The 57,671-nt window shown below is 71.3% G+C and carries 47 protein-coding genes (1 of these 47 running past the window's edge); 28 read left to right on the top strand and 19 right to left on the bottom strand.

From position 1 onward, the window contains the following. The first annotated feature begins 66 nt into the window (after nt 1-66). A complete protein-coding gene (locus AB0M54_RS33930; protein WP_364475834.1) occupies nt 67-654 on the top strand; it encodes a CE1759 family FMN reductase in 588 nt (195 codons plus the stop codon). Here the strand turns inward: AB0M54_RS33930 and AB0M54_RS33935 are convergent. After that, complete coding sequence (locus tag AB0M54_RS33935) at nt 651-1,289, bottom strand: pyridoxamine 5'-phosphate oxidase family protein (RefSeq protein ID WP_364475836.1); 639 nt, start codon at nt 1,287-1,289, stop codon at nt 651-653. The two genes, AB0M54_RS33930 and AB0M54_RS33935, sit on opposite strands and share 4 nt — an antisense overlap. Nucleotides 1,290-1,542: 253 nt before the next feature. Here AB0M54_RS33935 and AB0M54_RS33940 point away from each other — a divergent pair, with 253 nt between their 5' ends. Beyond that, the gene (locus AB0M54_RS33940; protein ID WP_364475838.1) at nt 1,543-2,115 is read left to right on the top strand and encodes a histidine phosphatase family protein; all 573 of its coding nucleotides are present in this window, start codon (nt 1,543-1,545) and stop codon (nt 2,113-2,115) included. 7 nt (nt 2,116-2,122) lie between these two features. Here the strand turns inward: AB0M54_RS33940 and AB0M54_RS33945 are convergent, their stop codons facing one another. Further along, nucleotides 2,123-4,543 (bottom strand): glycoside hydrolase family 3 C-terminal domain-containing protein, encoded by a 2,421-nt coding sequence (locus AB0M54_RS33945; RefSeq protein ID WP_364475840.1) that lies wholly within the window; start codon nt 4,541-4,543, stop codon nt 2,123-2,125. 93 nt (nt 4,544-4,636) lie between these two features. On the opposite strand from AB0M54_RS33945, the gene AB0M54_RS33950 reads away from it, so the two are divergent. Further along, the gene (locus AB0M54_RS33950) at nt 4,637-5,638 is read left to right on the top strand and encodes a LacI family DNA-binding transcriptional regulator (protein ID WP_364475842.1); all 1,002 of its coding nucleotides are present in this window, start codon (nt 4,637-4,639) and stop codon (nt 5,636-5,638) included. Between the two features lie 101 nt (nt 5,639-5,739). Here AB0M54_RS33950 and AB0M54_RS33955 read toward each other — a convergent pair whose 3' ends face one another. Both AB0M54_RS33955 and AB0M54_RS33960 read right to left on the bottom strand, forming a co-directional pair. Then, nucleotides 5,740-7,326 carry a diguanylate cyclase gene (locus AB0M54_RS33955; protein ID WP_364475844.1) on the bottom strand — a complete coding sequence of 529 codons (1,587 nt, stop codon included), beginning with the start codon at nt 7,324-7,326 and terminating at the stop codon, nt 5,740-5,742. A gap of 220 nt (nt 7,327-7,546) precedes the next feature. Continuing rightward, nucleotides 7,547-8,542: a hypothetical protein gene (locus AB0M54_RS33960; RefSeq protein ID WP_364475846.1), complete on the bottom strand. Its 996-nt coding sequence runs from the start codon at nt 8,540-8,542 to the stop codon at nt 7,547-7,549. Nucleotides 8,543-9,147: 605 nt separating this feature from the next. On the opposite strand from AB0M54_RS33960, the gene AB0M54_RS33965 reads away from it, so the two are divergent. From AB0M54_RS33965 to AB0M54_RS33980, 4 genes are all read left to right on the top strand, one after another. Next, the gene (locus AB0M54_RS33965; RefSeq protein ID WP_364319097.1) at nt 9,148-9,564 is read left to right on the top strand and encodes a hypothetical protein; all 417 of its coding nucleotides are present in this window, start codon (nt 9,148-9,150) and stop codon (nt 9,562-9,564) included. Nucleotides 9,565-9,611: 47 nt separating this feature from the next. Further along, nucleotides 9,612-12,365 carry an AAA family ATPase gene (locus tag AB0M54_RS33970; RefSeq protein WP_364475848.1) on the top strand — a complete coding sequence of 918 codons (2,754 nt, stop codon included), beginning with the start codon at nt 9,612-9,614 and terminating at the stop codon, nt 12,363-12,365. 69 nt (nt 12,366-12,434) lie between these two features. Further along, the gene (locus AB0M54_RS33975; RefSeq protein ID WP_364319094.1) at nt 12,435-14,366 is read left to right on the top strand and encodes a M4 family metallopeptidase; all 1,932 of its coding nucleotides are present in this window, start codon (nt 12,435-12,437) and stop codon (nt 14,364-14,366) included. A gap of 182 nt (nt 14,367-14,548) precedes the next feature. After that, a complete protein-coding gene (locus AB0M54_RS33980; protein WP_364475850.1) occupies nt 14,549-14,797 on the top strand; it encodes a hypothetical protein in 249 nt (82 codons plus the stop codon). A 71-nt stretch (nt 14,798-14,868) separates the two neighbouring features. On the opposite strand, the gene AB0M54_RS33985 is transcribed toward AB0M54_RS33980, so the two are convergent. From AB0M54_RS33985 to AB0M54_RS34005, 5 genes are all read right to left on the bottom strand, one after another. Then, nucleotides 14,869-15,867, bottom strand: coding sequence for a TerC family protein (locus AB0M54_RS33985; RefSeq protein WP_364475852.1), 999 nt, complete (start codon nt 15,865-15,867; stop codon nt 14,869-14,871). Between the two features lie 85 nt (nt 15,868-15,952). Next, nucleotides 15,953-16,723 carry a class III extradiol ring-cleavage dioxygenase gene (locus tag AB0M54_RS33990; RefSeq protein WP_364319088.1) on the bottom strand — a complete coding sequence of 257 codons (771 nt, stop codon included), beginning with the start codon at nt 16,721-16,723 and terminating at the stop codon, nt 15,953-15,955. Nucleotides 16,724-16,788: 65 nt separating this feature from the next. Continuing rightward, on the bottom strand, nt 16,789-17,979 hold the full coding sequence (locus AB0M54_RS33995; protein ID WP_364475854.1) for a DUF1501 domain-containing protein: 1,191 nt from the start codon (nt 17,977-17,979) through the stop codon (nt 16,789-16,791). A gap of 20 nt (nt 17,980-17,999) precedes the next feature. Beyond that, the gene (locus AB0M54_RS34000; RefSeq protein WP_364475856.1) at nt 18,000-19,238 is read right to left on the bottom strand and encodes a DUF1800 domain-containing protein; all 1,239 of its coding nucleotides are present in this window, start codon (nt 19,236-19,238) and stop codon (nt 18,000-18,002) included. 79 nt (nt 19,239-19,317) lie between these two features. After that, a complete protein-coding gene (locus AB0M54_RS34005; protein WP_364319082.1) occupies nt 19,318-20,070 on the bottom strand; it encodes a GntR family transcriptional regulator in 753 nt (250 codons plus the stop codon). Nucleotides 20,071-20,211: 141 nt separating this feature from the next. On the opposite strand from AB0M54_RS34005, the gene iolC reads away from it, so the two are divergent. The 12 genes from iolC (at nt 20,212) to AB0M54_RS34065 (ending at nt 33,144) form a co-directional block, all read left to right on the top strand. After that, nucleotides 20,212-21,165, top strand: a complete 954-nt coding sequence (gene iolC, locus AB0M54_RS34010; RefSeq protein ID WP_364475858.1) for a 5-dehydro-2-deoxygluconokinase — start codon at nt 20,212-20,214, stop codon at nt 21,163-21,165. Continuing rightward, nucleotides 21,158-22,027 (top strand): aldolase, encoded by an 870-nt coding sequence (locus AB0M54_RS34015; RefSeq protein WP_364319078.1) that lies wholly within the window; start codon nt 21,158-21,160, stop codon nt 22,025-22,027. The genes iolC and AB0M54_RS34015 overlap by 8 nt, the downstream gene beginning before the upstream one ends. Before the next feature lie 11 nt (nt 22,028-22,038). Beyond that, nucleotides 22,039-22,917, top strand: a complete 879-nt coding sequence (iolB, locus tag AB0M54_RS34020; protein WP_364319076.1) for a 5-deoxy-glucuronate isomerase — start codon at nt 22,039-22,041, stop codon at nt 22,915-22,917. Next, nucleotides 22,914-24,764, top strand: coding sequence for a 3D-(3,5/4)-trihydroxycyclohexane-1,2-dione acylhydrolase (decyclizing) (iolD, locus tag AB0M54_RS34025; RefSeq protein ID WP_364475860.1), 1,851 nt, complete (start codon nt 22,914-22,916; stop codon nt 24,762-24,764). Before iolB ends, iolD begins: the two co-directional genes overlap by 4 nt. A 16-nt stretch (nt 24,765-24,780) precedes the next feature. Beyond that, nucleotides 24,781-26,265, top strand: coding sequence for a CoA-acylating methylmalonate-semialdehyde dehydrogenase (locus tag AB0M54_RS34030; RefSeq protein ID WP_364475862.1), 1,485 nt, complete (start codon nt 24,781-24,783; stop codon nt 26,263-26,265). Then, nucleotides 26,265-27,179 (top strand): TIM barrel protein, encoded by a 915-nt coding sequence (locus AB0M54_RS34035; RefSeq protein ID WP_364475864.1) that lies wholly within the window; start codon nt 26,265-26,267, stop codon nt 27,177-27,179. Before AB0M54_RS34030 ends, AB0M54_RS34035 begins: the two co-directional genes overlap by 1 nt. Before the next feature lie 23 nt (nt 27,180-27,202). Beyond that, a complete protein-coding gene (locus AB0M54_RS34040; protein ID WP_364319071.1) occupies nt 27,203-28,183 on the top strand; it encodes a sugar ABC transporter substrate-binding protein in 981 nt (326 codons plus the stop codon). Between the two features lie 58 nt (nt 28,184-28,241). After that, nucleotides 28,242-29,306 (top strand): ABC transporter permease, encoded by a 1,065-nt coding sequence (locus AB0M54_RS34045; RefSeq protein WP_364319069.1) that lies wholly within the window; start codon nt 28,242-28,244, stop codon nt 29,304-29,306. Nucleotides 29,307-29,309: 3 nt separating this feature from the next. Then, nucleotides 29,310-30,125 (top strand): ATP-binding cassette domain-containing protein, encoded by an 816-nt coding sequence (locus tag AB0M54_RS34050; protein WP_364319067.1) that lies wholly within the window; start codon nt 29,310-29,312, stop codon nt 30,123-30,125. A gap of 2 nt (nt 30,126-30,127) precedes the next feature. Beyond that, nucleotides 30,128-31,141, top strand: coding sequence for a Gfo/Idh/MocA family oxidoreductase (locus tag AB0M54_RS34055; RefSeq protein ID WP_364476001.1), 1,014 nt, complete (start codon nt 30,128-30,130; stop codon nt 31,139-31,141). After that, nucleotides 31,138-31,983 (top strand): sugar phosphate isomerase/epimerase, encoded by an 846-nt coding sequence (locus AB0M54_RS34060; protein ID WP_364475866.1) that lies wholly within the window; start codon nt 31,138-31,140, stop codon nt 31,981-31,983. Before AB0M54_RS34055 ends, AB0M54_RS34060 begins: the two co-directional genes overlap by 4 nt. Nucleotides 31,984-32,376: 393 nt before the next feature. Continuing rightward, a complete protein-coding gene (locus tag AB0M54_RS34065; protein ID WP_364475868.1) occupies nt 32,377-33,144 on the top strand; it encodes a hypothetical protein in 768 nt (255 codons plus the stop codon). Between the two features lie 198 nt (nt 33,145-33,342). Here the strand turns inward: AB0M54_RS34065 and AB0M54_RS34070 are convergent, their stop codons facing one another. After that, on the bottom strand, nt 33,343-34,005 hold the full coding sequence (locus AB0M54_RS34070; protein WP_364475870.1) for a hypothetical protein: 663 nt from the start codon (nt 34,003-34,005) through the stop codon (nt 33,343-33,345). Between the two features lie 93 nt (nt 34,006-34,098). Continuing rightward, nucleotides 34,099-34,830 carry a helix-turn-helix domain-containing protein gene (locus tag AB0M54_RS34075; protein WP_364322102.1) on the bottom strand — a complete coding sequence of 244 codons (732 nt, stop codon included), beginning with the start codon at nt 34,828-34,830 and terminating at the stop codon, nt 34,099-34,101. Nucleotides 34,831-35,048: 218 nt separating this feature from the next. Here AB0M54_RS34075 and AB0M54_RS34080 point away from each other — a divergent pair, with 218 nt between their 5' ends. Beyond that, nucleotides 35,049-35,699, top strand: a complete 651-nt coding sequence (locus AB0M54_RS34080; protein WP_364322100.1) for a DUF4097 family beta strand repeat-containing protein — start codon at nt 35,049-35,051, stop codon at nt 35,697-35,699. Nucleotides 35,700-35,710: 11 nt separating this feature from the next. Beyond that, the gene (locus AB0M54_RS34085) at nt 35,711-36,493 is read left to right on the top strand and encodes an alpha/beta fold hydrolase (RefSeq protein WP_364322098.1); all 783 of its coding nucleotides are present in this window, start codon (nt 35,711-35,713) and stop codon (nt 36,491-36,493) included. 1 nt (nt 36,494) lies between these two features. Here the strand turns inward: AB0M54_RS34085 and AB0M54_RS34090 are convergent, their stop codons facing one another. Beyond that, nucleotides 36,495-37,580 carry an FAD-dependent oxidoreductase gene (locus AB0M54_RS34090; RefSeq protein WP_364475872.1) on the bottom strand — a complete coding sequence of 362 codons (1,086 nt, stop codon included), beginning with the start codon at nt 37,578-37,580 and terminating at the stop codon, nt 36,495-36,497. Nucleotides 37,581-37,647: 67 nt separating this feature from the next. On the opposite strand from AB0M54_RS34090, the gene AB0M54_RS34095 reads away from it, so the two are divergent. The 3 genes from AB0M54_RS34095 to AB0M54_RS34105 all read left to right on the top strand — a co-directional run bounded on the left by AB0M54_RS34095 (nt 37,648) and on the right by AB0M54_RS34105 (nt 42,460). Then, nucleotides 37,648-38,220 carry a TetR/AcrR family transcriptional regulator gene (locus tag AB0M54_RS34095; protein WP_364475874.1) on the top strand — a complete coding sequence of 191 codons (573 nt, stop codon included), beginning with the start codon at nt 37,648-37,650 and terminating at the stop codon, nt 38,218-38,220. 51 nt (nt 38,221-38,271) lie between these two features. Next, complete coding sequence (locus tag AB0M54_RS34100; protein ID WP_364475876.1) at nt 38,272-40,353, top strand: PhoX family phosphatase; 2,082 nt, start codon at nt 38,272-38,274, stop codon at nt 40,351-40,353. Between the two features lie 61 nt (nt 40,354-40,414). Further along, the gene (locus AB0M54_RS34105) at nt 40,415-42,460 is read left to right on the top strand and encodes a PhoX family phosphatase (RefSeq protein ID WP_364322090.1); all 2,046 of its coding nucleotides are present in this window, start codon (nt 40,415-40,417) and stop codon (nt 42,458-42,460) included. On the opposite strand, the gene AB0M54_RS34110 is transcribed toward AB0M54_RS34105, so the two are convergent. Further along, nucleotides 42,423-43,655, bottom strand: coding sequence for an FAD-dependent monooxygenase (locus AB0M54_RS34110; protein WP_364475878.1), 1,233 nt, complete (start codon nt 43,653-43,655; stop codon nt 42,423-42,425). The genes AB0M54_RS34105 and AB0M54_RS34110 overlap by 38 nt on opposite strands. 75 nt (nt 43,656-43,730) lie before the next feature. Between AB0M54_RS34110 and AB0M54_RS34115 the strand changes: the two genes are divergently transcribed. Next, the gene (locus tag AB0M54_RS34115; protein ID WP_364322086.1) at nt 43,731-44,336 is read left to right on the top strand and encodes a TetR/AcrR family transcriptional regulator; all 606 of its coding nucleotides are present in this window, start codon (nt 43,731-43,733) and stop codon (nt 44,334-44,336) included. A gap of 22 nt (nt 44,337-44,358) precedes the next feature. Here AB0M54_RS34115 and AB0M54_RS34120 read toward each other — a convergent pair whose 3' ends face one another. Genes AB0M54_RS34120 through AB0M54_RS34130 form a run of 3 tightly spaced genes read right to left on the bottom strand, consistent with a single transcriptional unit; the run spans nt 44,359 to nt 46,429 of the window. Then, nucleotides 44,359-45,519, bottom strand: a complete 1,161-nt coding sequence (locus AB0M54_RS34120; RefSeq protein ID WP_364475880.1) for a hypothetical protein — start codon at nt 45,517-45,519, stop codon at nt 44,359-44,361. Then, a complete protein-coding gene (locus tag AB0M54_RS34125; protein WP_364475882.1) occupies nt 45,516-46,304 on the bottom strand; it encodes a TIGR03943 family protein in 789 nt (262 codons plus the stop codon). Before AB0M54_RS34125 ends, AB0M54_RS34120 begins: the two co-directional genes overlap by 4 nt. Continuing rightward, complete coding sequence (locus AB0M54_RS34130) at nt 46,301-46,429, bottom strand: hypothetical protein (RefSeq protein WP_364475884.1); 129 nt, start codon at nt 46,427-46,429, stop codon at nt 46,301-46,303. The genes AB0M54_RS34125 and AB0M54_RS34130 overlap by 4 nt, the downstream gene beginning before the upstream one ends. A 184-nt stretch (nt 46,430-46,613) precedes the next feature. Here AB0M54_RS34130 and AB0M54_RS34135 point away from each other — a divergent pair, with 184 nt between their 5' ends. After that, entirely contained in the window at nt 46,614-49,568 is a 2,955-nt protein-coding gene (locus AB0M54_RS34135; protein ID WP_364322079.1) for a family 16 glycoside hydrolase, read from the top strand. Between the two features lie 227 nt (nt 49,569-49,795). On the opposite strand, the gene AB0M54_RS34140 is transcribed toward AB0M54_RS34135, so the two are convergent. Together AB0M54_RS34140 and AB0M54_RS34145 are read right to left on the bottom strand one after the other, a co-directional pair. Then, nucleotides 49,796-52,828: an EAL domain-containing protein gene (locus AB0M54_RS34140; protein WP_364475886.1), complete on the bottom strand. Its 3,033-nt coding sequence runs from the start codon at nt 52,826-52,828 to the stop codon at nt 49,796-49,798. 3 nt (nt 52,829-52,831) lie between these two features. Next, nucleotides 52,832-53,926: a gfo/Idh/MocA family oxidoreductase gene (locus AB0M54_RS34145; protein ID WP_364475888.1), complete on the bottom strand. Its 1,095-nt coding sequence runs from the start codon at nt 53,924-53,926 to the stop codon at nt 52,832-52,834. A 134-nt stretch (nt 53,927-54,060) separates the two neighbouring features. Between AB0M54_RS34145 and AB0M54_RS34150 the strand changes: the two genes are divergently transcribed. Further along, on the top strand, nt 54,061-55,500 hold the full coding sequence (locus AB0M54_RS34150; RefSeq protein ID WP_364475890.1) for an MFS transporter: 1,440 nt from the start codon (nt 54,061-54,063) through the stop codon (nt 55,498-55,500). 39 nt (nt 55,501-55,539) lie between these two features. Here the strand turns inward: AB0M54_RS34150 and AB0M54_RS34155 are convergent, their stop codons facing one another. Beyond that, nucleotides 55,540-56,457, bottom strand: coding sequence for a 5'-3' exonuclease (locus tag AB0M54_RS34155; protein WP_364322072.1), 918 nt, complete (start codon nt 56,455-56,457; stop codon nt 55,540-55,542). Nucleotides 56,458-56,564: 107 nt separating this feature from the next. Between AB0M54_RS34155 and AB0M54_RS34160 the strand changes: the two genes are divergently transcribed. Beyond that, a protein-coding gene (locus AB0M54_RS34160; protein ID WP_364322070.1) for an acyl-CoA dehydrogenase family protein crosses the window boundary here: on the top strand, nt 56,565-57,671 show its 5' portion. 39 nt of this gene lie beyond the right edge of the window; 1,107 of the gene's 1,146 nt are visible here — the first part of the coding sequence; it begins with the start codon at nt 56,565-56,567; its stop codon lies beyond the right edge, outside the window.

The raw sequence follows: 57,671 nt of genomic DNA on the forward strand, positions 1-57,671 counted from the left end.
CGCGGCGCTCAAGCCGGCCCACGTGCCGGACGCGCCCACCCACGAGTCCCGGAAGGCGGTTTCGGTATGACGACCCGCGACCTCGTCGTGATCACTTCAGGCCTCAGCACCCCGTCGTCGTCGCGGCTCCTCGCCGACCGGCTCGCGGCGGCGACCGCGGCGAAGCTGCCGGTGGACGTGACGACGGTGGAGCTGCGCGACCTGGCCCACCAGATCACCGACCACCTGCTGACCGGGTTCCCGCCCGCGGCGCTCAAGGACGTGCTGGACGCGGTGGCCGCCGCCGACGGCCTGATCGTGGTGACGCCGATCTTCCAGGCGTCGTACAGCGGGCTGTTCAAGTCGTTCGCCGACCTGCTCGAAAAGGGCACGCTGGACGGCAAGCCGGTGCTGCTGGCCGCGACCGGCGGCTCGGCGCGACACTCGCTGGCGCTCGAACACGCGCTGCGGCCGCTGTTCAGTCACCTGCGCGCCGCCCCCACCCCGACCGCGGTCTTCGCCGCCACTGAGGACTGGGGGAACGACGCCACGCTGCGCTCCCGCATCGACCGGGCGGCCCGCGAGCTGGCCGGCGCGATGGAACGCCGTGAGCCGGCCGTGGTCACCGACCCGTTCCTGCTCACGACGTCCTTCGAAGACCTGCTCCGCGGCTAGCTCTTGTAGAGCTTCTCCAGGTAGGACTCGCCGTAGTAGTTCTCCAGCTGCTCCAGCGACTCGGGCGTGTCCGGCTGCACGTCCTTGACCAGCTTGGCCGTGCCGGGCAGCTCGTCGGGGTGCCACGTCTCGGGCCGCCACAGCTTCGACCGGAGGAACGCCTTGGAGCAGTGGAAGAAGATCTGCTCGATCGCCACCTCGAGCGCCAGGACCGGGCGGTGGCCCTTCACGACCATGCGGTCGAAGTAGGGCGCCTCGCGGACCAGCCGGGCCCGGCCGTTGATCCGCAGCGTGTCGGTGCGGCCCGGGATGAGGAAGAGCAGCCCGACGTGCGGATTGCTGAGCACGTTGAGGTAGCCGTCGGCGCGGCGGTTGCCCGGTCGCTCCGGGATCGCGATCGTGGTGTCGTCGAGCACCAGGGTGAAGCCGGCCGGGTCGCCCTTGGGCGAGGCGTCACAGGTGCCGTCGGCGGCCGCGGTCGAGATGACGCAGAACGGCGACGCGGCCAGCCACTCCTTGTCACGCTCGTGGAGCGCCACGCGTTCCTTCTTGGCGGCCCGTTCCATCGGCTCGCCGAGCAGTTCCCGCAGCTCTTCGGCCGAGTCGATGCCGACCGTGGCGTCCTTGAGATCCATCGCATACTCCCCTTCCCCGTGGGGTCCGAGCCTATCGGCGCGACGCCCATGATCGATGTGGCCGGCGCCACCGCGACTCTTGATCATTTTCGGCGCACGCGCGCACCGCCACCGCCCCCACCCCTCTGGGTGGGCGGAAATGTAGCGCGGGGGTCTGACAATTCCGGCCGGTTATCCACAGCCCGCGGCTTGGGTGGCGGTCGGCGAGCCGGGGCGCCGGGCACTGGCTAGGCTCACCGGCAGGGGGTGGCAGATGGCGGAGATCGTGCTGGTCCGGCATGGGCAGACCGAGTGGTCGGCCAATGGGAAGCACACGTCGTACACGGATCTGGATCTCACGGCCGAGGGGGAGCGGCAAGCGCGCGCCGCGGGGGCCAAGCTGGCCGGGCGGTCCTTCGCCGCGGTGATCTCCAGCCCGCGCAAGCGCGCCCTGCGGACCGCCGAGCTGGCCGGTCTCGATGTCACCGAGGTGACCGAGGATCTGGCCGAGTGGAACTACGGCGAGTACGAGGGCATCACCACCAAGGAGATCCACCGGACCCGGCCGGGCTGGTCGCTGTGGACCGACGGGTCGCCCGGCGGCGAGTCGCCCGAGCAGGTCGGTGCGCGGATCGACCGGGTGCTGGCCCGCGCCCGCACCCGGCTCGAGCAGGGTGATGTGGCGTTCGTGGCGCACGGGCACTGCCTGCGGGCGGTCGGCGCGCGCTGGGTGGGGCTGCCGACCTCGGCGGGCGGGCTGCTCAAGCTCGACACCGCGACCGTCTCGGCGCTCGGCTTCGAGCACGGCGACGATCCGGTCATCGACCGGTGGAACGCCGAGTGCTAGACGAAAGCTAGGCCTCCGGCCGGAGCGGCAGGGTCGCGCGGATGTCGCCCAGGCCCCGGGCGATCAGCAGGTCGCCGCCGGTGCCGAGGGTGTTCCATCGGCCCGCCGCGGTGTCCCAGCGGCGCCACATGCGGCGGTCGGTGCCGACGATGACCCGGGCCGACTCGCCCGCGCCGACCGTCGCGCCCTCCCAGCCGACCAGGCGGACGGGCTGGTCGCGCTCGGCGGGGCGGAAGTAGACCTGGACCACCTCGCGGCTGGCGCGCTTGCCGGTGTTGGTGATCGTCACCGTGACGCCGGGTGAGTCGCCGGTGATCACCCGGGCGTCGGCGTACTCCCAGGTGCCGTAACCGAGGCCGTGGCCGAGCCAGAAGGCCGGCGCCGGCGCGTGGCCGGCGAAGTGGCCGCGGTAGCCGATGTAGGTGCCCTCGGCGTACTCCAGCTTGCCGTCCGAAGGGGTGACGTTCCAGGCCGGCGTCTTGCCGTCCTCGTCGGGGAACGTGGTGACCAGGCGGCCGGCCGGTTCGATGTCGCCGAGCAGGGCCGCGGCGACGGCGTGGCCGCCCTCCTGGCCGGGCAGGCCGGCCCAGAGGATGCCGTCGACCCGCAACCGCCACGGCATGACCACCGGTGTGGCCGCGTTGACCACCACGATCGTCTTCCTGGCCGCGCCGGCTACGGCCTCGACCAGCGCGTCCTGGGCGCCGGGCAGGTGCAGGGTGCTCTTGTCGACCGATTCGGTCTCCTGCTCCTCGGTCAGGCCGACCACCACGACGGCCACGTCGGCGGCGGCCGCGGCGCGGACCGCCTCGTCGATGACCTCGCGGGCGTCGCGGTCGGCGGCCTGGGCGATCAGGCCGAACAGGCCGACGCCGGTGAACAGCTGACCGGCCGGGCCGCGGCCCTCGGCCAGGGTGGCCGTCGCGTCGATCACGGCGCCCTCGGCCACCTCGACGACCTCGGTGTGGTTGGGCGGGCTCAGGATCTCCTCGCCCATGTTCCCGCCCGAGACGCTCAGGTCGTACGCGAACGAATGATCGCCGACGGTGACCGACCAGGAGCCGACCCCGATGGTGCCCAGCTGGACCCGGCCGGCCCGGGTGATCCGGCCGCGCAGGCGGACGGCGGCGGCCGGGCGCGGGAGCTGGTCGTCCAAGCCGACCATGCTCGTGGCGTCGTCCTCGTGCCGGGTCTCGACCACGGCGCCGTCCGCGTCCAGGACGGTGACGGCGATGCCCGCCGCCCCGGTGTCCGGGTCGACCAGGAAGCCGTCGCGGGCGGGAACCGGGCGGGAGCGCATCGGCACGCCGTCGAGCACGGTCACCCGGTCGCCGCCCAGCCGCGCGGTCAGGCCCTCGGCGATGCTGACCTGGTGGGGCGGGCGGACCTGGGCCGAGCCGCCGCCCATGCACACGGTCTGCACGGCGTGCCGGCCGATCAGCGCGACCGTCTGCCCCTCGGCCAGCGGCAGCGCGCCGGTCTCGTTGCTCAGCACGGTCATGCCCTGCGCGGCGAGCCGGGTGAGCTGCTCGCGGCGCTCGGGGCTGTCCGGCGCGGGGTAGGTGCCGTAGTCCTTCTCCGGACCAAGTGCTCCGGTACGCGTGGCGAGCCGCAGCAGCCGGGCCAGGTGGTCGTCGACGGTCGCCTCGTCCACCTCACCCGCGCGTACGGCTGCGACCAGCGCGTCGCCCCACGGACCGCCGGGGCCGGGCATGACCAGGTCGAGCCCGCCGTTGGCGGCCGGCCCGGCCGTCTTGGTGGCGAACCAGTCGGACATGAGCAGGCCGTCCCAGCCCCATTCGTCCTTGACCACCTCGTTGTTGACGTGCACGTTCTCGGTGGCGGCCTGCCCGTTCACGTCGTTGTAGGCGGCCATGATCGACCAGGCGCCGGCCGCGATCTCGAAGGGCAGCAGGTAGAGCTCGCGGAGGGTGGCCTCGTCGACCACGCTGTCCACGGTGTTGCGGTCGGTCTCCGACTCGTTGGCCACCAGGTGCTTGAGGCAGGCGGCGACGCCGCGGTCCTGCATACCCCGCACGTACGCGGCGGCGATCTGCCCGGTCAGCAGCGGGTCCTCGGAGTACTGCTCGAACAGACGCCCGCCGAGCGGGCTGCGGTGCAGGTTGATCGTGGGTCCGAGCACCACGTGGATCTGCTGCGCCATGGCCTCCTCGGCCAGGAGCGTGCCCACCTCGTACGCCGTCGCCTCGCTCCAGGCCGCGGCCAGCAGGGTCGCGTTGGGGAAGAGCGCCACCGTGGCGCCGCCGTGGAAGCGGAGGCCGCGCACGCCGGTCGGCCCGTCCGAGAGCCGCAGCTCGCGCAGGCCGATCGAGGGCTCGGGGGCGAGCGTGAACGTGGTTGCCCCGGTCAGCAGCGCCACCTTGGCCGGCAGATCCAGGGATTTGATCAACTCGTCGTGCTCGGACACCGGTGGCCCCCTTGCGAGTTAAACGTGTAAGTTGCGCTTGTCGTAACGTACGGGCTCGTACACGACGACGGCAAGCCGAGGGAGGTGGCGCGCGTGGTCGATCGCAATACCAAGCGCGTGACCAGCGCGGATGTGGCCAGGATGGCCGGCGTGTCGCGGGCGACGGTGTCCTACGTCCTGAACGACACGCCCCACCAGACCATCTCGGCCGGCACCCGCGGCCGGGTGCTCGACGCCGCCGCGGCCCTCGGCTACGCGCCCTCCGCGGCCGCCCGCACGCTGCGCACCGGACGCTCCGACGTGGTGCTCTGCCTGCTGCCCGACTGGCCGATCGGCTCCGAGGTGGGCGCGCTGCTGACCCACCTGTCCGGGGCGCTGGCCCGGCGCGGCCTGACCCTCGCCGTGCACCCGGCCAGCCGCGAGGACCGGCCGATCAGCGAGCTGTGGAAGGCGCTCACCCCGGCCGCGGTGCTCGCCTTCGAGGACTTCTCGCCGGCCGAGATCGCGGCCATGCGCGCGGCCGGGATCGCCCTGGTGGTCGCCCTGGTCGGCCCGGCGCGGGCCGAGCCACGCGAGCTCCACGTGTCGCAACAGCTGGTGGGGCGGCTCCAGGCCGAGCACCTGGCCGGGCTGGGCCACACCATGCTGGGGTACGCGTACCCGGACGACGATCGGCTCCGGTACTTCGCCGACCCGCGCCTGGCCGGCACCCGCGAGGGCTGCCTGGAGCAGGGCCTCCCGGCGCCGGACGTGCGTACCGTGCCGCTCGACCCGGCCACCGCGGGCGACGCGGTCAAGGCGTGGCGCGCGGCCGGGGTGACGGCGGTGTGCGCGTACAACGACGAGGTCGCCATGGCCGTGCTGGCCGGGGTCCGCCGGCAGGGCCTGGTGGCGCCGGTCGACCTGGCGGTGATCGGGGTCGACGACATCCCGGTGGCCCGCCTGGCCGAGCCGCCGCTGACCACGGTGACCACCGATCAGTCGGCGGTCGCCGCCCATCTGGCCGGCACCGTGGAGGCCGCGATCGCCGGCCGCCCCGGTCCCGCCCCGGCGCCGGCCGAAATGGTGCGGGTGGTCCGCCGCGAGTCGGCGTAGAAACCCTCGACGACCCTCACCCTGAACCTCAAGTCGACGTTGAGGGTCGGCCGAGAAACACCAGCAGGCCTTCCCTTGGTACGGTCGGAGGAACGGACGGATCACGCGGCCCGACCGGGTGCCTCCTCGGGTCTACGTCCGATCACACGGTAGCGGCCGCTGTTCTTGGCCGCATAGAGACGGCGATCGGCGACGGCGAGCCGGTCCGGCCCGGACGCCACGCCGATGCTCACGGTGACTTTCAGGTCCGCCGCAACGGTGTCCCATGGATACTGCTCGACCGTGCGGCGAATCCGTTCCGCCACCATCAAGGCCTCGGGCTCCCGCAGGTCCCGGAAAAGGATCGCGAACTCCTCGCCGCCGTACCTGGCCGCGACGTCGTCGGACCGGCATCCCTCACGGAGCAGGACGGCCAGCCGACGCAGCACCTCGTCGCCGACCAGATGGGAGAACTGATCGTTGACCAGCTTGAAGTGGTCCACGTCGATCAGCGCCACCGGGTGACCGCTGGCCGCGGCGGCCAGTTCGCCATCCAGCCGGCGGCGGTTGGCCAAGCCGGTCAGCGGGTCCTCCTCGCTGGCCCGCAGCAGGCCGTCGGCGCGCAGTCGTTCCTGTTCAGCCGTTGCTTTGGCCTGCGCCGTCTCCATCCGTACCGCAGCCACCCGGGCGTTGCGCTGTGCGGTCTCCGAAGCCACCTGGCAGTAGAGCTCGTGATAGCGCTTGAACGCGGCGAGCGCAGCGGTCGGGTTACCGTTCTTCTCGTATGCCTCGGCGAGGTGCGAGGCTGCCGTCATCATCGCCGACTTGCTCTCCGCCCGCTCCAGCGCCTCGGTGAAGACCTCGATGGCCCGGTCGTACTGTTCCAACGACTGGAGAATCTGACCGCGGGTATCGAGATGATGCGTGATCGTGAACGTGGAATCTCGTCGCAGGTCGATGGCCCACGAATTCAGCAGCTCCATCGCCTCGTCGGTGCGCCCGGCGAAGCCGAGCACCTCGGCGAGATTGGCCACGGCCGCCGCCTCGTACCGTCGGTGTCCGAGCCGGCCGGCGTTGAGCATCGCCGCCCGGAAACGCTCGGCCGCGTCGGCGGCGGTCGAAAGGGCGGCTTTTTCGTCACCCGCGGCCCGGGCGGCGAAGGCCAGCGCGGACAACGCGCACCCACCGATGTCCAGCATGACCCCCTCGGCGAGGTCGTCGCCGACCAGCCGAGCCGTCTCGGCTCCGCGTTCGCACAACTCCAGGACCAGATCGAGCTGCTGCATCACCAGAAACACGTTCGCCGCCGTCGCCAGCGCCGGAATGACCGCTTCGAGGTCGCCGCTCGTTTCGGCGAGCGTGAGCGCGGCCAGGCTCTCGTCGAGCGCGGCCGACGTATCACCGGTCGCCAGCAGAACCCGGGCGATTTCGCTGCGGGCGCGGCCCTCGATCGCTGAGTTGCCGTCGGCGCGGGCGAGGGCGGCGGCGTCCTGCGCCTCGGCCAGCGCGGCCACGTAGTCGTCGCGCAGGCGCCGGCACATCGCGGTGATCGACAGGGCCTCGGCGCGTAAGGCCGGCTCGACCGCCGCCGCCATCGCCATCTCCCGGGCGCCTTCCGGGTCGAATACGGCCAGCCGGGCGCGACTGAGCCGAATCAGTCGCGACGACGCGACCGACCGTCCATCGGGCGTAACCGCGCCGTTCGACATGCGACACCCCGGCTTGACGACGGATGCAGCCTAACGGCTTACCGATCGGCCACTTCCGCGGTGATCTGAGGTCGCCGTCGCCGTCACCGACGTCGACGAACGCGTTCGTCACGAACACCTTCGTTTCGCGGTCCGTCGGGACACGTCATGGGGTCCGGCAGCGGCCTATCGGCCACTGCCGGTCCACGATCAAACGCGCGCCGCAGATGTGTTCGATCAATCAGGTGTCCATGAGCTCGGCCGGGAAAATGTCCTCCGCGGTCAGCAACCGATCGGACAGACCCTGATCGTGGTGATAGCGCAGGAAGGTGTCCACGGCGTGACGGTTCTTGGCAACCCCATAGTCCCATCGACCGTCATCGACGAGTTGGCCGTTCGGGCCGATGAGTTGCGCGAACCACGGGTTGACTCCAGCGTCCGTACCCCCGGCATTGTGTGTGTCGATCGCAGTGCTCTTGGCGGCCTCGAACGCGGTGAACAGGGCACGGGCCAAGCCGGGGTCGGCATCGATGAGGTCACGCTTGACCACCACGAGGTGCATGATGGGGAAAATGCCGGTCCGGGAGTAGTAGTCCGCTTCGCGCTTCTCGTAATCCGGGAACAGCCGGCGCACGTTGGTGGCGTCGGTGCCGAGACCGGCGGGCGGCAGGGCTGAGATCAACGCGCTGATCTCGCCGGACTCGAGCATCGGGCCGAGCGTCTGTCCCTCGGGAACCGCCTCCACGGACACCCCGGGCGCGTGCCGGACCGTCAGGAAGTCCATGGGGGCCATCGGATGGGTGACTCCACCGACGATCCAGCGGCTCTGGTGCACGCTCAGGCCGTATTCGTCGGCCCAAATACCTTTGGGCCAGACGCCCATGTCGTGACCGAACGTGGCGAACTCGCCAACGGTCTTGCCGGCGAGATCAGCCGGTGTCTCGATGCCGGCGTTCACGTTGATGTAGGTGGTCGAATGCTGCAGCCTGCGAACCAGGAAGACCGGTAGAGCGTAGAACGGTGGGTTGTCGGCGCTCATGGTGCGCGCAAGAAACGTGAAACCCAGTTCCGCGACATCGAAGGCCCGGTCCCGCACGACCTGCTCGAACAGGCGCGAGATGTCGGCGCCGGTCTGCGTCCGCAGGGTGTACCCGTCGGCGGTCACGGTCCCGTCGAGCAGTGCGGCGGTCACGTCGTACGAGTTGCAGCTCAAGGTCAGAGGACGGTCGATCGGCATGAGCATCCTTGGTTCACGAGGGTGATCTGTCGGCAACGGGGCTGTACCGCAGGCGCGGCATGGTGGCCTGACCAAGCGCCGGGCCGCCACGCCGCATGACTGCGCTGCTGGTCCAAGGCACAGCAGAGGGGGTCACCAGGACGGGGACTGCGTGAGGACGTCTTGGACAGTGCGCGGCTCACGGTTGAGCAGCGTCGGCAGCAGCGGGTCGACAAGCAACTGCTCGGTCGCGGCGTGGTTGCGGGCCGGGATGGAGGGGCACGCTGCAGAAGATGATCGGTGGTGGCTCCGTTGAGAGCGCCGGTCGCGCCGGTAATGACGATCAAGTCCAGTCCCTACGTTATCAGTGGAATCATCTTCACGATAACACCGCAAAATCAGTGGAAGCAACTTGTCGTTACCCTCGATACAGAGCGAGGGGTCGTCGTACCCGCATCGGGCCGCCCGTCGCCGTGGCCGCGTGAAGCGTTGCCTCGCCCGGCCGTGTTCCTGGTCACGGCCGGGCGGGCTGCCAACCAATCCACAGGGAGCGCACAACCGGGCCTCAGTCACGGCACCCACAGTGGTTCTCGTACGCCAATGGAGCCGACGAGGGGGAACTCGAGATGCTCGCCACGGACCTGCCGGTCAACCCGGCCTACACGAAGTCGCTCAAGCCGGTGGTGGCGGTGCTCGGTCACCGCAGCCGGGTCGCCGGACTGGCCGCACAGCTGCCCAACGGCTGGTCGGTGCGCGCCGCGGCCGCCCTCGACGACATCCACGCCGAGGAGATCGTGCTGCTGGCCGGGGCCACCGAGCGTGACGTGCGGGCCGCCCGATCCGTGCTCCCGCGCCGGACCGCGGTGGTCGCCCTGGTCGACGCCGACGCTCCGGCCGACGTGGTGGCGGGCGTGCTGACCGAGGGCGCCGACGTGTGCGTGCGCGGCGGCACCCAGGCGATCCTGGCCGGCCATCTGGTCGCCTGCCGCCGCCGTCAGCTGGCCGACCGCTGGTCCAGCCTGCGCAACGTCGTCGGCTCGTAACATGCACATCTGTTGATGTCTCGGCGGAGCCTCCCTAAGCTGGCCGAATGCGGTCCGGCGGCACCCTCTTCGGGAGGGCCGCGCTGCGTGCCGCGATCGCCGGACGCCTCGCCGCCGGCGGGGGAGTCGCTCTGCACGGGCCACCGGGCATCGGCCGCAGCGCCCTGCTCGACGCCGTCGCCGATGACGCCGCCGCCCGGGGCGATCTGATCGTCCGGCTCCGCCCCGAACGCGCCGACCGTCAGGTGCCCTACTCGGCCGTGGCCGACCTGGTCGCGCAGCTTCCGCCGGCCGCCGCCGCGACCCTGCCGCCGGCCCAGCGAGCCGCCCTGAGCGCGCTCCGGCAGGCCCGGCCGCCCCGCGCCGGCAGCCCGGCCCTGGCCCGCCGCCTGGTCCTGCCGCTCCTGCTGGCCGCCTGCGCCCGCACCACCGACGTGCTGCTCGTCCTGGACGACGCCCAGTGGCTCGACCAGCAGTCGGCCGCCCTGATCGCCTTCGCCATGCGCCGCCGCCCCGGCCCCCGGGTCCGCGTGCTGGCCGCCGAGCGCCGCCCCGCCCCGGTGACCGGGCCGGCCGGGGGACACCGCGCCGCCAGGCTGTGCCCGTCGCCCGTGCTCGAGCTGGCCGTTCCTCCGCTGGACGCGGACGACCTGACCGAGCTCCTGGAGTCCCGCGGCCTGCCCTGCCGGACGGCCAGCCGGGTGCACGAGGCGAGCGGCGGCAACCCCTTCCTCGCCCTGGCCCTGGGCGCGGCCATCCCGCCGGGCCCGGCGTGGCGGCCCGCGCCGCTGCCCGAACCGGCCCGCGCCCTGCTGCGCGAGCGGCTCGACGCGTTGCCGCCCGCCGTCACCGCCACGCTCACCGTGGCCGCGCTGGCGCACGAGCCCACCATCTCCCTACTCGTCCGGGCCGGTCGCGAGGACGCACCCCGCGACCTGCGCCGGGCCGAGGCCGAGGGACTGGTCGCCCTGGCCGGCGACAAGGTCGGCTTCACCCCACCGATCCTGGCCGAGGCGCTCAGCGGCGACCTGGACGCGGCCGCCCGCGCGCGGGTCCACGACGCCCTGGCCGCCGCCGCCACCGAGCCGATCGGCACCCTGTGGCACCAAGCCCTGCGCAGCGGCCGCCCCGACACAGCGGTGGCCCGCTCCCTGGCCGCGGCCGCCGCCCGTGCGGCCGAGGGCCAAGGGGCCGGCGGTGGCCGTACCGCGGCCGAGCTCTACCTGCTGGCCGCGGCCCGCGGCCCGGCCGCGATCGCCCCCGAACGCCGCGACTGGCTGCTCGCCGCCGCCACCATCGCGGCCTCCTGCGGCGCTCCCGAGCTGGCCGGCCGGGCCGCCGAGGCGGTGCTCGCGGCCGACTCGCCGCCCGGCCACCGGGTCCGCGCCCGGCTGGTGCTGATCGACCTGGCCGGGCAGGCGATGGCCGAGATGGCCGAGATGGTCGCGGCCGCGCTGGCCGAGGCGGGCGACGACCCGGCCCTGCTGGCGCCGGTGCGGCTCCGGCGGACCTGGGCCGCGATGATCGGCGGCGATCCGGACGCGGCCGCGGCCGAGGCCGGACGGACCGTCGGCGACGCCCGCCGGGCCGGCGACCCGACGATCGAGGCGATGGCGCTCGGCGCCCTGGCCCAGGTGCAGCGGATGCGCGGCGAGGAGGGCTGGACCGCGACGCTGGCCGAGGCGATGGCCAAGCCCGCCGGGCAGGTGCCGGGCTGGCTGCACATGGGCCCGCGCTACATGGCGGCCCGGTTCGCGATGATCGACGACCGGCTCGACGAGGCCCGCGACGAGCTGCTCCGGCTGCTCGCGGTGGCCGAACAGGACCGCAGCGGCGAGGCGCTGGTCGAGGTGCTGCGCAGCCTCTCCGAGGTGGCCACCCGGGCGGCCCGCTGCCGGGAGGCTCTGCGGTACGCCCACCGCGCCGTCGAGGCGGCCCAGCGCGCGGGGCTCAGCCCCGGCCCCACCTGGTACACCGCCGCGGTGGCGGAACTGGCCGGCGGCAGCCTGACCAGTGCCGCCGGGTACGCCCGTCGCGGCGTGCGCGCCTCCGAGCAGGAGGGCGACAGCATCTACCTGCGCCGCAACCTGCACGCCCAGGGCCAGGCGGCGCTGCGCTCGGGCGACACCCGGGCCGGGGTGGCGGCGCTGCGCCGGCTGCGCGACCTGGAGGACGGCATCGAGGACCCGATGATCGTCCGCTGGCACGGTGACCTGGCCGGCGGCCTGGCCGCGCTGGGCGAGCACGAGGAGGCGGCGGAGACCCTGCGGGCGGCCCGGGCCGCGGCGCGCCGGCTGGGCAGCACCCCGGGCATGACCGGTTATCTGGACCGGGCGTCGGCCGTCGTGCTGTCGGAGAGCGGGCAGGCGGACACCGCGGTGATCCTGTCGGCCGCCGCCGCGCTGCGGTTCGAACAGCTCCGCCAGCCGATCGAGCAGGCTCATTCGTTGCTGGTGCAGGGCGGCGCCGAGCGGCGGCGGCGCCGGTACGCGGCCGCCCGGGTCGCCATCGGCGCGGCGCTGGCGATCTTCCTGTCGGCCGAGGCGCGCCCGTGGACCGAGCAGACCGAGCGGGCCCTGTCCCGGACCGAGGGCACCCCGGCCGAGTTCGGGCTCACCTCGACCGAGGCGCGGATCGCCGGGCTGGTGCGCGACGGCGCGAGCAACCGGGAGATCGCCGTCCAGCTCTATCTCAGCGTCAAGACGATTGAGGCCACCCTGACCCGGGTATACCGCAAGCTCGGTGTACGCTCGCGCACTCAGCTCGCCTCCCGCCTGCAAGGGTTTTCCCTGATTCGTTGACGCGCGTCGATGCCTAGCGTTCTGCTCACTGGCCCCACACCCCCGGGCCGCGCAGAACGGAGTACGAGCGTGCGACCAACCCACCTGTTCCGAGCCTCGATGGCTCTGGCCGCCGGAGCGGCACTGACGCTGGCGGCCTCGCCGACCAGCGCCGGCGCGGCCCCGGCCCAGGCGCCGAGCCCCACCCCCGCTCCGTCCCTGGCCGCCACCGCGGCCGACCGGCTCGTCAGCAGCCCCGCCGCCGACGCGAAACTGCACCTGGCCACCGGCGACGCGCTCCAGCGCACCGGCGTGGTGGCGGGCACCCGCGGCCTGCAGTACGTCACCTACCAGCGCACCCACCAGGGGCTTGCCGTGGTCGGCGGCGACGTCGTGGTGACCACCGACGCGACCGGCGCCGTGAAGGACACCGCGGTCGCCCAGTCCACCGACATCAGCGTCGCGACCACCGCGAAGATCACCGCCGCGCAGGCCGTGGCCACCGCGAAGGCCCAGCTGGCCAAGGTCGACAGCGCGTCCGGGGCCACGCTCAAGGTGCTCGCCTTCGGCGCACCGACGCTGGTCTACGAGGTGGACGTCACCGGCACCCTGGCCGGCGGCAAGCCCAGCAACCGGCACATCTTCGTGGACGCCACATCGGGCACGGTGGCCGACTCGATCGAGCTGGTTCGTGAGGGCACGGGCAACGGCTACTACTACGGCAACGTCTCCATCAACACCTCGGGCTCCGGCTCGTCGTACTCGCTGACCGACACCACCCGCCCGGGACTGAAGTGTGGCGGGCAGAACGGGTCGGCGTACACCGGGACCGACGACGCGTGGGGCAACGGCTCCGGCACCAACCTGGAGACGGCCTGCGTCGACGCCCTGTACGGCGTGCAGCGTGAGGCCGACATGGTGAGCGCCTGGTTCAACCGCAGCGGCATCCTGGGCAACGGCAACACCCCGCCGGTCCGGGTCGGGCTGGCCGACGTGAACGCGTACTGGAACGGCTCGTACACGAACTTCGGCCACAACCAGGCGAACACCCGCCAGGCCACGCCGATCGACGTGGTGGCGCACGAGATGGGCCACGCGATCTTCCAGTCCACCCCGGGCGGCGCGGGCAGCGGCAACGAGAACGGTGGCATCAACGAGTCCACCGGCGACATCTTCGGCGCGCTCACCGAGGCGTACACCAACAACCCGCTGGACCCGCCGGACTTCCAGGTCGGCGAGGAGGTGGACCTGGTCGGTGACGGCCCGATCCGCTACATGTACAACCCGTCCCTGGCCGGCGACCCGAACTGCTGGTCGTCGTCGATCCCGAGCACCGAGGTGCACGCCGCGGCCGGCCCCCTGAACCACTGGTTCTACCTGGTCGCGCAGGGCTCCAGCCCGTCCGGCGGCCCGGCCAGCCCGACCTGCAACAGCAGCACGGTCACCGGCATCAGCACCCGCACCGCCGGCGAGATCTACTACAACGCGCTCCAGTCGAAGACCTCGACCTGGAAGTACGCCAACATCCGCACCGCCACGCTGAACGCGGCGAAGAACCTCTACCCGAACAGCTGCGCCAACTTCGACACGGTCAAGGCGGCCTGGAACGCGATCAGCGTCCCGGCGCAGAGCGGCGAGCCGACCTGTGGCGGCACCACCCCGCCGGACCCGACCGGCTGCACCGGCACCAACGCGGGCGACGTCTCCATCCCGGACGCGGGCGCCGCGGTGACCAGCACGATCACGATCAGCGGCTGTGGCCGGAGCGCCTCGTCGTCGTCCAAGGTCGACGTCAACATCGTGCACACCTGGCGGGGTGACCTGGTCGTCGACCTGGTCGCGCCGGACGGGTCGTCGTACCGGCTGAAGAGCAGCAGCGGCTCGGACAGCGCCGACAACGTCATCGACACCTACACGGTCAACGTGAGCAGCGAGACGGCCGACGGCGCCTGGAAGCTCAAGGTGCAGGACGTGGCAAGTCAGGACACCGGCTACATCAACACCTGGACCCTGACCGTGTGATCGAGCGAACACCGGGCGTCTGACCTGCCCATTGTCGACAGAGAGTGACCCGCGCTACTGCCTTCCGGTGGTGCGGGTCACTTTTCGCATCAGAGTTTTACCTGGTGGATTTGTTGATTCAACGGCTCGCGTGGATCGTGGAGGAGGTAACTGAAAGTAACTTCGTTGGGGAGAGTAAGACCATGGCGTTCGCCAAGAGGATCCGCACCGCCCTGGTGCAACGCGCCGTCGAACGGCGTGAGATCCGGAAGCTCAGCGCCGAGCTTGCCGCGTTCCAGTCGCCCGCCGAGCGCGCCGAGCGCGCCGAGCTCGACGAGCTGATCGCCCGGCACAGCAGCGAGGAGACCCGGGTCATCCGAGCCATCCTGGACCAGCAGGACTACGAGCGCGCGCGTACCGCGTCCGGCATCGGCGGGCACCGCGCCGCCTGATCCACGAGGCACGACCGAAGCGCAGAACGAGGGCCCGACGCCGTTGTCGGGCCCTCGTTGTCCTGGGGGGATCACGCGTCCTCGCGGGCCTTGTGGGCTCGCAGGCTGCCGGCCTTGGCCTTCACGCTCGGGTCGTTGCGCGACTTGATCAGGCTGGCGACCGTGGTCACGGTCAGGACGACCAGGATGACGCCGAGCGAGACCGGCGTGCTGATCTCGGGCGCGTCGTGCCAGATGTCCTCGTGCAGCCAGTGCAGCACCAGCTTGACGCCGATGAAGGCGAGGATCAGCGCCAGCCCCGTGCTGAGGTAGACGAGCCGGTCGAGCAGGCCCTTGACCAGGAAGAACAACGCCCGCAGGCCAAGCAGGGCGAAGGCGTTGGCCGCGAAGACGATGTACGCCTCGGAGGTCACGCCGAACACCGCCGGGATCGAGTCGAGCGCGAACAGCAGGTCGGAGCTGCCGATCGCGATCAGCACGATGAACATCGGGGTGACCATGCGCCTGCCGTCGACGCGGGTGATCATCTTGCCGCCGATGTAGTCGTCGGTCACCGGCAACAGGCGCCGGCTGGCGCGTACCAGAGCGTTGTCCTCGATGTCGGGGTCTTCCGCACGATGCCGGAAGAGCTGCACCGCGGTGAAGATCAGCACCAGCCCGAAGATCAGGAACATGAACGAGAACAGCGACAGCAGCGTCGCCCCGAGCGCGATGAAGATCACCCGCAGCACCAGCGCGATGATGATGCCGAAGGTCAGGACCTCCTGCTGATACTTCTCGGGCACCGCGAAGGTGCTCATGATGATCACGAAGACGAAGAGGTTGTCGACCGACAGGCTCTTCTCGACGATGTAGCCGGCGAAGTACTCGGCGCCGAAGTCCCACCCCGCGACCGAGGCGAAGACGATGCCGAACGCGACGGCGACGCCGATGTAGAAGACGGACCAGACGGCGGCCTCACGGAAACCGACGGCGTGCGGGCGGAACACGCCGACCGCGAGATCGAGGGCGAGCAGGGCGACGATGACCCCGATGGTCAGCGTCCAGCCGAGCGCGGTGACCTCTAGCATCAACAGGGAACCCTTCCGATGGATTGCTGCGACATTCCCATCAAGGGTCCCTGCAAACGCTGAAAGAATCCTGAATATCCAAAGGTCAGGCCACTTGGAACGACCTCTTGGACAGGCCCATCCAGTAGCCCTCGATCGATTGGTCCGGGGACTGCTCGGGGTCGCCGGCCGCGCCCAGGGTGAGGAACATCGGGGCAAAGTGCTCGATCGTCGGGTGCGCGTACGGCATTCCGGGCGCCCGCGACCGGAAGTCGGCGAGCTCGTCCACCGCCCCGCGGGCCAGCGTCTCGGCCGCCCACGCGTCGAACTCCCGCGACCAGCCCGGCGCCACCGCGTCCTCCCGCCAGTCGCGCAGGAACGGCAGCCCGTGCGTGGTGAACCCGGAGCCGACGATCAGCACACCCTCGTCGCGCAGCGGCCGCAGCCGCCGGCCCAGGTCGAGCAGCGCGTCCGGCTCGAGCGAGGGCAGCGACATCTGCAGCACCGGGATGTCCGCGTCCGGGTACATCACGGTCAGCGGCACGTAGGCGCCGTGGTCGAGCCCCCGGTCGGTGCGGGCCACGGTCTGCGCGTCGGGCATCAGCTTCTCGATGTGGTCGGCCAGCTCGGGAGCGCCGGGAGCGCGATATTGAACCTCGTAGTAGCGCTGTGCGAAGCCGCCGAAGTCGTAGGTCAGCGGCACGGTCTCGGTCGCGCCGAGCATCAGCGGCGCCGACTCCCAGTGGGCCGAGGCCATCAGGATGGCCTTGGGCCGGGGCAGCCCCGCGGCCAGCTCCTGGAGCTGCGCCACCCAGACCGGGTTGTCCACCAGCGGCGGTGCGCCGTGACTGAGGAAGAGGGCGGGCAACGCGCTCATGGCAAGGGCCTCCTGGTTGACACTTCAACAAACTCCCTTCAGCGTACGCCGGGATAGTTGTCGCGTCAACTAAAGTCCAGGCGGCCCGGCCAGTCGCCGAGAACCGTGCCCGGGTCCGCGCCGAGGACGTCGCTGAGCACCGAGGCGTACACGTCCCGGAAGTCGACGGTGTGCACCAGGTCGCCGTCGTCGAGATCGGTCAGGCTGGGCGGGTCGCCGTACATCCCACCGGCCACACCCCCGCCCATCAGGAACATCGACGACGCGGTGCCGTGGTCGGTCCCGTCCGAGGCGTTGGCCTTCACCCGGCGGCCGAACTCGGAGTAGACGACCGTGACGACGTCCCGGTTCCTCATCCGGTCGGCGAAGGCCGCCAGCGGCCGGTCCAGCTTGGCCAGCAGCGCCTCCTGCGCCTCCTTCTCGTCGGCGTGCAGGTCGAAGCCGCCCAGCGAGACCGAGTAGACCCGGGTCGCCGCGCCCGCCTCGATGCACCTGGTGACCAGGGCGAGCTGGGTGTCGAGCGGGGGAGCGGCGGTGTCGGCGGAGTCCTCCGGGGACGCGTCCACGTCGGCCATCAGATCCCGCACCCGGACCAGGTCGGCGAAGCAGGCCGCGGCCCGGGCCTGCGCCGGTGACTCGCCGGGCGCGCTCGCCGACAGCGCCGTCAGCACCTCCGGCGTGGCGATCCGGGGCAGCTTCACCGCGCCGCCGGGCACGGTCGCGCCGGCGCTCGTCGCCCCGGCCAGCAGCGGCGGCAGCACCGGCTCGAAGCTGACCGCCAGCCGCGGGTCGCCGCCCACGCCGTCCAGCCAGCGGCCCAGCCATCCGGTGTTGCCCGGGCGGTCGGGCTGGGCGGTCTGCCAGATGTCCATCGAGCGGAAGTGGCTGCGGTCCGGCTTCGGGTAGCCGACGCCCCGGACGATCGCCAGCCGCTTCTCGCCGTAGAGCCGGTGCAGTCCGGCCAGCCCCGGGTTGAGGCCGAAGGCGTCGTCCAGCCGCAGCACCTGGCCCGGGTCGTAGGTCAGGCCCGGGCGGTTCGCGGCGTAGGCCGGGTCGGCGTACGGGATGACGGTGTTGAGGCCGTCGTTGCCGCCGTAGAGCGTGACCAGGACCAGGGTCTTCGCGCCGGCCGGGCGTTCCTCGTCGCGGAAGCCGAGGATGTCGCGCAGGCCGTAGGCGGTGCCGCCGAGCGCGATCGCGCCGCCGGCCACCACGCCGCTCGCGGTCAGGAACCGGCGCCGGGTGATCGTGTCCATCGCGTGTCTCCTCAGCTTCTTCAGTGGACCGTGTACTCGGGGGTGGCCAGGGCCAGGGCGAGCAGCTTGCGGGGGTCCTTGACCTGGGTCAGGGCGGCCCGGGTGCGGTCGGTCCAGACGTCGACCACGAGCAGATGGGCCAGGGCGTCCAGCCGTTCTCCGCCGGTGAGCCCCTCGGCCGCGGCGGGGGCGAGGGCCACGAGTTGCTGCCCCGCCTTGAGCCGCGCCTGCGCCGACGAGGTGGTCAGCCAGGCGTTCCCGGCCGGCCAGCCGCCCACGCTCGGCGGCCGGAACGGCACCTGCCCGAGCGCCCGGAGGATGCCGCCCACCTTGGCGTCCGGCTTGATCCCGAGCTGCCGCATCGCGCCGACCAGCCACTCCACCGGCTGCTTGACCAGCCGCCCGCGCGTACCCGCGAACTCCGCGGACCCGACGAGCGCCCGCAGCATCGCCGTCACGTCCCGCGTCCCGGCCGGCTTCGGGGCGGGCTGATCGGTCGAGCCGTAGCGCAGCCACAGCCGCGCGGTGATGAAGGGCAGGTGCGCCGGATTCCGGACCAGCACATCAGCGTACGCGTCCACATCGGTGACGCCGTTCGTGCCGAGCAGCGTGGCCGGCGTGGCGTCGTGCCGCGGCCCGGCCAGCGTGGCCCGGCCGGTGGCCCGGTCCACCTTCCAACCGGTGAGTAGCTTGGCGCCGGCCTTCACGTCGTCCTCGGTGTAGTTGCCGACCCCGAGCGTGAACAGCTCCATCAGCTCGCGGGCCAGGTTCTCGTTGGGCGCCTTGCGGGTGTTCTTCTGCCCGTCCAGCCAGAGGATCAGCGCCGGGTCGCGCAGCATGGCCCGCACCAGGGGAGACGTGTCCCCGGCCCCGTAGCGGCGGAAGGTCTGCTGCTGGGCCACCATCAGCCGGGCCGAGCGCACCTTCTGCACGCTGGTGGCCCAGTGCCCGTGCCAGAAGAAGGTCAGCTTCTCGGCGACCGAGGTCGCGCCACCGGCCGCCATCCGGCCCAGCCACCACAGCGTCGCCTCGGTGGTCTGCTTCCGGACGTCCTGCCGGGCCGCCATCCGTTGCTCCCGCGTGAGGTCCGCGGCGAACGGATCGGTGCCCAGCTCGGGTGTCGCGGGCAGGGCGGGCGGCTCGAGCAGCCGGTCCAGGGTGGCGTCGGTGGTCTCCCTCGTGGCCGCGTCCACCTCGGCCGCGGTCGGCCCGAAGGTCAGCCGGCGCAGCAGGTGGGAGGCGGCTTGGCGGTCCGTCATGACCGTGACGCTAGAGATCGAAGGTTCGAGATCGGTAAGCGCGCGATCAGGCCGCGGCAAGGTCTCGCTGCGGCGTGGGTCAGCCCGCGGAGAGGTTGAGCTCGAACGAGTAGCGGGAGGCGCGGTAGACGTGGCTGCCGTACTCGAGGGCGCGGCCGCTCGCGTCCCAGGCCGTGCGGGTCATGGTGAGCAGCGAGGCGCCGCGCTTCTCGGCGAGGATGCGGGCCTCGGTGGCGCCGGCCGAGCGGGCGCCGATCACCTGTGTCGCAATTCGCGGCACGAAGCCGGCTCGGCGTAACAATTCGTAGAGACCGTGCTCGGCCAGGTCTTGCCCGGTCAGGCGGATCAGGTCGACCGGGATCGCGTTGTGCATCAGGGCGAGGGGCTCGCCGCCCGCGAAGCGCAGCCGTTCGATCCAGGTCACCTGGGTGCCCAGGTCGATCTCCAGGGCCGCCGCCACCTCGCCGTCGGCCGGCACGACCTCGAGCTTCAGCACCTCGGTGCGGGGCGCGCGGTCGGCCGTGCGCAGGTCGTCGTACAAGCTGGAGAGCTCGACCGGGCGGCGCACCTTGGGGTGCACGACCTGGGTGCCGACGCCGCGCTTACGGACCAGCATGCCCCGCTCGACCAGGTACTGGATGGCCCGGCGGGTGGTCGGCCGGGACACGCCCAGCCGTTCGGCCAGATCGACCTCGTTCTCGATGCGGGCGCCGACGCCGATCTCACCCTTCTCGATCAGCTCCTGAAGGCGCGTGGCCACCTGGAAGTAGAGGGGAACCGGGCTGCTGCGGTCGACCTCGGCAGGGCGGATGGGCGAGACCTCGGCCGTCATGGCACCTCCTTCGGTTCGACAGTTTGTCATGACAAAGTATTGACGTGGAAGCCCTCACGTTATTACATCGAAACGAACTGAAACAGAGCCACCACGAATTCACCAAGACGTCACCAGCCCCGCCGGGCGGGAGGGGACCGCATGCCTGCGGATGAGGTACTGACCATGGGGCGCCTCGGCGTCGACCTCTATCCCGAACAGATCGGCGTCTCGTTGCGCGAGGTGCGTACCTTCGCCAAGTTCCTCGGCGGCAGCGCGGCCAACGTGTCGGTCGCCGCCGCCCGCTACGGCCGCCGGGCGACGCTCATCTCACGCACCGGCGCCGACCCGTTCGGTGAGTTCCTGCACGACGCGCTGCGTGGCTTCGGGGTGGACGACCGCTTCGTCACCCCGGTGTCGGCCTACCCGACCCCGGTCACGTTCTGCGAGATCTTCCCGCCGGACGACTTCCCGCTGTACTTCTACCGCTTCCCGAAGGCCCCCGACCTCGAGATCCACGAGCACGAGCTCGATCTCGAGGCGATCCGCGACGCCGGCATCTTCTGGGTCACCGGCACCGGGCTGTGCCAGGAGCCGTCCCGCTCGGCCACCCTGGCCGGGCTCAAGCACCGCGACAAGGCCGGCATCACGGTCTTCGATCTCGACTACCGGCCGATGTTCTGGACCAGCCGCGAAGAGGCGCGCGGCTGGTACGAGCAGGCCCTTCCGTACGCGACGGTCGCGGTCGGCAACCTCGACGAGGCGAACACCGCGGTCGGGGCGACCGAGCCCCGCGCCGCGGCCCGGGCCCTGCACGACGCCGGCGTCGAGCTGGCCGTCATCAAGCAGGGTCCGGAGGGTGTCCTCGCATCGACAAAAGATCAGCAGGTCGAGGTTCCGCCGAACCTGGTCGACGTGGTCAACGGCCTGGGCGCCGGGGACGCGTTCGGCGGAGCGCTGTGCCACGGGCTGCTCAGCGGCTGGGACCTCGAGACGCTGATGCGCTTCTGCAACGCGGCCGGCGCCATCGTCGCCTCCCGGCTGTCCTGCGCCGACGCCATGCCCACCGAGTCCGAGGTTCGTGAGCTGCTGGAAGAAGGAGCCACCCGTGCGTGACATCGCGGACCTCGTCGAGGCCCGGATCCACCGGCCGAGATCGGTCGCCGCGGCCGCGGCCGCCCGGCGCCGCCCTTCGTCGTTCCTGGCCGAGCACGGCAAGATGATGATCATCGCGGCCGACCACCCGGCGCGGGGCGCGCTGCGGGCCGGCGCCGACGCGCTGGCCATGGCCAACCGGGCCGACCTGCTCGACCGGATCTGCACCGCGCTGGCCCGCCCGGGGGTGAACGGCGTGCTCGGCACCCCGGACATCCTCGAGGACCTGCTGCTGCTCGGCGTGCTCGACGACAAGGTGGTGATCGGCTCGATGAACCGCGGCGGGCTGGCCGGCACGTCGTTCGAGATCGACGACCGGTTCACCGCGTACGACGCGGACAGCATCGCCGAGTCCGGGTTCGAGGGCGGCAAGATGCTGCTCCGGATCGACCCGGACGACCCGGGCACGGTCGGCACGCTGGAGTCCTGCGGGCGCGCGGTCAGCGACCTGGCCGGGCGGCATCTGATGGCCATGGTCGAACCGTTCATCTCGCACCGGGTCGACGGCCGGGTCCGCAACGAGCTGACCGCCGAGGCGATGATCCGGGCGCAGACGGTGGCCGCGGGGCTGGGCCGCACCTCGGCGTACACCTGGTTGAAGGTCCCGGTCGTGCGGGACATGGAACGGGTGATGGCGGCGACGACGCTGCCCGCCCTGATCCTCGGCGGCGAGGTCGCGGCGGACGCCGACGCGGCGTACGGGCAATGGAAGAAGGCTCTTGATCTGCCGACCGTGCAGGGCCTGGTGATCGGCCGGAGCCTGCTCTACCCGCAGGGCGGCGACGTGGCCGGTGCGGTCGACCGGGCGGTGAGTCTGCTGTGAGCGAGGCACGCGTGAACCCGGTGGTACCCCGGGGCAGCACCGCCGAGAAGCCGTTCGAGCTGGTCATCACCCCGGAGATGGCCGGGTGGGGCTACAGCGGGCTGCGCGTCCTCGACCTGCCGGTCGGCACCCGGGCGTCGTTCACCACCGGCGAGGACGAGATGCTGGTCCTGCCGCTGGCCGGCGGCTGCGACGTGACCTGCGACGACGAGCGGGTCACGCTGACCGGTCGGCGCTCGGTGTTCAGCCGGGTCACCGACTTCGCGTACGTGCCGCGGGACGCCACCGTGACCGTGCGCGCGCCCAGCGGCGGCCGGTTCGCGCTGCCCTCGGCCAAGGCGACCCGGCGGCTGCCGTTCCGCTACGGCGCCGCCCAGGACGTGCCGGTCGAGATGCGCGGCGCCGGCCAGGCCAGCCGCCAGGTGAACAACTTCTGCACGCCGGAGACGTTCGAGTGTGACCGGCTGATCGCCTGCGAGGTGCTCACTCCGGGCGGCAACTGGTCGTCCTATCCGCCGCACAAGCACGACCAGGCCGGCGCCGGGGAGTCCGCGCTCGAGGAGATCTACTACTTCGAGGTCGCGTCGTCCCCGGCCGGCACGCCCGGCTCCGGCTACCAGCGGGTGTACGGCCACCCCGACCGGCCGATCGACGTGTGCGAAGAGGTGCGGTCCGGTGACGTGGTTCTTATCCCGTACGGGTGGCATGGGCCCTCAATGGCCGCGCCGGGCTACGACCTCTACTACCTCAATGTCATGGCCGGTCCGGGGGAGCGGGAGTGGCTGATCCGCGACGACCCGGCACACGGCTGGGTCCGCGGGTTGTGGACCAACCAGGAGACGGACCCCCGGCTGCCGATGACCTCGATCACGGAAAGGAGCCGTTCGTGAGGCTGACCGTCGCTCAGGCCGTCGTGAAGTTCCTCGCCAACCAGTGGACCGAACGCGACGGCGTCGAGCAGCGCACGATCGCCGGCTGCTTCGGCATCTTCGGCCACGGCAACGTGGCCGGTCTCGGCCAGGCGCTGCTGCAGGCGCAGCGGACCGGTGCCGATGACCTGCCGTATCACCTGGCCCGGAACGAGCAGGCCATGGTGCACTCGGCCGCCGGGTACGCCCGGATGAAGAACCGGCTGTCCACCATGGCGTGCACCGCGTCGATCGGGCCCGGCTCGACCAACATGCTCACCGGCGCCGCCCTGGCCACGGTCAACCGGCTGCCGGTGCTGCTGCTGCCCAGCGACGTCTTCGCCACCCGGGTGGCCGCGCCGGTGCTGCAGGAGCTGGAAGACCCGCGGTCGTACGACGTGAGCGTGAACGACGCGTTCCGGCCCTTGTCGAGGTTCTTCGACCGGATCTGGCGGCCCGAGCAACTGCCGTCGGCGCTGCTGGCCGCCATGCGGGTGCTGACCGATCCGGCCGAGACCGGCGCGGTGACGCTCTGCCTGCCGCAGGACGTGCAGGCCGAGGCGTACGACTTCCCGGACGAGCTGTTCCGCAAGCGGGTCTGGCACGTGGCCCGCCCGGTCCCCGAGCCAGGCGCCCTCGCCCGTGCCGCTGATGTCATTAAGAATGCCGACAAACCTCTCATCATTGCCGGCGGCGGTGTCACCTACTCCGAGGCAAGTGCGGAGCTCGACGCCTTCGCCCGCGCCACCGGCATCCCGGTTGCCGACACCCACGCCGGCAAGGGCGCCGTTTCCTGGGACCACCCCAACTCGGTGGGCGGCGTGGGTTCCACGGGTACCCCGGTGGCCAACCGACTCGCGCGGGAAGCCGACGTGATCATCGGCATCGGCACCCGCTACAGCGACTTCACCACCGCCTCGCGCACGCAGTTCCGGAACCCCGACGTGAAGTTCGTGAACATCAACGTGGCGGCCTTCGACGCCGCCAAGCAGTCGGCTGAATCGGTCGTGGCGGACGCGCGGGAAGCGCTGACCGCGCTCACCGGCGCGCTTTCCAAGACCTGGGAGAGAACGTACGCCGGCGACGTTGAGACCTGGCAACAGACCGTGGAGGACGCGTACCGGACACCCCAGGGTGACCTGCCCTCCCAGGCCGAGGTGATCGGGGCCGTCAACGACGCGGCCGGGCAGCGGGACGTCGTGGTCCAGGCGGCCGGCAGCATGCCCGGCGACCTCCAGCTGCTGTGGCGCGCGCGGGACCCGAAGCAGTACCACGTCGAGTACGGCTTCTCGTGCATGGGCTTCGAGGTGGCCGGCGCGCTGGGAATCAAACTGGCCGACCCCGGCCGCGAGGTGTTCGCGCTGGTCGGCGACGGTTCCTACCTGATGATGGCCCAGGAGATCGTCACCGCGGTCGCGGAGAACATCAAGCTGATCATCGTGCTGGTGCAGAACCACGGGTTCGCGTCGATCGGCGCGCTGTCCGAGTCGCTCGGCTCCCAGCGGTTCGGCACCAGCTACCGCTACCGGGGCGAGCACGACGACTACGACGGCGGCAAGCTGCCGATCGACCTGGCCGCCAACGCCGAGAGCCTGGGCGCCCAGGTGATCCGGTGCCGCACGATCGCCGACCTCACCGAAGGGCTCAAGCAGGCCCGCGAGGCCGACCGGCTGACCGTCGTGCACATCGAGACCGACCCGCTGAGCCAGGTCCCGTCCAGCGAGAGCTGGTGGGACGTGCCGGTCTCCGAGGTGTCGGAGCTGGACAGCACCCGGGCGGCGTACGCCGCGTACACCGAAGCCAAGCGCGACCAGCGCGACCACCTGTAGAGAGGCCGGAATAACCGTGGCAACCATCGAGCACTGGATCGGCGGCAGCGAGACGTCCGGCACGGGCTCCCGACGCGCGACCGTCTACAACCCGGCGACCGGCCAGGGGCAGCACGAGGTCGTGCTGGCCGAGGCCGCCGACGTCGACGCCGCGGTGGCCACCGCCAAGGCGGCCTTCGAGCAGTGGGGCGACTCGTCGCTGAGCAAGCGTACGAAGGTCCTCTTCGCCTTCCGCGAGCTGGTCAACGCGAACGTCAAGGAACTGGCCGAGATCGTCTCCGACGAGCACGGCAAGGTGCTGTCGGACGCGGCCGGCGAGGTGCAGCGCGGCCTCGAGGTGATCGAGTTCGCCTGCGGCATCCCGCAGATGCTCAAGGGTGACTACACCGACCAGGCGTCCAGCGGCGTCGACGTGTTCAGCTTCCGCGAGCCGCTCGGCGTGGTCGCCGGCATCACCCCGTTCAACTTCCCGGCCATGGTGCCGATGTGGATGCACCCGGTGGCGATCGCCTGCGGCAACACGTTCGTGCTCAAGCCCAGCGAGCGTGACCCGTCGGCCTCGAACTTCGTCGCGAAGCTGTGGCAGCGGGCCGGCCTGCCGGACGGCGTCTTCAACGTGGTGCACGGCGACAAGGTGGCGGTGGACGCGATCCTCGACCACCCGGACATCGCCGCGGTCTCGTTCGTCGGCTCCACGCCGATCGCCCGGTACATCCACACCCGGGCCACCGCGACCGGCAAGCGGGTCCAGGCCCTCGGCGGCGCCAAGAACCACGCGATCATCCTGCCCGACGCCGACCTCGACTACGCCGCCGGCCACCTGTCCGCGGCCGCGTTCGGCTCGGCCGGTGAGCGCTGCATGGCGATCTCGGCCGCGGTGGCCGTCGGTTCGGCCGGCGACGCGCTGGTCGACCTGGTCAACCGGAAGGCCGGCGAGGTCGTGGTCGGCTCCGGCCGCGATCCGAGGTCGGAGATGGGCCCGGTCGTCACCGCGGCCGCCAAGGAACGCATCGAGCACCTGATCGGCACCGGCGAGCAGCAGGGCGCCAAGGTGACGGTCGACGGGCGCGGGCTCAAGGTCCCCGGCTACGAGGACGGCTTCTTCGTCGGCCCGACGGTCATCGACCAGGTCGGCGTCGAGATGGACGTGTACACCGAGGAGATCTTCGGCCCGGTGCTGTCGGTGGTCCGGGCGGACACCGTGGACGCGGCGATCGACCTGATCAACGCCAACCGGTACGGCAACGGCACGGCGATCTTCACCAGCAGCGGCGAGGCGGCCCGCCGGTTCCAGCGGGGCGTGAACGTCGGGATGATCGGGATCAACGTCCCGATCCCGGTGCCGATGGCCTACTACTCGTTCGGCGGCTGGAAGGACTCGCTCTTCGGCGACAAGCACATCCACGGTCCCGAGGGCGTCTCGTTCTACACCCGCGGCAAGGTCGTCACCTCGCGCTGGCCGCAGGCCGAGGCCAGCCTTCATTTCCCGACGGCGTCGTGATGAGGCACCTTCAGCTGGGGAGCTGTCCCGACTCGTGGGGTGTCTGGTTCGCCGACGACCCGCGCCAGACGCCGTGGAACCGGTTCCTGGACGAGCTGTCCGGCGCCGGCTACCACTGGCTCGAGCTGGGCCCGTACGGATACCTGCCCACGGACTCGTCGTTGTTGACCGACGAGCTGGCCAAGCGCGACCTGACCTGCGCCGGAGGCACCGTGGCCGGGGTCGGCGGCCCGCACAAGGACTTCGACGCGGTGATGGCCGAGACCCGGAAGGTGGCCGCGCTCACGGCGGCGCTGGGTGCGAAGAACCTGATCTTCGTGCCGGTGCCCGGCTACCGCGACGACGTGACCGGCGCCTACCACCAGGCGGCCGAACTCGACGCCGACGCGTGGAAGACGCTGACGTCGAACAGCGACACGCTCGGGAAGATGCTGGCCGAGGAGTACGGCCTGGCGCTGCGCTTCCACCCGCACGCCGACTACCACGTCGAGACCCAGGCGCAGACCGAGCGCTTCCTGGACGACACCGATCCGGCGTTCGTCTCGCTGTGCCTGGACACCGGCCACCTCGCCTACCGGCAGGCCGACGTCCCGGCGATCATCCGCAGGTACCCGGAGCGCATCGGCTACGTACACATCAAGCAGATGGACCCGGCCATCGCGGCCCGCGCCAAGGCCGACGACCTGCCGTTCGGGCAGGCCGTCGCGCAGGGCGCCAGCGTCGAGCCGCCGGCCGGGTCGCCGGACGTGCCGAGTGTGCTGGAGGCGCTGGGCGAGCTCGACGCCGAACTGTTCGTGGTGGTCGAGCAGGACATGTACCCGGTCGACTTTGATCTACCGCTGCCGATCGCCACCCGTACCCGCACCTACCTGAACTCCGCCGGTCTGCGTTCGCGGCCCGCGCGGGAGCGATAGTCACCACCGAAAGGGAAGCCCCCATGAAAATCATCCGTCCCCTCGCGGTTGCTGCGGTGGTGGCCCTTGCGGTCGCCGGTTGCAGTGGCGGCGGCCGTGAGAAGACCGACGACACCACCGCCTCCGGCGGCAACGCCGCGGGCAGCTCCGGTTTCACCATCGCCTTCATCACGCACGAGACGCCCGGCGACACGTTCTGGGACAAGGTGAAGAACGGCGCCCAGCAGGCGGCCAAGGACACCGGTGTCACGCTGAAGTACTCGAACGACCCGGACGCCACCAAGCAGGCGCAGCTGATCCAGAGCGCGGTGGACTCCAAGGTGAACGGCATCGCCACCACCCTGGTCACCCCGGACGCGCTGGCCGGCGCGGTCAAGGCCGCCACCGACGCGAAGATCCCGCTGGTCGGCTTCAACTCCGGCATCGACCAGTACAAGCAGCTCGGCGCGCTGATGTACTTCGGCTCGGACGAGTCCCTGGCCGGTGAGTCCGCCGGGCAGCGGATCACCCAGGCCGGTGGCAAGAAGCCGCTCTGTGTCATCCAGCAGGCCGGCTCGGTCGCGCTGGAGGCCCGCTGCGCCGGTGTGAAGAAGTCGGCCCCGGCCACCGAGAACGTCCAGGTGAACGGGGCCGACGACGCCGCGGTGACCTCGACGCTGCAGGCGAAGCTGGCGCAGGACAAGTCGATCGACTACATCGTGACGCTGGGCGCCCCGCAGGCGGTGGACGCGCTCAAGGCCATCGAGCAGTCCGGCAGCCAGGCCAAGGTGGTCACGTTCGACCTCAACCAGGAGGTCGCGCAGGACATCAGCGACAAGAAGATCGAGTTCTCGATCGACCAGCAGCCCTACGTGCAGGGCTACATGGCGGTCACCTCGCTCTACCTGAACCTGAAGAACGGCAACGACATCGGCGGCGGCAAGCCCGTGCTCACCGGTCCGTCCTTCGTGGACTCGGCCAACATCGCCACCATCCTGCCCTTCACCAAGAACAACACCCGCTAGTCACTTTGACGCCCGGCCGGCCTTGTCAGGGCCCGGCCGGGCGGATCGGAGTTCAGCCATGAGCCAATCCGTCCAGGCGGCTCCGGCGACCGTCCCCTCGGAGCCGTCCAACCGCGTCAAACTCGGCATGTCGAACCGGATCCTGGCCCGTCCCGAAGTGGGCGCGCTGGTCGCGGCGATCATCATCTTCATCTTCTTCATGGCCGCCGCCCCCGCGTTCCGGTCGGCCGAGTCGTTCTTCACCGTGCTCTACCAGGCCTCCACGATCGGGATCGTCGCGGTCGCGGTCGGCCTGCTGATGATCGGCGGCGAGTTCGACCTGTCGGCCGGCGTCATCGTCACCACCGCGGGCCTGGTGAACTCGATGTTCTGCTGGTACCTCGGCGTGAACCTGTGGATCGGCGCGATCCTCTCGCTGGTCTTCTGCCTGGCCATCGGGTTCCTCAACGGCTACCTGGTGATGCGGACCGGCATTCCCAGCTTCCTGATCACCCTGGGCACGTTCTTTGTACTCCAGGGCGCCAACCTGGGCGTCACCAAGCTGGTCACCAACCAGGTGTCGTCCACCGACATCTCGCAGATCGACGGGTTCGACTCGCTCGCCAACGTCTTCGCCTTCAACATCAAGGTCGGCGGCGTGACGATCTGGGGCACGGTCATCTACTGGATCCTCTTCGTCGCACTGGCCGCCTGGATCCTCACCCGGACCCGCACCGGTAACTGGATCTACGCCGTCGGTGGCGCTCCGGACAGCGCCCGCGCGGTCGGTGTGCCGCTGTTCAAGACCAAGATCGGCCTGTTCATGTCGGTCTCGTTCCTGGGCTGGTTCGTCGGCATGCACATCCTGTACCGGTTCAACACGCTCCAGGCCGGTAACGGCGTCGGCAACGAGTTCCTCTACATCATCGCCGCGGTCGTCGGCGGCACGCTGCTCACCGGCGGCTTCGGCAACGCGTGGGGCGTGGCCATCGGCGCCTTCATCTTCGGCATGACCAGCCTCGGCATCGTCTACGCCGGCTGGGACCCCAACTGGTTCAAGGCCTTCCTGGGCGTGATGCTGCTGCTCGCCGTGCTGGTCAACCTCTACGTCAAGCGGCTCTCGACCACCCGGAAGGTGGGCTGACCCATGACCGACACCCTGGCCGAACACGCCGACAGCCACCTCACCAAGGGCGAGACCCTGATCGAGATGTCCGGCGTCGGCAAGTCGTACGGCGCGATCCGGGCCCTGCGCGGCATCAACATGACCGTCAACGCCGGCGAGGTCACCTGCGTCCTCGGCGACAACGGCGCCGGCAAGTCCACCCTGATCAAGATCATGTCCGGCCTGCACCCGCACAACGAGGGCAAGATGCTGGTCGACGGTCAGGAGGCCTCCTTCTCGTCCCCACGCGAGGCCCTGGACCACGGGATCGCCACCGTGTACCAGGACCTCGCCGTGGTCCCGCTGATGGAGGTCTGGCGCAACTTCTTCCTCGGCTCCGAGCTGACCGTGGGCAAATACCCGCTGGCCAAGCTCAAGGTCAAGGAGATGAAGCAGATCGCCGACGACGAGCTGCGCAAGATGGGCATCGTCGTCAAGGACATCAACCAGCCGATCGGCACCCTCTCCGGCGGCCAGCGCCAGTGTGTCGCCATCGCCCGCGCCGTCTACTTCGGCGCGCGCGTGCTGATCCTCGACGAGCCGACCGCCGCGCTCGGCGTGAAGCAGTCCGGCGTGGTGCTGAAGTATGTCGCGGCGGCCCGGGACGCCGGCCTCGGCGTCGTCTTCATCACCCACAACCCGCACCACGCCTACCTCGTGGGTGACCACTTCGTGATCCTGAAGCTGGGTAGCGCGGTGCTCGACGGCACCCGCGGCGAGGTCTCCCTCGACCAGCTGACCGCGCAGATGGCCGGCGGCGACGAGCTGGCCGAGCTGTCCCACGAGCTGAAGAGGTGACCATGCTCCGCATCGGCGTCATCGGCACCGGGATGATCGGCCAGGACCACATCCGGCGGATGACCCACGTGCTGGCCGGCGTCCGCGTCACCGCGGTCACGGACGTCAACGCCTCCGTCGCCGAGGCGGTCGGCGCCCGCATCGGCGCGACCGTGCACGCCACCGGTGAGGAGGTCATCGCCGACTCCTCCGTGGACGCGGTGGTCGTCTGCTCGTGGGGGCCGACCCACGAGCAGTACGTGCTGGCCGCCATCGCCGCCGGCAAGCCGGTGTTCTGCGAGAAGCCGCTGGCCACCACGGCCGAGGCGTGCGTGCGGATCGTCGAGGCGGAGGCGGCGCACGGCCGCCGGCTGGTGCAGGTCGGCTACATGCGGCGCTACGACAGCGCGTACCGGGAACTGAAGAAGATCCTGGACGCCGGCGACATCGGCGCGCCGCTGATGATGCACTGCGCCCACCGCAACGCCAGCGTCCCTTCGCACTACGAGAAGGAGATGGCGATCACCGACACCGCGGTGCACGAGATCGACATGGTGCGCTGGATGTTCGGCACCGAGATCAAGGCGGCGCGGGTCCTCGTACCCCGGAAGAACCGCAACGGCGGCGAGCTGCAGGACCCGCTCTTCCTGATCCTCGAGATGGCCAACGAGGTGCTGGTCGACGTGGAGATCTCGGTCAACATCCGGTACGGCTACGACATCCGCGGCGAGATCGTCGGCGAGCACGGCACCGCGTCCCTCGGCTCGCTGTCGCCGGTCCGGGTGCGCACTTCGCTGCGGGCGGCCGACCCGGTGCCGGCCGACTGGCGCGAGCGTTTCCTGGCCGCGTACGACGTGGAGTTCCAGGAGTGGATCGACTCGCTCGCGCGGACCGGCGCCCCGGTCGGGCCGAGCGCCTGGGACGGCTACGCGGCCGCGGTGGTCTCCGACGCCGCCGTCGCCGCGTTGCACTCCGGCTCGGCCGAGAACGTCGAGCTCGCCGAGCAGCCGAAGCTCTACTCGGAGGTGACCGCGTGAAGATCGCCCTCGACCCCTACATGCTGCGCAAGGTGCCGCTGCTCGACCTGCCGCGCACGGTGGCCGACCTCGGCTACCAGTACATCGAGCTGTCGCCGCGCGACGACTTCCTGCCGTTCTTCCTGCACCCGCGGGCCGACAACGCGACCGTCGCCGCGTTCCGCAAGGCGCTCGCCGAGGCGGAGGTCGAGGTGGCTTCGGTGCTGCCGCTCTACCGCTGGAGCGGCCCGGACGAGGACGAGCGTCAGGCGGCGGTCCGCTACTGGAAGCGGGCCATCGAGATCACCGTCGACCTCGGCGTGACCGTGATGAACTCCGAGTTCAACGGCCGCCCCGCGCTGGCGGCCGAGAGCGAGGCCCAGTTCTGGCGCTCGATGGAGGAGCTGCTGCCGATCTTCGAGCGCGAGGGTGTCCGCCTGGTGCTGGAGCCGCATCCCGACGACTTCATCGAGGACGGCATCGCGGGCGTCAACCTGGTCCGGGGCATCAACTCCGACCTGGTCACGTTCCTCTACTGCGCGCCGCACACGTTCCACCAGGGCGGCAACCTGGCCGAGATCATGCGCCACGCCGGGCCGCTGCTGACCCAGGTGCACATGGCCGACAGCTTCGACTTCCGGGGCTCGTCCGGGTTGCGCTACATCGTCAACCCGCCGGGCTCGACCGCCCGCGTCCACCAGCACCTCGACATCGGGCAGGGCGAGGTGAACTGGGACCTGTTCTTCGGCACACTGAAGGAGATCGGCTTCGACGGCATCGCGACCGTGTGCGTCTTCGCCTGGGAGGAGCGCGCCGCCGACAGCGCGCGGGTCAACCTCACCAAGATCAACAGCTACCTCTAACGGCACAATCAACGGCCTTTCAGGTACGGGCACGGCAGAGCCCCGCCCCCTCGGCGAGCCAGTCGGTGGCCGGGCCCGGTGCCGCCTGCGCCGGGCGTAGCTGCCGGGTCCGGCCGGCGGCGGCCGGATCGGGATCGGCCGCCGTGGCTGGGGCCGGCACCTCGCACCGCCGCGCCGTGGGTCCGCGCCTCCCGCCACCGCCGTGCATAATCGTCGATCGTGTCGACCCCCGTGCAACCCGAGTCCGCGCCTCCCGCCTCCGACCCGTCCGCACCCGGGCCGTCCGCCTCCAATTCATCCGCGTCTGAGCCGTCCGTGCCCGAGCCTTCCGAACCTGGCCTGTTCGCTCCGGGGCAATCCGAACTTGGCCTGTTCGCTCCGGGAGCGTCCAACTTGGGCCCGGCGCCGGCCGCGGCCGAGAAGAGTGGCTTCAGCGTCGGCGGGATCGTCGTGGTGGTCGTGGGTGTGCTGGCGGTCTGCGGGTTCGGCGGGATCGCCGCGTCCAGCATGGTGTCCACCGCGCTGGACCCGCGGCCGGCCCCGGACGGCATGATTGAGCAACTGTGCGGCGAACCCGGCCGCGACGCCGGCGTCGACGACCTCTGCCCGGCGCCCGAGGCCGGCGCCGAGGCGGAGGAGCCGGCCGCGCAGGCCGATCTGCCCGTGGCGACCCTGCCGCCCGGCCCGGAGCTGGCCAACGCCTACCTCGACCGGTACCAGCACCTGCTGACCTCGGAGCGGCCGGCCACCCGCATCGAGGCCGTGCACCAGGACAGTTTCGCCGGGGACCGCGTCACCGCCCTCAACCGCAAGGTCCACGAGTGCGACGCCCTGACCGGCATCACGATCACCCCGGGCCAGGTCCGGACGGTCGAGACGAACGCCAAGCACACCGTGCTGTCGGTCCGGGTGGTGGAGCGGGCGCCGTCCTGCGTCACCGGCGCCAAGGCGGCCCCCGGCGCCGTCGTCCAGGGAACCACCGACCTGAAGCTGACCTTCGTGAAGGCGATGATGTCCGACAGCCGGAACGTGTGGCAGCTGACCGAGCTCCACGCCACGCCGGTCCAGCCCGATCCGCTCAGTTCGGCCCCGGCCGACCAGCTGGGCAACGCCGTCGTCCGCGCCGACGACAAGACGTTGTTCGCCCCGGCGGCGACCTGAGCCGCCCCCGATGCGGGGCCGCCCCCCGGATGTGGAGCCGGCGCCCTATGTGGACCCGGGCGAGGAGCTGTGGACCCGGGCGAGGAGCTGTGGACCCGGGCGAGGAGCTGTGGAGCCGGGCGAGGAGCTGTAAAGCCGAGCGAGCCCGCATCAGCAGCGGCCGCTGACGTCGGACCCGCCGGAGGACCGGCCACAAGCTCAGCGGAAGGCGGCCGTGACCAGCACCAGCTCAGCCGGGTTGAGCCCGCCCGTGAGGCTCCGGGGCGAGTGGTCGTCCTCGCAGATCAGGGCGTCGCCGAACGTCCGCCAGGTGACGTCGGCCGGCCAGTGGCGCCGGTCGCCGAGCAGCTCGCCGGCGACCGTGCCGGCCACGGCCACCGCCCCGACCGAGGTGACGGCGGCGGCCACGGTTGACGGGTCGCGGGCGACGTCGCCGGAGGCCGGGAGCAGCAGGAGCAGACGTTCGGCGGGGGAGCGGGCCGGGTCGGGCCGGCCGGCGGTGGCGACCAGCTCGGCCCAGGACAGCGCCGGACCGCGGAAGCCACCCTCCAGGGCGGCCAGCGTGAAGGACCGGTCGCCCGACTCCAGCACGTAGTCGGTGCCGGCGTCGTCGGGCAGGTTGCGCATGACGATGTGCAGGCGGGCGTCCCCGGCCATCGGCAGCGTCAGCACCGGCCACACGTCGCGGCTCTCCAGCACCCGCAGGAAGCCGTCGAGGTCGGCCGGGTCGGTGGCGAAGGCCTGCGGCGCCGTGGCCGATCCGCCGACCGCGGACAGGTACGCGGGCCAGAACAGCTCGTCGGTGATCAGGGCGTTGCCGTCGACGAGCGGGAAGCGGGACGGGTAGCCGGGGATGATCACCGCGCCATCATGTCAGCGGTTGGCCCGCTCCACACCCCGGCGGACCAGGGTCCGGATGCCGGGCAGGGTCATCGCGCGCAGCGCCACGTCGCCCTAATCGCGGCGGTCGACCGGCGCGGCCGGTGTGTGCAGCACCTCGCGGGCCTGCTCGGCCGCGCGGAGGATGCTCTCGGCGATGAAGGCGAGGAAGCGGGCGATGTTTTCCAGGCGGGCCGCGGCCGGGGTGTCCGGGCCGAGGATGGCGACGCCCTGGCGGGCGGTCGCGACGAGCTGGTCGTTGGAGCGGGCGCCGGCGATCGTCGCCTGGTAGAACAGCTCGTCGTCGACCAGGTAGCGGTCGCGGCGCCGGTCGTCGCGTTCGCGGCGGACGAGACTCTGGCCCTCCAGGAACGCGATCGCCTTGGAGATGGACGCCGGGCTGACCTGCAGGCGGCGGGCGAGCTGGGCGGCGGTCAGGCTGCCCTCGTCGGTGGTGTAGAGGCAGGTCAGCACCCGGGCCGTCATCCGGGGCAGGCCGGACGCCATCAGGGCGCCGGTGAGCGTCTCCTCGTAGTCGGCGACCGCGCGGGCGTCGCGTCCGTGCGGCTGCGGCTCCGGCGCCGGACCTCGCGCCGCGGCCGGGCGGCGGCGGTGGGCGCGTTGCTCGGTGGCGAGGTGGGCCAGGTCGGCGCGATAGCCGGTCGGGCCGCCGTTGCGCATCACCTCGCGGGTGACCGTCGACGTCGGACGGTCGAGCCGGCGGGCGATCTCGGCGTAGGGCAGGTCGTCGGCCAGCCCGAGCGCGATCCGCCGGCGTTCCTGCTGGGTCAGCCTGCCTCCGGGCATAGCGCTCTCCTCCGTGATGGTGCTGGTCCGGCCACCATAGCGTTGATCGGCAAGTCATTGCAACGGGCTCATTGCATTGACCTTAGGGCCAGTGCAACGATTGCACATATGTCTAGCTGCGTTTACGGGCCGGAGCGCGATGGCAGTGGTTTCTGACGTATGGAAAGCAACGTAGCCTTTCCCTTGTAGGAAAGACGAACCGAAAAGGGGAGATCACGATGCAGAAGTTCGACACCACCGCCGCGATCGCGGTGGTCCTGACCATCCCGGCGGGGCGCGTCCAGGTCATCGCGGCCGAGCGCGCCGACACCACCGTCGAGGTGCGGCCCACCGATCCGGCCAAGCGCACCGATGTCCGGGCCGCCGAGCGGACCACGGTCGCCTATGCCGACAGCGTCCTGCGGATCCGGACCGACGGATCCGAGACCAAGGGATCCATCGAGGTCACCCTCCAGGTGCCGGCCGGCTCCGGCGTCGAGGCCACGGCGGCGAGTGCTGAGTTTCGGACCGTGGGCCGCCTCGGCGATCTGGTCGTCGAGGGCGCGTACCGGGAGATCGTTGTCGACGAGGCCGCGAGCGTCCGTCTCTCCGCCGTCGACGGTGACGTCCGGGTCGGCCGGCTGGGCGGCCCGGCCGAGATCAGCACGACCCGCGGCGACATCCGGATCGCCGAGGCGGCCGGCGGCGCCGTGGTGCTGAGCACCCGGTCCGGCGACATCGAGATCGCGGCGGCGGCGGGCGTCTCCGCCGCGCTGGACGCCGGCACCGGCCACGGCCGGGTCAGCAACGCCCTGGAGAACGACGGCGGCGCCACGCTCGCCGTCCGCGCCACCACCGACCACGGCGACATCGTCGCCCGCAGCTTGTGAAAGGGACGACGATGAATACCAGCTGGACGGGCCTGCTGCCGGTCGACGACACGGCCCTGGCGGTCACCGACACCGGCGGTTCGGGCGTGCCGGTCCTCTACCTCAACGGCCAGTTCGCCACGCAGGGCTACTGGCGGCGCGTCATCGCCGAGCTCGGAACCGGGTGGCGGCACATCACCTACGACGAACGAGCGCGGGGCCGGAAGTCGGGAACCTCGGCCGACTATTCGTTCGACGCCGCCGTCCGGGACGTCGATGCCGTCCTGGCCGCCCGGGGCGTGGACCGCGCGCTGCTGGTCGGCTGGTCCTACGGCGCGTACGTGGGGGCGCACTGGGCGAGCCGGAACCCGGACCGGACGATCGGCGCGGTCCTGGTCGACGGCGCGTTGCCCTACGACTGGCTGGACGAGGCGATGGAGCAGCGGATCCGCACGCTGTTCAAGCGCCTCGGCTGGCTGACCCCACTGGCGCGCCCGTTCGGCCTGACGCCGCGGATGTCCGCCGCCCAGCAGGCCGAAAGCAACATCGAGCTCGGTCGCGTCTCCCGGGAGAGCGCACTGGCCCCGGTGCTGGACGCCGTCACCGTACCGACCCGGTACGTGCTGGCCTCCGGCACCTCGCTGGGCAGCCGGGGCGACGAGCAGGAGAAGATCCGGGCGAGCCTCGACGCCGTCGTCGCCCGCAACCCGCACATCCGGGTGAGCGCCAAGGTGCCCAGCAACCACGACCGGATCCTGCGCAAGGACTTCCGGGCCGTCGCCGACGCGGTGCGTGAGGTGGCCGGCCCGGAGTGAGTCAGCGGTTCGCGCGCTCCACGCCCTTGCGGACCAGGGTCCGGATGCCGGGCAGGGTCATCGCGCGCAGCGCCACGTCGCCCAGCCAGACGTGGAAGTCGCTGGGCGGGGCGAACTGCCGCATCCCGCGGCGGGCCATCGCCTGGCGCTTCACGGCCTCGGGCCGCAGGGCCGACTCCCACGCGTTCAGGGCGTCGGGAACGCCGGCGTGCGCGCGCAGCGCCTCGCCGAGCCGGTCGGCGCCGGCCATGGCCAGTCCGGCGCCGTGGCCGGCGAACAGCGTCACGCACCAGGCCGCGTCGCCCAGCAGCGCGGCGTGGCCGTCGCTCCAGCGCGGCATGACCACCTGGCTCACCGCGTCGAAGTAGACGTCCCGCGGTTCGGTGCGCAGGGCGTCGCCGAGCACGCCGCCCAGGTCGCCGAAGGCGTCGCGGAGCGCGGGCAGAGCTCCCCGGGCGAGCGCCGCGGGCGGGTTGTCGGTGCGGTAGGTGAAGAAGGCCGCGGTGCGGTCGGGGCCGAAGTTCATCAGACCCGCGGTACGCCCGGGTCCGATGTAGGTGACGGCCTCGCCGGTGGCCGGGCCGGACACCGGAAAGGCGCCCACCACGTACGGCAGGTCGACCCGGAAGCCGTCGCCGAACAGCGCCGACCGCGTGGCGGAGTGCAGCCCGTCCGCCCCCACGAACAGATCCGTGTCGGTTGACGGGTCCGCCGTGACGCCGAAGCGGATGTCGGCGAGGTCGCGCACGGCTTCGTACAGGACGGTCTCGAGATCGCCGCGGAAGACCGTGAGAGCGCGACTCCCGACCGTGGCCTCGGCCACCGCGGAGGGCACCGTGTACTTGTGGCTGCCGTCGGCCCGGACCAGCGTCGTCGTGATCAGGCCCAGGTCGCGCTCGCGCAGCGCGGGCAGCAGCCCGAGCCGGTCGGCGGCGTCGTAGCCGAACCCGACCAGGTTGACCACGTAGCCGCCGGTACGCAGGGCCGGCGCCCGTTCCAGCACGGTCACCGACCAGCCGTCCCGGGCCAGCCGCAATGCCGTCGCCAGTCCCGCGATCCCCGCGCCCACCACCGTCGCTCGTTTCACGCACGCCAGTATGAGCAACTGTTCATTCTGGCGCAAGCCGGCACGACCAGCCCCTAGACTCGAGGCCATGCCCCGCGGTGTCGTCATTCCTCAGGTCCGGCAGCAGCTGTTCGCCGCCCTGGAGCGGCTGATCGCGACCGAGGGCCTGAGTGGCCTCACCGGCCGGGCCGTGACCCGTGCCGCCGGTGTCGCGACCGGCCTGCTCTACACGCATTTCCGCAGCTGGGAGGGCTTCCTGGCGCAGTACGCGACCGATCGTTCCTTCCAGCTCGCGAGTGGCGTCGCCGACCTGGCCGGCCGGGCGGGCACGGCGACCGTGGCGGCCAACCTCGACGACGCCGTCAACGCCACTCCGTTCGACGTCGTCGTGCCGCTGATCCGCCTGCTCGCGTCGCGCGCCGACCTGGCCGCGGAGGTCGAGCGGGTGCTCGGCCCGGGGACCGCCGGCCTGGCCGCGGTCGAGCAGGCGGTCGCCCGATACCTGGCCGCCGAGCAGGATCGCGGCCGGCTGCCGGCGGCCACCGATCCCGGGGCGGCGGCGCTCGCGCTGGTGGGCGTGCTGCACTACCGGGTCCTGACGGGTGCGGATCGATCAGAAGTGGACAGCAGTATCCGGTTGCTCACCAGCGCGTTCATCTGACGTTCACCCAGTCCTGGCGTCCGATGCATCGACGTTCCCTAGCGTCACGTCATGACTGAACGACCCCGCCTGCTCCCGGTGCTCGGCCCCGCGGGCCACGCCGGCCGCGACGCGATGACCTGCCTCTACCGCTGTGGCAACGCTTGTGAACACCCGATACCGAACCGGAGCGGCAACCCGTCGCTGACCGACGTCGTCACCACCGGCGTCTCCCGGCGTGGCGTGATGCTGGCCGGAGCGGCCGCCGCCGGTGGCGCGCTCGTGCTCAGCAACATCGCCGCCGAGCCGGCCGCCGCGGCCGCCGTCGACCCACGGGAGATGATGCCGCTCGAGCCGGGCACGCCGGCCGGCGCGCTGTCGTTCAAGCCGATCCCGCCGAACAAGCTCGACTCGCTGGTCGTGCCCAACGGGTACGACTCGGCCGTGGTCATCCGCTGGGGCGACCCGGTCGTGCCGGGCGCGCCCGGGCTCGACGTGACCAAGCAGACCGCGGCGCGGCAGTCGAAGCAGTTCGGCTACAACAACGACTTCGTGGGCGTGCTTCCGATCAACCAGAGGCGGGCGCTGCTCGTGGTGAACCACGAGTACACCAACGAGGAGCTGATCTTCCCGGGCTTCACCTCGCTCGACGCGATGACCGTGGAGCAGATCGAGGTGGCGATGGCCGCGCACGGTCTGTCCGTGGTGGAGATCGAGCGGGTCGGCGACACCGGGCAGTGGCGGCCGGCCACCAAGGGCGCGCTGCCGTACAACAAGCGGATCACCGCGCTGGCGACCCGGTTCGAGCTGACCGGTCCGGCGGCCGGCCACGACCTGCTGCGGACGGCGGCCGACCCGCGTGGGCGTACCGTCATCGGCACCCTGAACAACTGCTCGGGCGGCGTCACGCCGTGGGGCACGGTGCTCTCCGGCGAGGAGAACTTCAACCAGTACTTCGTGGGCGGTGACGGCGCTCCCGAGGCGCTGAAGCCGTCGCTGGCCCGCTACGGCATCCCGACCACCGCCCGGTACCCGTCCGGGTCGCGCAAGTGGGAGCGGGCGCAGGAGCGGTTCGACCTGGCCAAGCACCCGAACGAGGCGCACCGTTTCGGCTGGGTGGTCGAGGTGGACCCGTTCGAGCCGCTGGCCAAGCCGCGCAAGCACACCGCGCTGGGCCGCCTCAAGCACGAGGGCGCCAACGTGATCGTGGCCAAGTCGGGTCACGTGGTCGCGTACATGGGCGACGACGAGCGCTTCGACTACCTGTACAAGTTCGTCAGCGACAAGAAGTACAGGCCGAAGGACCGCCGGCACAACCTCACGTTGCTGGAGTCCGGCACCCTCTACGTGGCCAAGGTGACCGGCGACAGCCCGGCCGCCGAGATCGACGGCACCGGCAAGCTGCCCACGGACGGCGCGTTCGACGGCACCGGCCAGTGGATCAAGCTGGTCTCCGGCGACCGGTCGTTCGTTCCGGGCATGACCGCGGCCGAGGTCCTCATCCGCACCCGCCTGGCCGGCGACGCCGTCGGGGCGACGAAGATGGACCGGCCCGAGGACGTCCAGCCGAGTCTGAAGACCGGCAAGATCTACGCGGCGATGACCAACAACACCAACCGCGCGGTCGGCACGAACCCCGGCGTGGACGAGGCCAACCCGCGCAGCGCCAACAAGCACGGCCACATCTTCGAGATCACCGAGGACCAGGGCGACCACACGGGTACGACGTTCACCTGGGCGCTGCCGATCGTGTGCGGCGACCCGGCCGACCCGTCGACGTACTTCGCCGGCTTCGACAAGTCGAAGGTGTCGCCGATCTCGTGCCCCGACAACGTGGCCTTCGACTCGGCCGGCAACCTCTGGATCTCGACCGACGGCAACGCGCTGGGCAGCAACGACGGCCTGTTCGCGACGCCGATCGAGGGTTCCGACAAGGGCCACCTGCGGCAGTTCCTGACCGTGCCGACCGGCGCCGAGACCTGCGGCCCGTTCGTCACCGGGGACGACCGGTCGGTCTTCGCCGCGGTCCAGCACCCCGGCGAGATCACCGGCGCGTCCCAGCAGAACCCGGCGTCGACCTGGCCGGACGGCGACTTCGCCAAGCCGGCCGTGGTGGTCAGCTGGCGCCTCGACGGCGGCCCGGTCGGCAGCTGATCAACTAATGCGATGCGGCCGGGAGGTATCCAAGAAGTGAACGGGGCATTAACGTCGGCCCATGGCTGATCGACGGCTCCTCCCACTGCTCGGCTCTCCCGGCCGCGACCCGATGACCTGCCTCTACCGGTGCGGCAACGCGTGTGATCATCCCGTGGCCAACACCTCGGACAACCCGTACCTCGGTGATGTGATTTCCCGGCGCGGCCTGCTGCGGGCCGGTGCGGCCGGCGCGGTTGTGCTCAGCACGGGAGTGGCGCTTCCCGAGGCGGCCGCGGCAGCCGAGCCGGCCGCGGCGGCCGCGGCGGTCGGGACGAGCGCCGGAGATCTCACGTTCAAGCCGATCCCGCCGAACGAGATCGACACCGTGATCGTGCCCAACGGCTACGACCACGCCGTCGTGATCCGCTGGGGCGACCCGATCCTGCCCGGCGCGCCCGCGCTCGACGTGCACCACCAGACCGCGGCCCGGCAGCTCAAGCAGTTCGGCTTCAACAACGACTTCCTCGCGGTGCTGCCGATCAGCCGGAACCGCGCGCTGCTCGTGTCCAACCACGAGTACACCAACGAGGAGCTGATGTTCCCCGGCTTCACCTCGCAGGAGGCGCTGACCGTCGAGCAGGTGCGGGTGGCGATGGCCGCGCACGGGATGTCGGTGGTCGAGCTCGAGCGCGTCGCCCGGACCGGCGAGTGGCGGGCGGTGACCGAGGGGCGCCGCCGGTACAACCGCCGCTACACCATGCTCGAGACGCCGTTCCGCTTCGACGGCCCGGCGGCCGGGTCGCCGCTGCTCCGGACGGCGGCCGACCCGCGCGGCGTGATCGCCATCGGCACCCTGAACAACTGTTCGGGCGGCGTGACGCCGTGGGGCACGGTGCTCTCCGGTGAGGAGAACTTCAACCAGTACTTCGTCGGCGGTGACGCGGTGCCGGCCGCGCTCAAGCCGACCATGGCCCGCTACGGGATCACCACGACCGCGCGGTACCCGAGCGGCTCCCGGCGCTGGGAGCGCGCGCAGGAGCGGTTCGACCTGGCCAAGCACCCGAACGAGGCGCACCGGTTCGGGTGGATCGTCGAGATCGACCCGTACGAGCCGAACTCGACGCCCCGCAAACACACCGCGATGGGCCGCCTCAAGCACGAGGGCGCCAACGTGATCGTGGCCGGGTCGGGTCACGTGGTCGCGTACATGGGCGACGACGAGCGCTTCGACTACCTGTACAAGTTCGTCAGCTCGGCCAAGTATCGGCCCGGGGATCGGGCCCACAACAAGACGCTGCTGGAGTCGGGCACGCTCTACGTCGCCAAGGTAACCGGGGACAGCCCGCCGGCCGAGATCGACGGCTCGGGCCGGCTCCCGTCCGACGGCCTGTTCGACGGGACCGGCCGATGGATCAAGCTGGCCTCGCCCAGCGGCTCGCACGTCGCCGGGATGAGCGCGCAGGAGGTGCTGATCTATGCCCGGCTGGCCGGCGACGCCGTCGGTGCGACCAAGATGGACCGGCCCGAGGACGTCCAGCCGAGCCTGCACAGCGGCAAGATCTACGCCGCGATGACCAACAACAGCAACCGCGGCGTCGGCTCGAACCCCGGCGTGGACGAGGCCAACCCGCGGCGCGAGAACAAGCACGGCCACATCTTCGAGATCACCGAGGACGGCGGCGACCACACCGGCGAGACCTTCACCTGGGCGCTGCCGATCGTGTGCGGCGACCCGGCCGACCCCTCGACCTACTTCGCCGGGTACGACAAGTCGAAGGTGTCACCGATCTCGTGCCCCGACAACGTGGCCTTCGACTCGACCGGCAACCTCTGGATCTCGACCGACGGCAACGCGCTGGGCAGCAACGACGGCCTCTTCGCGACGCCGCTGGAGGGCGCCGAGCGCGGCCACCTGAAGCAGTTCCTGACCGTGCCGCCGGGCGCCGAGACGTGCGGCCCGTTCATCGTCGAGGACGAACGCTCGGTCTTCGTGGCCGTCCAGCACCCCGGCGAGATCACCGGCGCCACGCTCGACAACCCGGCGTCCACCTGGCCGGACGGCGACTTCGCCAAGCCGGCCGTGGTGGTCACCTGGCGCCTGGACGGAGGCCCGATCGGGAGCTGACCGCGGGCAGCTCGATGTCGTTCGAGGCGTCCCGGACCGGCGCGCTGGCCAGCAGCTTGAGCAGGCCGAGGCGCTGGAGCCAGGGCGCGACGCGGAACTTCAGGTTGCGCCGCCGCAGGGCCCGGGCCGTGCGGGGCAGGACGCTGGAGTGCGGGCGCAGGGCGAGTGCCTGGTTGCGCTCGACAAAGGGCCTCAAGCGGTTCTCGTACGCCCGGAGCGCGCCGGCCGGGCCATCGGGGGCGGTAGCCAGCTCCGCCGCCAGCATGTACGCGCCGATCAGCGCGATGCTCGTGCCCTGCCCCGAGAGGAACGACGGCGCGAACGCCGCGTCGCCGACCACCGCCACGCGACCGGTGCTCCAGGACGGCATCCGGACCTGGCTGACGGTGTCGAAGTACAGGTCGCCGGCCTCGGGCAGCGCCCGCACGACCCGGGCGGCCAGGGGCCAGCGCGCGTCGCCGTACACCTGCTCGGCCAGTCGCGCGGCGGCGGCGGGGTCGCGTACATCAACCGAACCTGGGTCTTGAACCTCGAAGGCGAGGAAGGCCCGGGCGGGACCGGTCTCGCCGCGCCCGACCATCATCGTGTTGCCGGGGCGGCTGTACATGTAGCCGACGCCCGCCTCGCCGATCGGCTCGTCGATGTCGTAGATGGCCGCGCATGGCCCGAGGTGCCGGATGAACCGCTCCTCGGGACCGAACGCGAGCCGGCGGGTCGTCGAGTGGATGCCGTCGGCGCCGATCACCACGTCGAAGGTGCGCGGCGGCCCGGTCACGAAGCTCACGTCGACCCGGTCGGGATGCTCGTCGATGGCCGCCACGGAGTTGTCGAAGACGTACTCGATGTCGTTCCTGGTCAGGTCGTAGAGGATGCGCGTCAGCTCGCCGCGGGGCAGTTCGACGTCCTCGGTGCTGACCCCGGCGATCAGGTCGCCGAGCGCGAAGGAGGCGATCGGGCGCCCGATCGGCGCGAGGATCCGGGCGGTCTGGTGGCGGGTGCGGGCGGCGCTGATCGCGTCGTAGATGCCCATCCGCCGGGCGACCTCGGCCGCCGACCCGCGGACGTCGATCGGATAGCCGCCGCCGCGGATGCGGGTCGCCCGCTCGACGAGCGTGACCTCCCATCCGGCCTGGTGCAGCCAGTAGGCGACGGCTGGTCCGGCGATGCTCGCGCCGGACACGAGTGCGGTGGGCATGATGGGGTCCCCCAGGGCTTCATAAGATACGTCCGTGTTTCTTAAGACCGTAACCCCGGCTGATAAGGTACGCAAGTGAGTCTTAAATCTCGTCGCCGCGGCGCCGCCCTCGAGGAGGCGATCCTGTCGGCCGCGGCCGAGCAGCTGCAGGAGTCCGGGTACGCCCGGTTCACCATCGAGGCCGTCGCCGAACGGGCGGGCACCAGCCGGCCCGTCCTCTACCGGCGCTGGCCCACCCGCGCCGACCTGCTCCTGGCGACGATCCGCTGGTTCGGCGAACGCACCCGGCCGCCCACTCCCGACACCGGCAACCTCCGCGACGACATGCTGACCCTGCTCCGCTTCACGAACTCCGTCCGGCTGAGCGCCATGGCCGTGATCGGCGCGCAGGTCGGCTCGTTCTACGAGGACACCGGCGTCACCCCGGCCGAACTACGCCGACACCTGATCGGCGACCGCCCGCAGGTCCTCGACGAGGTCCTCGCCCGCGCGGCGTCCCGGGGCGAGGCCCCCGCCGACCTGCCACGCCGGATCCGCGAGCTGCCCTTCGACCTGCTCCGCGGCGAGGCGATGCTGACCATGAAGCCCCTGTCCGACGAGAGCATCGTCGAGATCGTGGACGACGTGTTCCTGCCGCTGATCCGCCTGCGCTTGGCTTCCGCTCAGGGCGGGCGCCGTTGACCTTGGAGCGCAGCAGAGGTCCTCAGGCGGTGCGCAGGTCGATCGTGTGCCAGACGGTGGTGTCCTGATCTCCCGTAGACCACCAGACCACGCCGTTGCGGGCGTGCGCGGTGCCGGCGTCGGCGGCCAGCTCGGTGGTCGTACCGTCGGCGAGGTCATGGACCACCAGAGCCTCCGTCCCGGTGAGATCCGAGTCGGGCCGGGGCCGCCCGAGCACCTCGAACCGGTCCAGCAGGGCCGCGTCGGTGAGCGCCGCGGTAGCCTCCGGCCCCGCGATCTGCCGCCGGTCACTGCCGTCCGGCCGCATCACGTCGATCCGCGCCAGCCCGCCCGCCGCCACCACCATCACGCGGCACCAGGCCGGGACGCAGGTCGCCAGCTCGGCGCCGCTGATTCGAACCTCGACATCCCGGCTGGTCACCGGATTGCGCAGGGTGGTAGCCCCGGTCTGATCCCCGGCGCCGTCAACCAGCCACGGCCAGGCGGACAGCGCCCACACCCCATCCGTCACCGTCACAGTCACCTTGCCGCCGGCGAGCGGGACCGAGCGGATCTCGGTGCGCTCGACGGGCTCCACATCCGTCGCCGCGCCGGGCGTTTCTCTGGCGCTTGGCGTTCCGCCGGGCGTTGCTGTGGCCGTCGTTGTTGTGCCGGCCGCCGCGGCGGCCCAGTGCACGGCGCCGTCGGCGATGACCAGGTCGTAGGCCGAGCCGTAGCCGACGAAGTTTCCGGTGTCGGCGGTGAGCCGCCGCGCTTTGGTGGTGCCGATATCAGCCGCCCAGATTTCGGTGGCCACCCGGCCGTCGTCACCCTGCGAGGTCGAGGACTCCACCCAGGCGATCGTCGTGCCGTCCGTGGTGAACGAGTCGAACACCGGGATGTCCGCGAACGGCCGGCGCCGCAACTCGGCGAAGGACCCGTCCGCCGCCCGCGCCACGAGCCGGAGTTGATCACCCGCCGGGCTGGGCGAGGTGCCGATGGCACTGCGCGCGTCGAGGAAGAGCCCAGGGGTGAAGATCGGCCCGTCGGCGAGGTTCCCGGCGAACTGGGCCCGCTGCGCCCGCGACACGGCCGGCGTCGTGGGCGCGGGGTCTTCCCGCTGGGGCAGAAGGATCAGGAACGCCGCGGCGGCCAGAGCGGCGGCCAGGCCGATCAAGGCGACGCGGTTGCGTGGCTCGGTCACTCGTACTGCTGCCTTGGTGCGGGGATCTGCTTCCAGGTACGGACCTCCAGGTAGGGGACGGCGGCCTGGTTGATCTCGTCGGCGGCGGTGCGGTTGATCCACGTGCCGTCGGTTTCCACCCAGGTGTCGGGGGCCAGGCCGGACGGCAGGTTGCCGGCGAGCGCCACCTTGATCGGGCGGCCGTCGGCGGCGCAGCAGGAGAGGACCATCCGGGTGAGCATCGGGGCGCCGTCGGGGCCGGGGGTGATGAAGCCGGTCAGCCGTACCGTGCGGCTCCGAAGGGTTCTGCCGTCGTCGAAGACGGCGCGTGAGGCGTAGTCGAGGAGGCTCACCGGCACGGGGTCGCCGGGCGGCAGGGCGGGATAGACGGCGTCGGAAGGTGCCACGCTCAGGACGCTGCCGGAGCGTTCGGCGGCGTCCGCGCCGAGGGCGGGTGGCGACACCAGGAGCAGGCCCAGCACCGGAAGAATGAGCAGCCATCCGACTCGCGGCTCGTGGTGGGCGCCGCCGTGGTCGTCATGCCCGCCGTCCTCGACCACGGCGGCCGGAGAGGAGCCGGCGGCCGGAGAGGAGCCGGCGGCCGGAGAGGAGCCCGTGGCGCGGCGGGGCGGGCGGAGGTCGTACCAGAGGGTCATGATCGCGGCCGTGACCAGGAGCAGGCCGGCGACCACCAGGAACGGGCGCAGGCCCTCCTTCACGTAGCGCAGCGACAGGTCCGTGACGCCGGCCTTGGCGATCGCGCCGCCGAAGAGGAGCAGGATGACGGCCTGGGCCTGGCGGTTCACAGGAGCACCGCCCCGACGCGCAGGGCGGCCAGCACGGCCGCCGCGAAGTGCAGATCGACAGCAGGACGGCCAGCTATCGCGAGGATCTCGACCGAGCCGATCCGCCGCCGGGTGAGAGCTGACACCGCGACAGGTTAACCAGCGGGACCACCCATGCATTAATCGCGAAGCTCGCATATCCCTCCGAGGGACTTTCGGCGCGCGAGAGAAAAGTTCTTTTATATACGGCGAAAGATATGGACGTGGCGTCGGTAGTGGACCAACATGTTCATCAATCCGAATCTCTCGTGTAACACCCGGGGAGCGCCGATGATCCGTCCACTGCTCGTCACGGCCCTTGTGGGGTCGCTGGCGATCGCCACGCCGGCGTACGCCGCCGACGAGATACCGCCGCAAGAGCCAGGCGTCACGATGCGTACGTACGACATCGGGCCGTTGAACACCATCTGCGAGCTCAAGCAGGGCCAGACGCCCAACGTGGACAAGCTCATGCAGAGCATCGACTGGACCACCGCGGAACAGTTCGGCTTCGAGGACAACTTCCTCACCCACGTCATCGCGAACCTCACGGTCCCGTCCGACGGCTCGTACGCGTTCCGGCTGACCAGCGACGACGGCTCCAAGCTGTACGTCGACGACAAGGTCGTGATCGACCACGACGGCCTGCACGGCGCCGAGCCCAAGGACGGCTCCGTCCAGCTCACCGCGGGTGTGCACGGGCTGCGGATCGAGCACTTCGAGCGCAGCGGCGGCCAGCAGCTCACGCTGGCCTGGCAGCCGCCCGGCGCGAGCGAGTTCGCCCTGGTGCCCAACACGGTGCTCAGCACCGACGCCGAGACGGTCCGGGTCACCGCGCCGGGTCGCAAGGAGTGCACCACCGGCGCCGACTCCCCGGGTGACGGCCTCCCGCTGACCGACGTGAACCCCGGTTACACGCTGACCAACCTGCGTCCGCCGGGCTTCGAGCCGACCGTGTCGGGCATGGCCTGGCGCCCGGACGGCAAGCTGCTGATCTCCACCTGGGGCGGTTCGGACAAGAACGCCGGTGAGGTCTACCTGCTCGACCACGTGACCGGGGCGACCTCGCCCGAGCAGGTCACGTACACGAGGCTCGCCGGTGGTCTCAAGGAGCCGATGGGCATCGCGTACGTCGACGGCCTGACCTACGTGTCGCAGAAGCACGAGCTCACCGAGCTGAAGGACACCGACGGCGACGAGGTGCTGGACGCGAAGCGGACGGTCGCGACCTTCCCGTACGACGGTAACTTCCACGAGTTCGCGTTCGGCCTGCTCTACAAGGGCGGCAACTTCTACCTCAACCTGTCGGTGTCGATCAACCTGGGCGGCGCCACGACCGACCCGCAGGGTTCGCCCGGCCGGGGCGTGAGCCTCGTCATCAACCGCAAGACCGGCAAGGTCACCACGGTCGCGGGCGGGCTGCGTACGCCGAACGGCATCGGTTTCGGCCAGGGCAACGACGTGTACGTGACGGACAACCAGGGTGGCTGGCTCCCGTCCTCGAAGCTGGTCAAGATCCAGCAGGGCGACTTCTACAACCACTACACCAACCCGGACGGGCAGTTCGACGGCAACCCGGTGACCCGGCCGGTGCTGTGGATGCCGCAGAACGAGATCGCCAACTCGCCGAGCACCCCGGTGCTGCTCAAGTCCGGGCCGTACCGCGGTCAGTTCGTGATCGGCGACGTCACCTACGGCGGCCTCCAGCGGGCCGCCCTGGAGACGGTGCGCGGCCAGGAGCAGGGCGCCCTGTTCCGGCACACCCAGGGCCTCGAGGCCGGCATCAACGAGGTGTCGCTCGGCCCGGACGGTGACATCTACGTCGGCGGCATCGGGGACACCGGCAACTGGGGCCAGGACGGCAAGCTCAAGTTCGGGCTCCAGAAGCTCACCCCCAACGGTACGAACGTGTTCGACATGAAGACGATGAGCGCCACCGGCACCGGCTTCAAGATCGAGTACACCAAGCCGCTGTCCGACGAGACGATCGAGAAGCTGGCGACCGCGTACAAGGTCGACCAGTGGCGGTATGTCGCCAGCGCCCAGTACGGCGGCCCGAAGGTCGACCAGGAGACGCTGAACGTGACCGGCGTGTCGGTCTCCAAGGACCGCAAGACCGTCAAGCTCGACATCGCCGGACTCAAGCGCGACCGGGTCGTGCACCTGCGCTCGCCGCGGCCGTTCGCGGCCCGCGGTGGCGAGACCCTGTGGAGCACCGAGGCCTGGTACACGCTCAACGAGATCCCGGGCGTGACCCCCGAGCAGGAGGTCTTCTACGACCTCGAGGCGGGCGAGCCGGGTGGCGGCGCCACCTTCGCCACCGACCACCGCGGCTTCACCGGCGTCGGGTTCGTGGCCGGCTTCGGCACCATGAACGCCAAGGTCACGACCCACGTCAAGGTCAAGGAGGCCGGCGAGTACGCGGTCGGCCTGCGCTACTCGAACGGTCCCAACCCGTTCAGCGGCACCAAGACGGTCAGCGTCTACGTGAACAACCGCAAGGTCCGTCAGGTGTCCCTGCCGACCACGGTGACGTGGGATGACTGGGCGCAGGCGACCGAGAAGCTGACGCTGAAGCGGGGTATCAACACGATCAGCTACCGGGTCGACGCGGAGGACACCGGACACGTCAACCTGGACGCGATCAGCATCCGCAAGCCGGGCGAGCGGATCAACCTGATCAACGGCACCGGCCTGGCCGACTGGCAGCACACCGACGGCCGGTTCCCCGAGTGGCCGTCGGTCGAGGGCAACGCGGTCGAGGTCTGCTGCGGTGACCTGCGCACCAAGGAGGCGTTCGGCGACTACAAGCTGCACGTCGAGTTCAAGGTCCCGCTGCTGCCCCCGGACGTCACCGGCCAGAACCGTGGCAACAGCGGCGTCTACCAGCAGGAGCGGTACGAGCTTCAGATCCTCGACTCGTACGGCGACACGACGCTCGACAACAACGAGGCCGGCGCCATGTACACGATCAAGGCGCCGGACGTGAACGCGGCGACCGCGCCGGAGACGTGGCAGACGTACGACGTCACGTACCGGGCGGCCCGCTACGACGCGGCCGGCGTCAAGACCGAGAACGCCCGGATCACGGTGATCTGGAACGGCGTCAAGGTGCAGGACAACGTCGAACTGCCGCGCGGCACCGGCGGCAACATCGCCGAGGGTCCCTCGACGGGCGCGATCCGCCTGCAGGACCACGGCAACAAGGTCCGCTACCGCAACGTGTGGATCGAACCGACCGTCTGATCAGGACGGGAACGGCCGGGGGGGGGGGGGGGGGGGGGCCGCCCCCCCCCCCCCCCCACACACCGCGGAACGCGCGGGGGGGGGGGGGGCGCCCCCGCGACCCCCCCCCGGCCTCCCCCCCCCCCCCACCACGGCCCCCCCCCCCACCGTGTGCCTCTCACCCACCGTCTCACCCGGCGGGTCTCGGCCGGGTTACTCGGCGCTGATCAGCGCCCGGCCGCGACGTTCTACACCGGGAAGACGGCGGGGCTGGAGCGGATCCACCCGGTGACCACGTCCGGCCAGACCGGCCTCGCGAAGAGATAGCCCTGGCCGTACGGGCAGCCCATGCGCTCCAGCAGCTCGTGCTGGGCCGGCTCCTCGATGCCCTCGGCGACCACGGTCAGGTCGAGGTTGCGGGCCAGCGTGACGATCGCGTTGACCAGCGCCCGCTGCTGGCCGCTGCCGAGGATGTCGTCGATGAACGATTTGTCGATCTTCAGCACGTCGACCGGCATCTGGCGCAGGTAGCTCAGCGACGAGTAACCGGTGCCGAAGTCGTCGATCGCGATGCGTACGCCCAGCGATCGAAGCTCTCGCAAGTCTTTCCAGACCTGCTCGACGTCGCGCAGCACCAGGCTCTCGGTGATCTCCAGCAGCAGCTGCCCGGGCCGCGCGCCGGTCTGGGCCAGCGCCTCGCGCACCTGGCCGACGAACCCGGCCGACCGGAACTGCCGGGCCGACACGTTCACGCTCACGTAGCCGGGCGCCTCCCCGGACCGGCCCCAGGCCACAACCTGGCGCAGCGACTCGCGCATCACCCAGGCGCCGATCCCGGTGATCGCGCCGTTCTCCTCGGCCAGCTCGATGAAGTGCTGCGGCGCGAGCAGCCCGCGGGCCGGATGCTGCCAGCGGACCAGCGCCTCCACCCCGGCCAGGGCGCGGCCGCTCAGCTCGACGATCGGCTGGTACTGGATCACGAACTGCTCGGAGTCGACCGCGTCGTGCAGCGCGGTGCGCATCTCCAGCCGTTCCTTCATCGCCGAGTGCAGGTCGCTGCGGTACGGCTGCCAGGTGCCCTTGCCCGCGCCCTTGGCCAGGTACAACGCCATGTCCGCGTGCCGCAGCAGCTCGGTCGCGTTCTTCGCGTCCCGGCTGACCGCCACCCCGACGCTGGACGCCGCGCTGACCACGTACATGCCGCCCAGGCCGTCGCTCAGGTCGACCGGCACGCTCAGCGCGGCCACGATCCGGGCCGCCATGTCCTCGGCCGCGCCCGGGTCGTCGCTCTGCTCGATGAGGATGGCGAACTCGTCGCCGCCCATCCGCGCCGCCGTGTTGCCGGCCCCGACCGCCGACGCGATCCGCTTGGCCACGGTGACCAGCAACTGGTCGCCGACGGCGTGCCCGAGCGTGTCGTTGACCTCCTTGAAGTCGTCCATGTCGACGAACAGCACGCCGATCGCCGCGCCGTCCCGCTCGGCCAGCGTGAACGCGTGCTCCAGCCGGTTGCGGAACAGCACCCGGTTGGCCAGGCCGGTGAGCTCGTCGTGGAACGCCTGATGGGCCAGGTCGTTCTCGAGCCGGCGGCGCTCGGTGACGTCCCGCAGGGTGAGCACCACGCCCTTGACCGTGCGGTCGTCACTCAGGTCGCGGGCGTCGCACTCGACCTGGAGCAGGCGGCGGTCGGCGCACACCGCGGTCAGGTCGGCGCCGTCCAGCGTGGCGCCGCGCCCGACCCGGACCTGGTCCAGCAGGTCGGTCAGCTCGTGCCGGTGGGTGTCGGCGATGATCGCGGTGAGCGGCTGCCCGGTCAGCTCGGTGCGGCCCAAGGTGGTGGCGGCGGACGGGCTCGCGTACGTGATGGTGTCGTCGTCGCCGATGATCAGGATGACGTCGGAGGCGCTCTGGATGAGCGTACGGAAATAGGCCTCGCTGTCCCGCTGGTGCACCTCGCTGGTCAGCCGGATGCGTTCGAGAACCACCGCCACCTGCTGGAACAGCGCCTCGAAGGACGGGCGGACCGAGTGCAGCACGCCGAGCGGGGCGCCCAGCGCGGCGACGCCGAGCCGGGGTGGCGTGCCGGGCAGCGGGACCACGCCGTACAGCACCGTGTCGTATCCGTTGGTGGGCACGTCCGGCGGCACCTCGACCGCCGGGACCAGCCCGAACCCGGGCTCCCAGCGCTCGTCGCCCAGCTCGCGCTCGGTGATGAACAGCTCGTACGGCTTGGCCGGCGGCATCAGCTTGCCGGTGGCCTCCCGCAGCGCGCCCTGCACATCGTCGAACGTGGCGGCCGAGAACAGCGTCGCGCTCGCCTCCCGCAGCCCCCGCTCCCGGGCCGCGGCCTGCCGTTGCGCGGTGATCAGCCCGCCGACCCGGGAGAGCACGAGCAGGAACATCAGCGCGGCCGCGGCCGCGATCACCGGAGCGTCGTCGATCTCGTTCTGCAGGTACTCGATGTAGAGCACCACCGGGGCGATCAGCGCGGCGACGGTCATGATGGCGAGCCGGCGGCTGCCCGGCCCGGCCTCGGCGTGCGCCTCGCGCTGGTTGCCCAGCTGGGTCATCGACGGGTGCAGGCCGGCCAGACCGAGGAACAGGTAGTAGAGGATCCAGCCGATCTCGACCGGGCTGCCGGTGGCCCAGGCGGTGTCCAGCCGGGCCAGCCCGTAGACGACGTCCGAGGCGAGCAGGCCGACGATGCCGGCGGCGAGCACGGTCAGCGACCGTGGGCTGCGGCCCGGCGCCACCAGCAGGCGCAGCAGGATGGCCAGCGAGAGCACGTCGCCGAGCGGGTAGCCGACCGAGACGACCTTCTCCAGCAGCGACAGGTCGGTGGCGCGGGTGTACGGCGCGATCAGGTAGACCCAGGACAGCAGGCCCAGGCCGACGGTGGGGACCAGGGCGTCGAGCAGGGCGGCGCGGTTGCTGCCGGCGCCGGCCTGTACGCGTACGAAGATGAGCAGCCCGGCGGCGAGCAGCACGTAGACGACCAGGTAGAGGATGTCGGCCGGCCCGGGAAACGATGGTGTGCCGCTCAGCGCCTGGACGTAGTAGATCGAGTCGCCGGCCGCGAAGCAGGCGACCGAGGCGGCGATCAGCGCCCAGGGCAGCCGGCGGTGTGGCCGGTGCAGAACGGCGCCGGCCACGATCGCCGCCGTGCTGGACAGGCCGATCGCGCTCCAGGCGTACACGTGGCTGCCCGGCCAGGCGTAGTAGATCGCGGACAGGAGCACGATCCAGGCGACGAAGCACCACTGCGCCACACGCGCCCGCATCCGTCACTCCGATCCGGCGATCACCCCGTCATCGGGAAGATCGGATGGCGCCGCCCATTCCTGAGCCCACGCCTCCCGCGACGTCACCACTGTCCGGTCTGTGTCGGCCGCCTCCTCGGCCGCCAGCGCCAGAAGATGATCTTGAAGACCCGAGGCCAGCGGGTACGGAGGGGAGCCCTCGCCGCGCACCCAGTCCGCCATCCGGGTCAGCAGCGTGGCGATCGCGATCTCCTCGTCGTTGAACCGCGGCCCGGGGAACGGGTTCCGGAACAGCACCCGGTCACCGAACGTCAGGTGGTCGGTGTTGTAGCCATCGAGGTCGAGGTCGTAGCCGGTCTGCCGGCGGACGATGGGCGTCCGCGCGATGGTCTCCGGGCCGAGCAGCCGGACCACCTCGTCGTCGCGCAGCTCGCCGTGCGTGCCGCGGACCAGCAGCCGCCGGAACCGCAACTGGTTGTGCCACTGGTTGTCGGTGAAGTCGTACAGGCCGGAACGCCCGTCGCCGAAGTCGAGCACGCCGAACGTGGTGGTGGCCGGCTTGGGCTCGTCGTCGCCGGTCCAGCCGTCCCGGGTCAGCGGGTCGACCAGCGGCGCGGTGGTGCGCGTGGCCCGGACGGTGACCGGCCCGTACCCGATCGCCATGAATCCCCGCATCATCGAGATCGCGTGGTACATGTGCGTCGACGACACCTGCACCTGCGTGGGCGTGCCGATCACCCCGGCCCGGACGGCGGCCAGACGGGCCGCGTGGGCCGGGACCATCAGGTACTGCTCGGCCACCTGGACCAGGCCGGACGCGCCGACGTCGGCCCAGAGCGAGCGCAGGCCGTCGGCGTCCGGGGCGGGCGGGGTCTCGGCCAGCACCGGCAGGCCACGCTCGACCGCCGCGCGGACCACCGAGGGGTTGACGTCCCACGGCACCGCGGTGACCACGAAGTCCGGCCGCGGCCCGTCGTCCAGCGAGGTCAGCGCCGGCACGGCCAGGTCGCGCGGCGAGCGCACGACCGCGCCCAGGCACTCCAGTCCCGGAATCTCGGCGGCGATCCGCCAGAACATCTCGGCCCGCCAGGCCGCGCCCACCACGACGAAACTTGTCATACCGCGAGACTAGATTCATCGCGTGCGATTCCTCGTCGGCGCCGCGCTGCTTGTTCTCTCCGACGTGCGGCCCTATCGGCTGCCGTGACGGCGCTCGCAGTTTGCGGCGGCCCGGCCAGGGGCAGTCCGCGGTGATGACCGACCGCAACCGCTGGAAGGCGATGTCCGTCGCGCTGGTGGCGGGCTTCATGACGCTGCTCGACGTGAGCATCGTCAACGTCGCCCTGCCCTCCATCCGCGCCGACCTCGACCTGTCCGCGGGGGATCTCCAGTGGGTGCTGTCCGGCTACGCGCTGACCTTCGGGCTGCTGCTGGTGCCGGCCGGCCGGTTCGGCGACGCCCGCGGCCGGCGCAACGTGTTCATCGTCGGCGTCGCGCTGTTCACGCTGTCCAGCGCGGCCGCCGGCCTCGCTCGGAGCGCGCTGTTCCTGGTCGTCGCCCGGCTGATCCAGGGCGCCGCCGCCGGCGTGGTCAACCCGCAGGTGTCCGGCCTGATCCAGCAGCTGTTCGAGCCGAAGGAGCGGGGCAAGCCGTTCGGTCTGCTCGGCGCCACCATCGGCGTCAGCACGGCGGTCGGCCCGCTGCTCGGCGGGCTGCTGATCGCCCTGTTCGGCGCCGAGAGCGGCTGGCGCTGGATCTTCTACATCAACGTCCCGATCGGCATCGCGGCCATCGTGCTGGCCATGCGCTACCTGCCCGGCTCGGCCGAGGCGAAGGCGAAACGGGAGTCGCTCGACCCGATCGGCGTCCTGCTGCTCGGCCTGGGTGTGCTGTTGCTGCTGTTGCCCCTGGTGCAGGAACGGGAGTGGCACGGCCCGGCCAAGTGGCTGCTGATCCCGGCCTCGGTGGCCGTGCTGGCCGCGTTCTACGCCTGGGAGCGCCACCACGCCCGGAGCCACACGCCGGTCATCGAGATGGGCCTGTTCCGGGTTCGGTCGTACGCGCTGGGCGCCCTAATCGGCATGCTCTACTTCGCCGGCTTCCCGGTCATCTTCTTCACCTACACGCTCTACCTCCAGAACGGGCTGCGGTTCAGCGCGCTCGCGTCCGGCCTGGCGGTCACGCCGTTCGCGGTGGGCGCGGCGGCGGCGTCGGCGCTGGGCGGGCGGATCGTGGCGCGGTCGGGCCGCCCGCTGGTCGTGACCGGGCTGGTCATGGTGGCCGGCGGCCTGGGGGCGACGGTGCTCGTGCTGAGCCTGGTCGCGGGCAGCGGCGGCGTCTGGCCGGCCGCCGTCCCGTTGCTGGTCGCCGGGGTGGGCAGCGGCCTGGTGATCAGCCCGAACCAGACGCTCACCCTGGCCGAGGTGCCGGTGCGGCGGGCCGGCAGCGCCGGGGCGGTCCTCCAGACCGGGCAGCGGATCGGCACCGCGCTGGGCATCGCCGTGGCCGGGACGGTCTTCTTCGCCCAGCTGGCGAGCTCGCGCGGAGACTGGATCCCGGCGTTGCGGGCCGCCCTGCTCGTGGCGATCGGCTTCGTGCTGGTGGCGCTGGTCGCCGCGGTCGTCGACGTGGTCGCCTCGCGCCGTGAACCGGCGCCCGAGCGCACCCCTGAGCCGGTGGGCCGGCCGGGCTGACGCTCGATGCCAGTCCTGGGCCGGGCCGGGTCCGTCCGGTCAGCCGGCCAGCGCGTCCACGAGCCGGCGGGCCGAGCCGGCCAGGTTCCACCGCTCGGCCAGCGCGAGCAGCTTCTCCTCGTCCTTGGGCGCCTTGGGCAGGGCCGGGTCGAAGTCGGGCAGCTTCACGTCGAGGGCCACCTTGCACACCGGCAGGGCCCGGTCCAGGTACTCCTTCGCGTCCTTGAGCTTGTTACGGACGCCCGGGGCGAAGCCGGCGTCCGGGTCGTCCAGGGCGGCCAGGATCTGGTCGACGCCGCCGTACCGGTTGACCAGGCGCGCGGCGGTCTTCTCGCCGACACCCGGGACGCCGGGCAGGCCGTCGCTCGCATCGCCGCGCATCGCCGCGAAGTCGGCGTACCAGCGGGCCGGCACCCCGTACTTCTGCATGACCAGGGCGTCGTCGGCGTCCTCGAGCTTGGCCACGCCCCGCCCGCAGTAGAGCAGCCGGGTGCCGCGCTCGTCGTCGACCAGCTGGAACAGGTCGCGGTCGCCGGAGACCACCTCGACCGGGGCGGGCTGGGTCGCGGCCAGCGTCCCGAGCACGTCGTCGGCCTCGTACCCGTCGACGCCGAAGGCGGGAACGCCGACCGCGGCGAGCACCTCGAGGAGGATCGGGATCTGCTTCTCGAGCGACGGCGGCACCACCTCGACGTCGCCGTGGGCGACCCGGTGCTTCTTGTACGACGGCACCAGCTCGACCCGCCAGGCCGGCCGCCACGACGCGTCCAGGGCGCAGACCAGGCGGTCGGGGCGCCGGGTGCGGATCAGCTGGGAGATCATGTCCATGAATCCCCGGACGGCGTTCACCGGCTCGCCGGCCTTGGTCTGGGCGGCCTTCTCGGGAATCCCGTGGAACGCACGGAAGTAGAGGCTCGGCGCGTCCACGGCGAGGAGCGGCTGTCGAGGTTCAGACATGCGGTGAGCCTATGCCCTGTCTCAATTCACTTTCGAGGCGCTTCACCAGGTGGCGAATGTGGAACAGGGCACCCCCACAAAAACCAAACGAGCGTTAAGCTAGGGCCATGGTGGAGCGGGTGCTGCCGACGGACGACGCGTACCAGCTGCTGGGACTCGCCGAGGAGATCGCCGACGGGGAGCTCACGCCCCGGGCCGCGGACTTCGAGGAGCGGGGCGAATTCCCCCGGGAGGTGATGCTGACCCTCGGGCGGTCCGGCCTCCTCGGGCTGCCCTACGCCGAGGACGACGGCGGCTCGGGTCAGCCGTACGAGGTCTACGTGCAGGTGCTCGAGGTCCTGGCCGGGCGCTGGCTGGCCGTGGCCGAGGCGGTCAGCGTGCACACGCTGTCGTGCTTCCCGGTCGCCCAGTTCGGCTCCGAACGCCAGCGCAAGATGTTGCCCGACCTGCTCGGCGGCGACCTGCTGGGCGCGTACTGCCTCTCCGAACCGGCCGGCGGCTCGGACGCCGCGTCGCTGACCACCAAGGCCGTCCGCGACGGTGACGACTGGGTGGTCAACGGCACCAAGGCCTGGATCACGCACGCCCGCCAGGCCGACTTCTACAACATCTTCTGCCGTACGGGCGGGCCCGGCGCCACCGGCATCTCGTGCCTGCTGGCCGACCGGGGCACGCCCGGTCTCGTGCCGCAGGAGGCCGAGCGGACCATGGGCCTGCGCTCGTCCGCCCCGGCCCAGATCGTCTTCGACGACTGCCGGGTGCCTACCGACCGACTAGTCGGTAACGAGGGGGCCGGGTTCACCATCGCCATGCAGGCCCTGGACGCCGGTCGCCTCGGCATCGCGGCGTGCTCGGTCGGCCTGGCCCAGGCCGCGCTCGACTACGCCCTGGCGTACTCACGCGAACGGGTGCAGTTCGGCCGGCCCATCGGCGACTTCCAGGGCATCGGGTTCCTCCTGGCCGACCTGGCGACGCAGGTGTCCGCGGCCCGGGCGCTGCTGCTGCACGCCGCCCGGCTCAAGGACCTCGGCCGCCCGTTCCGCATCGAGGCGGCGAAGGCCAAGCTGTTCGCCTCCGACGTCGCGATGCGGGTGACCACCGAGGCCGTGCAGGTCCTGGGTGGCGCGGGTTACGTGCGTGACCACCCGGTGGAGCGGTGGTTCCGGGAGGCGAAGATGCTCCAGATCGTCGAGGGCACCAACCAGATCCAGCGG

The organism is Actinoplanes sp. NPDC051470 (assembly GCF_040682035.1).
GTDB lineage: Bacteria > Actinomycetota > Actinomycetes > Mycobacteriales > Micromonosporaceae > Actinoplanes.

Coding starts and splice junctions, on each gene's coding strand:
- AB0M54_RS34140 (WP_364475886.1), bottom strand. CDS start 52,828: ATGCGGGCGCGTGTGGCGCAGTGGTGCTTCGTCGCCTGGATCGTGCTC.
- AB0M54_RS34040 (WP_364319071.1), top strand. CDS start 27,203: ATGAAAATCATCCGTCCCCTCGCGGTTGCTGCGGTGGTGGCCCTTGCG.
- AB0M54_RS34085 (WP_364322098.1), top strand. CDS start 35,711: ATGAATACCAGCTGGACGGGCCTGCTGCCGGTCGACGACACGGCCCTG.
- AB0M54_RS34000 (WP_364475856.1), bottom strand. CDS start 19,238: ATGACGGACCGCCAAGCCGCCTCCCACCTGCTGCGCCGGCTGACCTTC.
- AB0M54_RS33930 (WP_364475834.1), top strand. CDS start 67: ATGACGACCCGCGACCTCGTCGTGATCACTTCAGGCCTCAGCACCCCG.
- AB0M54_RS34105 (WP_364322090.1), top strand. CDS start 40,415: ATGGCTGATCGACGGCTCCTCCCACTGCTCGGCTCTCCCGGCCGCGAC.
- AB0M54_RS34100 (WP_364475876.1), top strand. CDS start 38,272: ATGACTGAACGACCCCGCCTGCTCCCGGTGCTCGGCCCCGCGGGCCAC.
- AB0M54_RS33990 (WP_364319088.1), bottom strand. CDS start 16,723: ATGAGCGCGTTGCCCGCCCTCTTCCTCAGTCACGGCGCACCGCCGCTG.
- AB0M54_RS34150 (WP_364475890.1), top strand. CDS start 54,061: ATGACCGACCGCAACCGCTGGAAGGCGATGTCCGTCGCGCTGGTGGCG.
- AB0M54_RS34005 (WP_364319082.1), bottom strand. CDS start 20,070: ATGACGGCCGAGGTCTCGCCCATCCGCCCTGCCGAGGTCGACCGCAGC.
- AB0M54_RS33940 (WP_364475838.1), top strand. CDS start 1,543: ATGGCGGAGATCGTGCTGGTCCGGCATGGGCAGACCGAGTGGTCGGCC.
- iolC (WP_364475858.1), top strand. CDS start 20,212: ATGCCTGCGGATGAGGTACTGACCATGGGGCGCCTCGGCGTCGACCTC.
- AB0M54_RS34035 (WP_364475864.1), top strand. CDS start 26,265: ATGAGGCACCTTCAGCTGGGGAGCTGTCCCGACTCGTGGGGTGTCTGG.
- AB0M54_RS33955 (WP_364475844.1), bottom strand. CDS start 7,326: ATGTCGAACGGCGCGGTTACGCCCGATGGACGGTCGGTCGCGTCGTCG.
- AB0M54_RS33995 (WP_364475854.1), bottom strand. CDS start 17,979: ATGGACACGATCACCCGGCGCCGGTTCCTGACCGCGAGCGGCGTGGTG.
- AB0M54_RS34045 (WP_364319069.1), top strand. CDS start 28,242: ATGAGCCAATCCGTCCAGGCGGCTCCGGCGACCGTCCCCTCGGAGCCG.
- AB0M54_RS34155 (WP_364322072.1), bottom strand. CDS start 56,457: ATGTCTGAACCTCGACAGCCGCTCCTCGCCGTGGACGCGCCGAGCCTC.
- AB0M54_RS34135 (WP_364322079.1), top strand. CDS start 46,614: ATGATCCGTCCACTGCTCGTCACGGCCCTTGTGGGGTCGCTGGCGATC.
- AB0M54_RS33965 (WP_364319097.1), top strand. CDS start 9,148: ATGCTCGCCACGGACCTGCCGGTCAACCCGGCCTACACGAAGTCGCTC.
- AB0M54_RS33935 (WP_364475836.1), bottom strand. CDS start 1,289: ATGGATCTCAAGGACGCCACGGTCGGCATCGACTCGGCCGAAGAGCTG.
- AB0M54_RS33980 (WP_364475850.1), top strand. CDS start 14,549: ATGGCGTTCGCCAAGAGGATCCGCACCGCCCTGGTGCAACGCGCCGTC.
- AB0M54_RS34075 (WP_364322102.1), bottom strand. CDS start 34,830: ATGCCCGGAGGCAGGCTGACCCAGCAGGAACGCCGGCGGATCGCGCTC.
- AB0M54_RS33970 (WP_364475848.1), top strand. CDS start 9,612: ATGCGGTCCGGCGGCACCCTCTTCGGGAGGGCCGCGCTGCGTGCCGCG.
- AB0M54_RS33960 (WP_364475846.1), bottom strand. CDS start 8,542: ATGCCGATCGACCGTCCTCTGACCTTGAGCTGCAACTCGTACGACGTG.
- AB0M54_RS34095 (WP_364475874.1), top strand. CDS start 37,648: ATGCCCCGCGGTGTCGTCATTCCTCAGGTCCGGCAGCAGCTGTTCGCC.
- AB0M54_RS34145 (WP_364475888.1), bottom strand. CDS start 53,926: ATGACAAGTTTCGTCGTGGTGGGCGCGGCCTGGCGGGCCGAGATGTTC.
- AB0M54_RS34055 (WP_364476001.1), top strand. CDS start 30,128: ATGCTCCGCATCGGCGTCATCGGCACCGGGATGATCGGCCAGGACCAC.
- AB0M54_RS34080 (WP_364322100.1), top strand. CDS start 35,049: ATGCAGAAGTTCGACACCACCGCCGCGATCGCGGTGGTCCTGACCATC.
- AB0M54_RS34110 (WP_364475878.1), bottom strand. CDS start 43,655: ATGCCCACCGCACTCGTGTCCGGCGCGAGCATCGCCGGACCAGCCGTC.
- AB0M54_RS33985 (WP_364475852.1), bottom strand. CDS start 15,867: ATGCTAGAGGTCACCGCGCTCGGCTGGACGCTGACCATCGGGGTCATC.
- AB0M54_RS34050 (WP_364319067.1), top strand. CDS start 29,310: ATGACCGACACCCTGGCCGAACACGCCGACAGCCACCTCACCAAGGGC.